Raw genomic sequence first — 55,279 nt, 5'->3', positions numbered from 1 at the left:
GAGGACAGCATGGCCGGAGCCAACAAGATCGGCTGGTACAGCCGGAAACCCGTTGGCATCATCGCCGCCATCACGCCCTTCAACGATCCGCTGAACCTCGTGGCACACAAGCTGGGCCCGGCGCTGATCGGAGGCAACGGCGTCGTGCTTAAACCCTCAGGCCGCACACCGCTGACCGGGCTGGCTTTCGTTCAGCTGTTGCTTGAGGCCGGCGTTCCGACAGGTCGCATTGCCGCGATCGTGTCCGGACCCGGCGTGTCCGAGGCCATCGTGACCGACCCCCAGGTGGACCTCATCTCCTTCACCGGCGGGCCAGCGACGGCCGACCGCATTGCTGCCGCTGCTGGCGCCAAGAAGATCCTTTCGGAGCTGGGCGGCAACAACGCCACGATCGTCTGCGCCGACGCCGAACCGGCAACCGCTGCTGAGGCGATCGTCGCCGGGGCTTTCGGTGTGGCGGGCCAGAACTGCCTGTCCGTCCAGCGCGTCTACGTCCACATTTCCCTGTACGACGAAGTCCTTGAAAAGGTACTCACGGGGACCCGCGCCCTCCGCGTCGGAGCGAAGATGGACCGCAGCACCGACGTCGGTCCGCTCATCACCGAAGCGGAGGCCCGCCGGGTGGAGGCGTGGGTGGAGGAAGCCAAAGCGGCGGGCGCCACCGTTCGTGTGGGCGGTCAGCGCCACGGCGCCTTCTACCAACCAACCGTGCTGACAGATGTGCCGGCAGACGCCCGCGTCATCGTTGAAGAAGTGTTTGGCCCCGTGGTCAGCATCATGCCCTTCATCCAGATCTCTGACGCCATCCACGCGGCGAATGCCTCCGAATACGGGCTCCAGGCCGGTGTCTTCACCGAATCCATTGACCTGGCCCTGGCAATTGCCGACAAGCTGCAGGTGGGGGCGGTGGTCATCAACGAGACCAGCGACGTCCGGATCGATTCCATGCCCTTTGGCGGGTTCAAGAAGTCCGGCGTGGGCCGTGAAGGCGTCAAGCACGCAGTCCGCGAAATGACCGAGCCCAAGAGCACCATTATCAAACTGGCGGAGCCCGCCACCCGCTGGCAGCAGCTGACGGGCACCTCAGAACGGAACGCATCATGACTACTACCCACAAAATCGCGGTCATCGCCGGCGACGGTATCGGCAAGGAAGTGGTCCCCGCGGCCATCGAAACCCTGGAACGAATCGCTGAAATCCACTCCATCAACCTGAAGTTCACGCACTTCGACTGGGGATCTGACTACTACGCCCAGCACGGGCGCATGATGCCGGTGGACGGCCTGGAGCAGCTGGCGCAGCATGACGCCATTTTCCTGGGTGCCGTGGGCTCCCCGGAGGTGTCCGATGCTGAATCGCTGTGGGGGTTGTTGATTCCCATCCGCCGCAAATTCCAGCAGTACATCAACCTGCGGCCGGTAAAAACGCTCGACGGCGTGAAGTCGCCCCTGGCGAACAAGGAACCGATCGATATCCTCATCGTGCGTGAAAACAACGAAGGGGAATACTCGGAGGTCGGCGGACGCATGTACCGCGGACTGCCCCACGAAACCGCCGTCCAGGAAACCATCTTCACCCGCTTGGGAGTGTCACGGGCCGCGCACTACGCCGCCTCGCTCGCGTCTTCCCGCCGCGGTCAGTTGACCTCGGCCACCAAGAGCAACGGCATCATCCACACCATGCCCTTCTGGGACGAGGTAGTGGAAGAAACCACCCGTCTCTACCCCGATGTGACGCTCACCAGCGAACTGGTGGACGCCTTGGCTGCGCACCTGGTCCTCAAGCCCTGGACCCTGGACGTCATTGTTGCCTCGAACCTGCTCGGCGACATCCTCTCGGACCTGGGCAGCTCCATCACCGGCTCAATCGGTGTGGCGCCCAGCGCGAACCTGAACCCCGAAGGTGATTTCCCATCCCTCTTTGAACCGGTGCACGGATCTGCGCCGGACATCGCGGGCAAGGGACTGGCAAACCCTGTGGGCCAGATGTGGTCCGGCGCAATGATGCTCCAGCACCTGGGCCACCCTGAAGCTGCCGAGCACCTCCAGTTGGCCTTCGAGTCCGCACTGCGGGAAGGGCTCGGGACCCGCGACGTGGGAGGCCCGTCGTCGACGTCGGAGTTCACTGCCGCTGTTATGGCCGCGATCGATGTCATTGATGTGCTTGGCTCGATCGAGGCCGGCACGGCAACCAAGTCTGCGGGAGCACCGGCGTCGTCATGACGGTTTCCGCTGAACGCAAGAGGCCTGTTGTCGCGGCACTGTACCGGGAGGCTTTGCCGCCCCGGCTGGAGGAGATCGAAGCCCTGGCCGAGGTCCGACTGACCAAGGCCGACGGACTGGCTGAAGCGATGGACGGTGCAGATGTCCTGTACCAGTGGCATTCGTTTTCCCCTGCCTTGCGGGAGAACTGGGACGCGGCGTCATCGCTGAAGTGGGTCCACGTAACAGCCGCGGGCGTCAGCCAGCTCCTGTTCGACGAGCTCATCCAGAGCGATGTGGTCTACACGAACTCCCGCGGAGTGCTGAGCCGTGCAATTGCCGAATTCGCGCTGGGCTTCGTCCTGGATATTGCGAAAGACTCGCAGGGCTCGTTCAAGCTTCAACAGCAGCAGCGCTGGCAGCACAGGGTCACCCGTAAGATCCAGGGCCAACGCGCTTTGGTGGTGGGCACTGGTTCCATCGGGCGGGAAATCGCGTCCCTGTTCCGTGCCGTGGGTCTGCAGGTCAGCGGTGCCGGACGAAGCAGCCGTCCAGGGGATGAATTGTTCGACGAAATTCATTCTTCCCGGGACCTGACCGGGATCGCCGGGGACTTCGACTTCCTGGTCCTGGCGGCGCCACTGACTGAACAGACCAAGGGACTTGTGGACGACGAGGTCCTTACCGCCATGAAATCCACCGCACACCTGATCAATGTGGGCCGTGGGGAGCTGGTACGGACGGACGCGCTGATGGATGCGCTGACCTCCGGATCCATTGCCGGTGCCGCGCTGGACGTGGTCCATCCCGAGCCGCTGCCTGCGGGACATCCTCTGTGGAGCATGGAGAACGTGATCATCACCCCCCACATGAGCGGTGACACTGAGGATTATCTCGACGAACTGGGGCAATTGTTCGTGGACAACCTGCGACGGTTCAGCCAGGGCGAACCCCTGCAGAACATCGTGGACAAAACCCTTGGGTTCGTCCCGGTCTCCTGATCCTGTTTCCTCTTTGCTGTTTCCCGAAAGAAGAATGCCGTGCCAAGTACCGTGAAGGCCTATGTAGCCACTTCTCCCACCTCGGACCTCGCGCCGGGCACCGTGGAACGGCGGGATCCCGGCGATTTCGATGTGCAGATTTCCATCAGATACACCGGAATCTGCCACTCGGACATCCATGCTGCACGAGGAGACTGGGCCAGCAACTACCCCTTGGTGGTTGGTCACGAGATCGTCGGAGTTGTGGAAGCCATCGGACCCAAAGTCACCCGGCATGCGGTCGGGGACCGCGTGGGAGTGGGCTGCTTCGTTGATTCCTGCAGGGAATGCGTCAATTGCCGTGCAGGCGAGGAGCAGTATTGCCTGCAAGGTGCCAGGAGCACGTACAACTCCTTCGGCCGTGACGGCCTGCCCACCGCCGGCGGATACAGCACAAGCATCGTGGTGGATGAGAACTACGTCCTCAGAATCCCCGACGGCATAGACCTCCAGGATGCCGCACCTCTGTTGTGTGCGGGAATCACTATGTACGCGCCGCTGCGTAACTGGAAAGCCGGGCCAGGCAAGCGCGTGGCCATCATCGGTATGGGCGGACTCGGCCACATGGGCGTGAAGATCGCTGCGGCTTTGGGAGCCGAAGTCACCGTGCTCAGCCAATCGCTGAAGAAGCAGGAGGACGCCGTCCGGCTCGGCGCCCACAGCTACTACGCAACATCTGAAGCGGCAACCTTCGAATATCTGAAGGGTCAGCTGGACCTGATCATCAACACTGTCTCCGCGGACGTCGATGTGGATGCCTATCTGTCCTTGCTTGCCTTGGATGGCACCATGGTCCTCGTGGGCCTGCCCTCAAAACCCCTGAGCCAGCGCGCTTGGTCGCTGGTGGAATTCCGACGCAATCTTAGTGGCTCAAGGATGGGCGGAATCCGCCAAACACAAGAAATGCTGGACTTCTGCGCCGCCCACCGCCTGGGAGCAGACGTGGAAGTCATTCACGCAAGCCAGATCAACGAAGCATTCGAACGGGTACTCGCCAGCGATGTCCGCTACCGCTTCGTCATCGACGCAAGCACATTCTGATTGCCGTCATCCCGAGTACAGCCCCATCAGTAACTCCACAATCCGTTCGCGCTCCTGCGGCGGATCCTTCGTGGACCACGCGAGGTACACGGACACCGGCGGGGCGTCACGCACTGGACGGTAGATGATGCCCCGACGCCGATACTGGTGAGCCGTCGACTCGGCGGTCATGCCCCGCGCCGCCCCGCTGCCAATCGTCGTCAACCAATCATCCACATCGTTGATGGGCACGATGTCCGGCCGCCCCTCCTCCGCCCACAGCTCAAGAGTTGTGCTGCCCGTCCGCAAGTCCATGGCGACCGGCCGCTCGGCCACCTGCGCCATGGTTACGGAACGTCGCGTTGCCAGGGGATCGTCCGAGGACATGGCACAGTACCGCTTCTCCTCGCCAATCCGGACATGCTCGACGCCGGCCGCATCCGGAAGGCGTCGAAGGATGGCGAAGTCAGTGGTTCCGTCGGCAAGGCCACCGGTAGGGGAGTTGGAGTGCACGAGTTGCAGCTCCACGCCCGGTATTGCGACCGCCCATCGGCGTTGGAACTCCATGGTGTGCTCGCCTAAAGCGGACCACGCGTAGCCCATCCGGATCTTTCCGGTACCGGACCGGGCCTCCCTCTCGAGGTCCCCCAGAAGTGAGAGGACGCGACGTGCCTTGGCGACGACGCGCTCGCCGGAGGGAGTCAGGCCAACGCTGCGGGTGGTCCGTTCCAGGAGCCGTACCCCGAGAATCTGTTCCAGCCCGGCGATGTTGCGTGAAACAGCCGCTTGGGACATCCCCAGGTCAATAGCGGCATCGGTAAATGTGCCTTCCTCGACTACAGCCAGGAGGCACCGTAATTGCCTCACCTCGACGTCCATGCCATCCATCCTATTCATGCATGTACCGCATAAATAGGCTCGTCCATGCATTTAGTGGATGCGAAGGCCAAGCGCAGAATTTCCCCATGATCGACACCAGCGAAGTTGGAGTGAAGCCATCCCGGAAGGCCGGGGGCGCGGCGACGCTTCTGGCCAGCGCACTTTCGAACCAACTTGGCGCCGCCACGGCATCATTCGCCTTTCCGGTCATGGGACCCATAGGTGTGGTGGCGGTGCGCCAGCTCGTGGCGGCGGCTGTTCTCTTGCCGGTCGTCCGGCCCCGGCTGAGGGAATTGAGCTGGCGGCAATGGTGGCCTGTCCTTCTCCTCGCCGTTTCGTTCGGCACCATGAATCTCGGCCTGTATGCGTCCATCCAACGGATCGGCCTTGGGCTTGCCGTCACCCTTGAGTTCCTTGGGCCCTTGGCCGTGGCTTTGATCAGCTCGCGACGAAAGAGCAGTGCGCTCTGCGCTGTGGTCGCTGCATTCGGCGTCCTGGCCATCACCCGGCCGGAGGCATCCATGGACGTCGTAGGGATCGGCTTGGGGCTGATCGCCGCTTGCAGTTGGGCCGCCTACATCCTCCTGAACCGGACCGTGGGCCAAAGAGTGCAGGGTATCCAGGGCACAGCAGCCGCAACAGGAGTGTCGGCGACGCTGTTCCTGCCTGTCGCCGTCGTGGTTTTCATCAGCCAGCCGATCAACGGCTTGGCGGTTCTGTGTGCTGTGGCGGCCGGAATCTTCGCCTCCGTGTTGCCTTACGTGGCCGATCTCATCGCGCTGCGACGGGTCCCCGCCAACATGTTCGGCGTGCTCATGAGCATCAACCCTGTGTTTGCTGCAGTCATCGGTGCCGTGATCCTGCATCAGGACCTGGCCGCGGGGCAGTGGGTGGGGATCGGCCTGATCGTCGCTGCCAATGCCGGGGTGTTGCTGCTGCGGGAGCGCGGACAGGGCGCGGACAGTGCTAGCCCGAAGCCGGAGCCTGCCCGCTCGACCCCCGGACCTGGAGTTGGGACGGCACCAAGTGCAGCCGCGCAGGGAGATCGGGAGTTGTGAGCCGCTCCAGGATGAACTTGCCGGCCTCGACGCCGACGGCGAGATTTCCGTTGTCCACCGACGTCAGCGACAGGTGCCGGATTTTGGCCAGGTAAGTGTTGTCGTAGCCCACCAGTGAGAGGTCGTCGGGCACGGAAAGTCCGAGGTCGTCTGCAGCCGAAAGCGCACCGATGCACGCGACGTCGTTGTAGGCGAAAATCGCAGTGGGCCTGTCTGGGCCAGCCAGCAACCTGCTCGCTGTGCTGTAGGCGCTCTCTTCGCTCATGCCGCCGCCCGGTACCGCAAGAGGTTCCAGCCCGGCGTCGTGCATGCTGCGTTCGAACGAGGCCCGCCGAAGCTTTCCCACCTCGCCCGGCCCCTGAAGGTGCGCAATGCGCTGGTGACCCATTGCGATGAGGTGCTCGGTGGCCTGGCGCGCACCGGCGTCGTCATCATTGACCACGATGTCGACGCCGGCAAGTACCGGTTCGCGGGTCCCGGCGAGGACCACGGGGATGCTTTGGGCAGCCTTCTCGATGGCGGCAGATTCGTTGGTGGTTCCCACCACCACCAGGCCGTCCACTCGCTGCTCCAAGAGTGTCTCCACCGAACTCCGGCCTACCCGCTGGTCAGTGTATGAGTCGGCGAGAACGGGTGAAACGCCGGCTGAATGCAGCGCCGCCGTGAGTCCCTCGAGGAGTTCCACGAACCACGGATTCCGGATGTCGTTGAGCATGACGCCGATGGTTCCGCTGCGCGGTCCGGAGAGTCGCTGGGCCAGTCGGTTGGGCCTGTAACCCAGGTTTTCCATGGCTTCCATGACGGCACGACGGCGGCTCTCACTGACGTTGGCAGAGCCCTGTAGGACGAGGGAAACCAAGGACTTGGAAACACCCGCGACACTTGCGACATCGCGAATGGTTGGCTTGGTCCCGGGCGCGCCGGCGGGGGATGGTGCATCAGGCATGGGGGTCTCGTTCCGGTCTGTCGGTTCGTTCCAAGCTTAGAGGGCTTGACGCCGCCCCTTCTTAGACTCCATTATGGACCGGTCCAAGTAAATTCCAAAAACATCAAAGAGGATCTCCATGAGTGCACCCAATACACGGCGTCTGATCGCCGGCATGGTCGGAGGAGGCGTTGGCGCGGACATCGGCAAAACGCACCGCTACGCCATGCGCCTGGACGACCACTTCGAGCTGCAGGCAGGAGTCTTCGGTCTGGACGCCAGCGCTTCTAACGCGATCGCCGTCGAGCTCGGAGTTCCCGAGGACCGAAACTATGCGGACTACCGTGAAATGGCCGCGGCAGAGTCGACGCGCGAAGACGGCGTGGACGTGGTTGTGGTGGCGACGCCCAACGACAGCCACTTCGAGATCGCCAGCACCTTCCTCCAAGCGGGCATCTCGGTGGTGTGCGAGAAGCCGCTGACCAGGGACTCAACCACAGCCGCCGCACTGGTCCGCATCGCTGCGGAAAACGACGCCATTCTCGCTGTTCCGCACTGCTACTCGGCCTACGCCATGGTTCGCCAAGCCGCCCGCATGGTCCGCAATGGTGAACTGGGCACCATCCTGTTTGCCGACGTCGAGCATGCATCCGGTTGGGCGGCCACGCCGCTGGAGGAGTCTGGCCACAAGCAGGCCATGTGGCGTACGAATCCCGACATCGCCGGGTTCCCGAGCGTCGTCGGAGACCTTGGCACGCATGCCTTCCACCTGCTTCGGTACATCACCGGGCTGGAAGCAGAGCGCCTTTCCGGCCGCCTGAAAACGCTCGTTCCAGGACGTCGGGTATTCGACCACGCAACGGTGGAGTTGGAAATGTCCGGGGGCGTCCCCGCGCGCGTTTGGGCCAGCATGGCTGCCACCGGCCACAATCACGGGCTACGCATCCGTGTTTACGGCGATAAAGGCAGCCTTGAGTGGCAGCACGAGGATCCGCACCACCTCAAAGTCCAGGATCTGACCGGGGTTACGACCATCCTCACGCACGGCCTCAGCACCTTGCACGACGACGCGTCCCGGCTCACGCGGGTCGGTCTTGGCCATCCAGAGGGCTTCCTGGAAGCTTTCGCCAACTTCTATTCGGACCTCGCCGAGGTCCTGCGGGCGCGTCGCGACGGCTTGGCGCTTCCCGGCCGTGAGTTGTCCTTCCCCACCGGCATCGATGGGCTGATCGGCGTCCAATTCGTCGAGGCCGTGGCTGCATCGCATCACGAGGACTCGGCTTGGAAAGTGCCGGCCTTCGCAGGGAAACCCGCCACCCGCACAGAGAAAGCAGTAGTGTGATGAAGCTCCGTTTCGCGCTCATCGGGGCCGGCTTCATCGGCTCCGTCCACGCCGCCAACCTCGCCGCCCATCCCGGCATCGACTTCCGCCTCGTGTACGACGTCGACCAGCAACGCGCGCAGTCCCTGGCCGACACGCATGGGGCTGCTGTGGCCGCGGCCCTGGATGACGTCTTCGATGCTTCGGAGATTGACGCCGTCTTCATCGCCTCCTCAACGGACACCCACGCCGGGCACCTCCGCCGCGCTGCCGCTGCCGGAATCGCAGTGCTCTGCGAGAAGCCGATCGACTTGGACCTTGACCACGCCCGCGATGTCGCTTCGTTTGCGCAGGAGACTGGCGTTCCGGTGATGGTCGACTTCAACCGCAGGTTCGATCGCGATTATGCCGAGCTCAAGCGCGTGGTGAACACAGGCCAGATCGGCAAAGTGGAGCTGATCCAGCTGACATCACGCGGCCCCTCCATGCCTCCGCTGTCCTACATCGCCACCTCAGGTGGCCAGATGCGTGACCAGACCGTGCATTTCTTCGATCTCGCGCGCTGGCTCAGCGGCCTGGACCCGGTAGAGGTCTTTGCCGCCGGTTCGGCCTTGGCGGAGCCGGGCATCGTGAAGTACGACGACGTCGACACCTCCGCGGTCACGTTGCGGCTGCCGGGAGGTGCCTTGGTGCAGATCGATTCTGTGCGCCGCACTGGATATGGATACGACGAACGCATTGAAATCATGGGCTCGACAGGGATGGTGGAGGCCCGCCGACACAGGAACGGTGCAGTTTCCCGATACAGCGGTGGCTCCGTAGTGGACGATGGGCTGCATCCCGGGTGGTTCGAACGGGTGCAACCGACGTATGCCGCGGCACTCGCTGCCTTCGTCTCTTCCTTGCAGGGAGGATCGGATTCCATGCCGTCGCTGGAAGACGGACTCAAGGCCCAAGCCATAGCCGAAGCTGCCGTTATCTCCCTTCGCAGCGGCCGCATGGAACCCATCAAATATTGACCCAAGTGAGTCGCATTAGAGCGCGTTTAGAGCCGTCAAAACGCGCTCTGCTGCGACTTAGTTGGGAGAGAACGCGGCGCGGAAGGCTGCCAACGCTGCGTCGCCCGCCTGGATGCCCTGACCACCGATTGCACTGGCCTCCATGCCAATCACTCCCGTGTACCCGGCGTCGCGGAGCGCTTGGGCGATGGCCGGGTAGTTGATCTCGCCTGTCCCTGGTTCGAAGCGGCCCGGCACGTCGGCAACCTGGATCTCGCCCGTATAAGGCTGGGCTGAGCGCACGAGCTCAATAAGGTTCCCCTCGCCGATCTGTGCGTGGTAGAGATCCAGCATCATCTTCACGTTGGGGTGGTTCACAGCTGTGACCAGCGCCAGTGTGTCCTTTGCGCGCGCCAAGGGAATGCCGGGGTGGTCCAGGATTGTGTTCAGATTTTCCAGCGCAAACACGATGCCGTGCTTTTGGCCCAGTTCGGCCAGCTGTTCCAAAGTTCGGAGGCCCGTCAACCACATCTCGCCCGTGGACCGGTGGAGCGGACGAACGGCCCGCCCGCCTTCACCGAGTTCGCCAGGGTGAACCACCATGCGTTCGACGCCGAGCTCCAGTGCCGTGGGGATCAGCTTCTCGGCGGAGGCCAGGACTTCATGTGCAGTGCTGGGATCAATGACGCTGCCGCCGAAGTAGCCACTCATGGAGGAGAACTTGGCGCCGGTTGCTGCGAGGGCTGCGATGTCCCGGCCGCGGGTGTCCCAAAGCTCCACTTCGAAACCTTGATCGTGAATGCGGCGCACACGATCGATCAAAGGCAAATCGCCGTAAATCATCTCCGCGCAGACGGCCAAACGGAAGCTCATGCTCCCTGCCCTGCGGCCTGAAGCTGTGCTGTTGAATGCGCTTCCGCTGGACGGAGGTCGGCAATCGAGGACACCTCAACGGGCAGCCCCGTCTGGGCAGACGTGAACGCGGCCAAGGCAACGGCCAGGGCGTTGCGGGCGTCCACGCCACCTGGAGCAACGACAGCGGCGAGTGGGGTTCCCGGCGTCGTGCGTTGATTGACCCTGCCACGGCGTGCGGCGACGTCGTCCGCGAAGTGGGCCAGCTCTGCCGTGTAGGCGTCATGGAAGAGGTCGATGTTCAGGCGGCTGGTGGCTGAGCCGATGCCTGCGGCCGTGTAGCTCGTGGCGTTGGTGGCCTGTGGGCTGCCGGCCGTGACCATGCCGGCAGAGCCGAACACTTCGCCTCGGACGTCGTAACCGTACAGGGCGTTGAAGTTGGCTTCCGCTACGGCAATGGCGCCGTTGCTATACGTGACAGTGACGACCGCGGTGTCCAGGAGTCCGCCGGCCTTCGCGTCGGGGGCAACCAAGGCATCCGCGACTGCATGGACTTTCACGGGGACCGCCCCGGGATTCAGCCAGTTCAGGGTGTCGAAATCGTGGATGAGGGTTTCCAGGAAGATGGTGCCGGGGGCGATCCTCTCCGGGTTGCTGATGCCTGCTTCCGTGCCGGGATCGCGCGTGAGGGAGCGGAGCAGCTGCGGAACTCCGACCATGCCGTCGTCGATCAGCTTCCGGGCGGCCGAGAAATCCGTTGAGTAGCGGCGGTTGAAACCAAAACGGAGCACGACGCGGGCACTCGCCGCCGCTTCGACGGCGGAGTCGAGTTCGGCGATAGTCCGCCCGCCAGGCTTTTCGCAGAACACGTCCTTGCCGGCTCTGGCAGCAGCGGCGATCAGCTCGGAATGGAACCGCAGGGGAGTGGCGATAAGTACTGCGTCCACGTCGGGATCGGCGAGGACGTCGGCAACATCGGTGCTGATTTTGGTGACGCCGAGGCGGCTTGCGAGGGCTTCCACGGCAGGCAGGACTGGATCAGCGATGGCTTCCAAGCGTGCGTTCGGGATCCTCAGGGCGATGGATTCGGCGTGGAATGCGCCGATCCATCCGGCGCCGATCACGGCGATGCGGACAGGCCGGTCCTCGATGACCGGGTGCTGAAGGTACGTCATTGTTGTTCCTCGATTCACGCGTCTAGAACGTTCTAGTAGAGCCATGCTCGCATGATTCTCGCTGTGCTGTCTAGATCGTTCTAGCCCGGGCTCGCCTACTCCGGCTAAGCGGCGTCGTTGCGCCGGGCACGTGCATGAGGAAGACGTCGCCCGAAGGCCAGCCTGATGAGCGGGGTCAGCAGCAGGAGCAGCAGGACGCTGCCAACGCCAACAATGCCCGCAAGGAAAACCAGGCCGGCCATGAACAGGAGGTGGATATCGGGCGCATCGGCAAGAGGCAGGACGGCCGATATTGCCGATACCTGATTGAGGGTGTTCACATGTGGCTCCTGCCGCGCATCAGTTGCTCGTTCAGACATCTGTTAAGTGCGCTGAGGAGGAGAAAAATGTCGCCGAAAGATTATTCCAAAAGCCCGCGTCACGTTTCCGCAGGTCAACGCACATATCCAGTGCCCAAGTCGTTGTACCGCGTAATGTGCCGTTGCCCTTTTCGGCGCATGTCCGCGGACAACGCTGAGTTGGCAGTGATGGATGTGGTGGGTTCTGGGGCCCACCCGGGGCGCCGTCACTGCGATACCGGGCTAGTGCGGTCGGTCGTCTGAGTCGCGGCCGGCCGCACGTCTGGGGCAGGACTCCTTTGAGCCGTTGGCGCCTTAGATCGTTCTATAGACTGACTGCGGGTAAAGGAGGGCGATGATGGGAAAACGTCCCACGTTGATGGATGTGGCTGAAGCCGCCGGGGTTTCCCGTGCTCTCGTGTCCATCGTGATGCGGGACGCCCCTGGAGCCTCTGAAGCCACGCGGCTCAAAGTCCAGCAAGCGGCCAAGGAACTCGGTTACCGTCCCGACAGCCGTGCACGTCTCCTCCGGAGCAGCCGGACCAGGCTCCTGGGCGTCAGCTTTTCCACATCGCACCCGTTCCACGCCGAAATCGTCGATGCCGCCTACGCCGGCGCGACTTTGCGCGGCTACGATATCGCGCTGAGCGCCGTCGCCAATGGCCGCCCGGAATCGCGGGCCGTCGAATCTCTCCTGGATCTCGGCTGTGAAGCCCTGATCATGATTTCTCCAACGCTGGGGGAGGACGAGTTAGCCGGTTATGCCGCAAGGCTCCCAGTGGTCAGCCTGCTCCGCGACGACGTCGGCGAATCCCTGGACTCGGTCAGCAGTGATGACAACGCCGGTATTCGGATCGCGCTGGAACATCTCACCTCGCTGGGGCATCAGAGAATTGCCCACGTGGACGGTGGGGACGCTGTCTCGAGTCCGCAGCGGCGCGAAGCATTCCGGGCAGAGATGGCTGACCGGGGACTCGAATCCCGGGTGATTCCGGGCGGCGCCACCGAAGAAGACGGCCTCCGGGCTGGCCTGGAGCTTCTGGATGACCTGCCCACCGCCGTCCTTGCCTTCAACGATCGCTGCGCACTGGGCATTTGGGAAAGCTTCCGGGCAGCCGGGCTCAGGGTCCCTGAGGATGTGTCCGTCCTGGGTTACGACGATAGCCAGTTTGCCCGCCTTAGCTACGTCCAGTTGTCCTCCGTCAGCCAGGACGCCCCGCTCCTGGCGCGGGCCGCCGTCGACCGTGCCATCGATCGGCTGGAAGGCTCGACGCCGCCCGCGCACCTTGTGCGGACACCGCACTTGGTCATCCGCAGCACCACGGGGCCCGCCCCGAAATGAGCCCGCAGCTCCGGGGTTATGAAGCGCCCGACGGCGGGGCGTCGTCGTCGATGTCCGGACCTTCGGCAGGATCCTGGCTGTGGATGCCGGTATCGTGCGAAACCCAGCCCTCCGTTTCTCCCTCTGCAGGAGCGTCGGTGTGGTGCCGGATGATGTGTTCAGGCTTGTTGTTTGCGTTCATGACGGATACTCCCTGTCCTTGCTTGGACTGCTTCCGCGAGTGCACCCAAGTCTACGCCGGGTAGGGAGTATTGGGAGGTCAGTGGCATAGGCTGAACGCAGTAGTTCTCCGCGAAACGACTAACTGCCATGCAGAGGTGAAGATGCCCAAGCGACCCAACCCGGCGGTGAAAATCGCCCAAGAGACAGCCCATAACGCAGTATTCGACGCCCAAGGCAACACCAAGCCGGGCGTGCACAATGTTTTGCTGCGCGCTGTCGAGATCCAGCGGCCACTTGTCCTGGCAAATCTGCGCAGAATGCAGCGCAGGCATCCAAAGGCAACGCCCGCGCAGCTTGCCGCGAAACTGGAGCGCGACTACCTGGCCGCCATCACAGGCGGGGGAGCTGCCGTGGGGGCAACCGCCGTCGTGCCTGGGATCGGAACAGCAGCTTCGTTGGGACTCTCGGCCCTTGCCACCGTTGGGTTTCTCGAGACGACCGCGCTGTACGCATCGACGCTGGCGGAACTCCACGGCATCAGGCTGACCGACCCGGAACGCGCGCGGACAATGGTCATGGCCATCATGCTCGGCGAGGAAGGCACATCGCTGCTGGGCGCCCTCAGTGGCCAGTCCCTGGGACGAGGCAAGGGCGTGACCAATGCCTGGGGCACCACACTCACCAAGAAGATTCCGGGCAGCGGCTTCGGCGTCATTCGCGATGCCATCCAGCGCGCCTTTCTGAAGAACCTCCTGAAGCGGCAAGGCTCGGCCTTCCTTGGACGGGCCCTGCCTTTTGGAGTGGGTGCCGTGGTGGGTGGTGCCGGCAACCTGATGATGGGCCGCGCCGTAGTTGCAACTGCCAAGGAAGCCTTCGGGCCGCTGCCGGATACGATCCCCGGCGAACTGCTCACAAGCGCACCTGCCGACGAGACCAACAACAATCTGACGCTGGAAGGCGGTAACAGTGGACCTCAACGCTGATCTGGGGGAGTCGTTCGGCTCCTGGACCATGGGCGACGACGCCTCGATGTTCCGCATCGTGAGCAGCGCCAACGTGGCCTGCGGTTTCCACGCAGGAGACCCCCTGACCATGCTGGACAGCTGCCGTGCCGCGTTCGAACTGGACGTTCGCGTTGGCGCGCATGTTGGGTACCGGGATCTGGCCGGCTTTGGGCGGCGCTCGCTGGACATGACCTTCGACGAACTGTTCGGCGATGTCCTCTACCAGCTCGGTGCCCTTGATGGGATGGCCCATGCAGTGGGAGCTTCCGTGGATTACGTCAAACCGCACGGCGCGCTGTACAACAGGATCGTCCACGACCCCGACCAAGCTGAAGCCGTAGTTGCTGCCGTCCACGCCTACGATCCCGGGCTGCCGGTGCTGGGATTGCCGGGCTCGGCATGGCTGAAGCTGGCCGAGGAATCCGGGCACCCCGTCTTCCGGGAAGCATTCGTGGACAGGGCGTACCTTCCTGACGGCACACTGGTCCCGCGCTCCGAGGAAGGCGCCGTGCTGCACGATCCCGCCGCGGTAGTTGCCCAGGCTGTTCGCCTCGCGACGCGGAAAGAAGTGGTAGCCGTGGACGGAACGGTTGTCCCGGTCAGTGCCGATTCCCTGTGCATCCATGGTGATACTCCGGGCGCTGTGAACATGGCCGCGGCGGTTCGGGCAGGCTTGGAGGAGGCAGGGGTGGAGATTGAAGCGTTCGCCTAGTTTGGCCTGGAACGCACGTTGAAGAGGAGCTCTTAATGGGAGCCGTTGCTGTTGATCCGGGCCCCTTGACCCTGGCCCTTGCACCTGACCAGGTCTTGGACCGGGCTTCCCTGCACCTTGCCAACGCGCTGCTGGGCAACCCTGATTCTGCGGGCGGCCTGGAGATACTTTTGGGTGGTCTCCGGCTTCGGTTCGTCACGGCCTCGGCACTGGCGATTACCGGCGCGGAAGGCGTGGTCAAGCTCAACGGCTCCGAGCTGCCTTTTAACAAGGCTGTTCGCATCAGCCCAGGGGCGGTGTTGGAGTTTGGGCCGGCGCTGTTCGGAATCCGTTATTACCTGGCCGTTCAGGGTGGCATCGAACCCCAGGCGGAACCCCTTCGCGCTGGCGGCACACTGACTTTCGGGCGCCCCCACGCCCACAATATTCCTGCTGAGAACCACGCTCCGCGTCGGGCCCTGGACCCCGAACGTCCGGTGGTCGCCCGGGTGGAGCGCGGTCCGCAAGCCCAAAATTACGACGCCGGTACATGGCTTCGGCTGACAAGCGAACCATGGATCCTCTCACCGGAATCGGACCGGGTGGGTGCCCGGTTGGTGGGGCGCCCACTTGAACCAGCTGGGGTGGCGGGTGCCGCTGGATTGGCTGGTGCGACTGGGCAGGCCACGACTCCAGCACCCCAGGCACAGGCGTTGCTGTCAGGCTCGGTCCTGCTGCCGCCGTCGGGCTTTCCTGTCATTGCGCTGGCCGGGCACCCGCCGACGAGCAAGTCCCCTGTGATCGCAGTTGTTCGGGACGAAGATCTGGACCTGCTGGGCCAAGCGCGTCCGGGACAGATGGTTCATTTGCTGGGGTGAAAAGATCACCGGCAGATTTTCTCACTGATGCTCGGTAGTGAGAAATGAATGCCGCGATTTTCTCATAAATGGCGATTTGTGAGAAAATCGGCTATCGATCTTCTCAAGGAGAATCATGAGCAATGTGCTTGCCTGGCCATCAATCAGCTACGAAGAGCATCCTTGGGCCGCAGATGCAGAACCGGGGACCTCAAGGCGTCAGCGGCTCCTGGCCCGCGGCCCCTACGAGGCTGCTATCCCGGCAGAAATTGCTCGCATCAACCCTGAGGTTGATTCCCGGACCCAGTCGCTTGTTGAGGCAGCCACTTTGGAAATGGTCCGGTTCGATGCCGAGTTGGGACAGGACTCTGCACCGTTCGCGGCCCTGCTGCTCCGAAGTGAATCGGCATCGAGTTCCCAGATCGAGAACCTTACGGCCGGTGCGCGGAAGATTGTGCTGGCGCAATTGGGTGATCGCTCGAGCCCTAACGCCGCACTGATCGCGTCAAACGTGCGTGCCATGGAGGCTGCGATTGCCTTGTCTGAAGACCTGAGCGTCGAGAATATCGGCACCATGCATCACACCCTCCTGGCCTCCTCCGACCAAGTCATCGCGGGGGAGTACCGGGACAGCCAGGTCTGGATCCGGGGCAACTCACCCCACTCAGCGGAGTTCGTGCCGCCGCATCACGGACGCGTGATAGCAGCCATGGAAGACCTGGTCGAGTTCATGCGCCGGGACGATATTCCCGCCCTGACTCAAGCCGCCTTGGCACACGCACAGTTCGAAACCATCCACCCCTTTGCGGACGGCAACGGCCGAACGGGGAGGGCAATCGTTAGTGCCCTGCTCCGTGCCAAGGGGGTAACGGAAAAGGTAACCATCCCTGTTTCTTCAGGGCTGCTGACCAATACCCGGCTCTACTTCGACGCCCTGGGTGACTACCGACAGGGGAACATCCTGCCCATCATGGAGCGCTTTGCGGAGTCTGCCATGCTCGCCGTGGAAAACGGCCGGTTGCTGGTGGAGGACATTCGGGCTGCACAAAAGGAGTTCCGTGAAAAGCTCGGATCTGCTCAGGAATCCGTGCTTAAAGTCCTTGAGCTGTTGCCTCGCGAACCCGCAATCACCGCCGAGATGGCAGCCGGTTACGCCAAGATCTCACAGGCGACGGCGTACAGGGCGGTGCAACGGCTGGAGGCGGCTGGCGTCCTTACTCCTGCCGGGAAAGTACGCGGCACCAGCGTCTGGCTGGCGAGGGACATCATCACAGCGTTGGATGACTTCGCCGCACGAGCTGGCCGCCGCGTACGCCACTAACGCCCCTAGCCAAACAGCAGGTGCGCCACCGTGAAGATCGCTAGCCCGGCCAGCGCACCCACAACCGTTCCGTTGATGCGAATGTACTGGAGGTCCTTGCCCACCTGCAGCTCGATCTTCTCGGACGTTTCCTCGGCATCCCATCGGGCCACCGTGTCCGAGATGACGCCTGCGATGTCCGAACGGTAGGTGTTCACGAGGTAGCCCGCGGCGTCCCCGATCCACGCGTTGACCTTGCCGGCGAGTTCGTCGTCGTTGACCAACCGCGAACCGAAGTCGCGGACGGCGCTCTTGAACCGCTGGCTGAGTTCGCTGTCCGGATCATCGACGGCGGTGAGCAGCGCGTTCTTGACCGTTCCCCAGGTTCGGGAGGCCAGTTCCCGGACCTCCGGGTCGCCAAGGATCTGGGCCTTGATGGTCTCGGCGCGCTCGATCATGGCGGGATCATGCTGCAGGTCCTGCGCCAGGTCGGTCAGGTAGGTATCGATCGATTTCCGCACCTGATGGTTCTGATCATTTTGGACCGCGCGTACGAACTTCAGGAGTTCGACGTACACTTTGTCGCTCACCAGCCCGTCCACGAACGTCGGCACCCACACCGGCGACCGGTCGGAAACCAGCCGGTTCACCGTTCTATGGTTCGCATCCACCCAATCGGCGGCACGATCAACCAACAGATCCACCAACTTGTGATGATGCCCGTCAGCGAAGATCCGTTCCGCCATCCGCCCCACGGGCGGTCCCCACGGCGGGGTGAGTAGATGCTTTCTGACCAGGCCCTCGATGACTGCCTGCACGTCGTCGTCCTTCAGAACGGTGAACGCGCCGCGGATCATTGCGCCGCCTTCCTTGGCCACACGTTCGGCCCCGCCCGGTGCGGATAGCCAACGGCCGGCCTTACGGGCAATATCAATGCTCGCCAACTTGTCCTGCACGACCTCCTGGGACAGGAAGTTGCTCTCCACGAACTCACTTAGCGATTCGCCGATCTGGTCCTTCCGGCGCGGAATGATGGCTGTGTGCGGGATCTTCAAGCCCATGGGGTACTTGAACAGTGCCGTGACCGCGAACCAGTCGGCCAAAGCGCCAACCATGCCACCCTCGGCCGCAGCCCTCACATATTCCAGCCACGGGTACTGCTTCTGGAATGCGAACGCCACCATGAACACAATGGCCATGCCTATCAACAGCGCCAGGGCCAGCCGTTTCATGCGGCGCAGTGCGGCTACCTTTTCCTCGTCTCCGGCAGAACGGCCGACGACGCCGGACCCGGGTTTGGTGGCTCCCGAGGCTGCCGCTTGGGCTGAGTGGGCGTGGGTGGTGACGTCTTCGGCTGGGATTTGTTCAGAGTTCACCTGCATTAGCCCAGCGTAGCCCCGTGCGTGCAGCCGCGTGGGCTACCGTGGCTCCATGACTAGCGACGATTTGGCCCCTCGCCGGCCCAAGGTCTACGCCCACCGCGGTGCCAGTGCTGCGTTCGCCGAGCACACCCGTGCGGCATACCTCAAGGCGATCGCGGACGGTGCCGATGGAGTTGAGTGCGATGTCCACTTGACCCGGGACCAGCACGTCGTCTTGCTGCATGATGCCAACCTGGACCGTACTTCCACCGGCACCGGACCGGTTTCGGAGAAGACGCTCGAGGAACTCCGGGCCCTGGACTTTTCCTCTTGGAAGGGCGCGCGCATACCGGATGCGTACGGCGGGATCGCTGATCAGTTCCTTACGTTGCCCGAACTGCTGGACATCCTGCGTGGCGCCGGGCGTGAGATTGGTTTGGCGATCGAACTCAAGCACCCCAGCCCCTACCAACTCAATCTCGAGAACCGGGTTCTGGAAGTGCTTCTTAGTGAGGGATGGACGCCTGGGGAGTCCCGGCTGGAGAACATTCAGGTCTCCTTCATGAGCTTCGATTCCGATTCGATCCAACACTTGCTGAAGACGGTCCCAGCCCAGCACATTTGCCAGTTGGTGGACAATTTCTCGGTGCAGGAGTTGCGGCAAGAGCTGGGACTCGGGCCGATCACGGCAGGTGCTGTGGCAAATGTCATGAAGGCAACCCAGTTGGAGGCCGAACGCATCCTGGATCACGGTGAGGTAGGACTTGCCGGACCAGGTATCGATTATGTGAGGGAACACGCACGCAACGTCCAACGGTGGTTGGAATCCGGCAGGGTGTTCAGGGTCTGGACTGTGGACTCGGAGAAGGATGTGGCCTTGTGTCAGGGGTTAGGCATCCACGAGATCACCACCAACAAACCCGCGCAAGTGTTGGCCCAGCTTCAGGTTCCAACCAGGTAGCAGATCAGCGCGTTTTGGGCCCTCAAAACGCGCTCATCTGCGATCCAGTTGGATGCAGTTTAGGGTGGCCCACCGGGCTTGTGATTGAGTTGTCTCATGTCATTCCGCTGGTCAGCCCGTGCCACCCAAACCACCTCTGCCATCGGTCTGAGCGCACTTCTCCTGGCCAGTGCCATGCAGCATTTCCGCAACCCCGGGTTCTACTACGCGGTTGTACCTGACTACTTGTGCCGCACGGACGAGCCCGGAAGCCAGTCGAATGGTCCGCTGGCTCTTATGTCCCGTGAGGAATGGGTCGCTTCCAGCGGCCTGCTCGAGGCGACTGCCGCCGTCGGCCTTCTCATCCCAGCCACCCGCAAAGTGGCTGCAGACGCTACAACAGCCATGTTTACCGTATTCCTTGCAGGGCATATTGATGCCCTCCGCCGTGCATATGGTCCCAACGGCACGCCCAGCCAGCGACGCGCCCACACCCTTAGACTGCCCCTTCAGGTTCCGCTCATCCTGTGGTCTTGGAGCCTGCGGAAATGAGTGGAGGTCCACCCGTTCCCTTGAAACTCAGGGAGTCGCCAGCTTTCAAGATTGCCTTGTCGCTGAGCATCGCCACGGGCCTTTATGGCGTGTCCTTTGGCGCACTTTCTGTGGCGTCGGGCTTTGATTTCTGGCAAACAATGGTGCTGAGTCTTTTGCTGTTCAGCGGGGGCTCGCAGTTCGCTTTCATCGGAGTAGTGGCTGGTGGTGGATCTGGCGTCGCAGCCATGACGGCCAGCGCTTTCCTCGGGCTTCGTAACGGCATATACGGCATGCAAATCAACGCCATGCTGCGTCCACGTGGATGGCGGCGCTACATCTCAGCCCATGTCACCATCGATGAGTCAACGGCGACTGCGTCCGGCCAGTCGGACCCCGATGAGCAACGGCGCGGGTTTTGGACTGCCGGGATCGGAATATTCATTCTCTGGAATATCTTCACGGCCATCGGCGCCCTGGCCGGCGATGCGATGGGCGACCCCAAGCAGTGGGGCTTGGACGGGGCTGCAGTTGCTGCGTTCCTCGCTTTGCTGTGGCCAAGGCTGAAGGGGCGCGAACCCTGGGCCATTGCCGCCGCTTGCGCCCTTGCGACCATTCTCGCCGTGCCGTTTGTTCCCTCGGGAGTTCCCATTCTGGTGGCTGCGCTCGTGGCTGGCGTGATCGGGTGGTTCAGCCATGCACGCATGGATGAAGGACTCGAGCCGGACCTGGACCCCTACGCAGAAAAGCGAGACCAGGCGCACGGACACCACCGTGGCGGGAAAAGGGAGCACGAGTGAACCTCTGGCTCTGGATCCTCATCGCGTGCGCTCTTGCTTACCTCACCAAACTGGTGGGCTACTTTGTCCCGGCCAAGCTGCTTCAGAGTCCCAGGATCATGCACATCGCAGGCACTATGACCATTGGGTTGTTGGCGTCTCTCACGGTGGTGAATGCCCTCGCGTCCGGACAGGGTTTGGTATTGGACGCCCGCATCGGCGCATTGGCAGCGGCCGCCGTCGCTCTTTGGCTCCGTGCCCCGTTCCTGGTGGTGGTTATTTCCGGTGCTGCCGCAGCGGCGTTGCTGAGGCTGCTCGGCTGGGGCTAACCGGTTTTAGGTGAGACTCGCTAGCAGGCCGGCGCAGGCGGCTTCGCAGCGGCGGCAGGCTTCCGCGCAGATCCGGCAATGTTCGTGCATCTGTGCGTGTTGTTCGCATTCCTCAGCGCACACTCCGCAGGCGGTTTGGCATGCCTTGAGGACTGCGCTCACCATGGCGGAGTTGGTTCCGGTTTGCCGCGTCAGAACGGTCCCGGTCGCAGCACAAATATCAGCGCAGTCCAGATCGGTCCGGATGCATGCTGTCAACTGGGCCACCATATACTCGCCCAGACAGGCGTCGGCACAGGCTGTACAAGTTTGGGCGCATTCAAAGCAGGCGGCAATACATTCGGCCAGCTTCTCCTTGGCCAGCACACCGGTTCCCTTTGGATGGGCGTCGATCATTGCGCTGATGTGGTGGGTCATGGCCGGCTCCTGTCGGGTTCGAGTTCGACGGACGACCGGCCAACCCGGCCGCCATTCCCACCCTAGACCTGGTAGCGGCAGGCCTCCAGAGGCTGGAGCAAGGGCCGCCGGCTAAACGTCGTCCGTGAGCGTCACACCGGGGATGGGTGATTGTTCCGGGAGTGGGCGGGATGGACGTTCGGTCCGGATGGCGTCTTCAATGAGCGCCACAGGACGCTTCCAGGCTTCGGAGCCGGGTTCCATGGTGTCTACGGCGCCGATCAGCATGGCCAGGAGCCGGACCATGTCCTCAATGGTGATATCGCGGCGCAGCGAACCCTGGCCTTGACCGCGTTCCAGGAGCGTGGCCATGGAGCCGATCAGGCCGCCGGTAATGCCCATGAGGAGTCCGCGTCGGCCTGCGACGGCGTCAAGCAGGTTGGCGTCTTCGCTCGCCACCTGCATCACAGCGTCGATGACGTTGATGAGACCCTCGGCGGCATCCATGCCTTCGAGGGATGCATCGGCAACAGGATCCACATGCTGGCGGAGTTGGCGGGACAGGGCCGCAAGTACCAATTGTTCTTTATCGGAGAAGTTGCGGAACAGCGTTGCCGGACCCACTCCTGCCGTGGCGGCGATGGTCTGCAGGGGAACTTCGGGACCGTGTTCCCGGAAGCACTGCCGGGCTGCGGTGATGATTTTGTCCACATTTCGTGCAGCGTCGGCCCTGAGGGGCTTGCGTTCGGAGGGCTGTTCCATGCTTGTCAGGGTAGCAACGGAGCGGGGTTGACCCGTTGTTACGCAGGAGTAGGCCGTTATGTGACAAACCAGTACGTGAAACACTGGATTTCATGTTGCTTGCATTCTCAGTCGCCCCTTCAGGCCAGCCCGCATCCGCCACCAACGGCGGACCCACCCCCGACGCCTCCGTGCACGACGCCGTGGCTGCCGCGGTCAAGATCGTCCGGGAGTCCGGATTGCCGAACCAGACGGACTCCATGTTCACTACGATCGAAGGCGAATGGGACGAGGTCTTTGACGTCGTTAAGCGGGCTACGGAGGCTGTGGGCCGCTTCGGCAGCCGCGTGTCCTTGGTGATCAAAGCGGACATACGGCCCGGTTACAGCGGTGAGCTGACCGGCAAGGTAGAGCGTCTGGAAGAGGCAATTTCCACCACGGACTAGCTCTTTCCACTGTCAGTGACCAGTGCAAGACTGGGGGCCATGATTGAACACGTGGCTGAACCCGGTTGGATTGACGTCGAGCATTACCTGACTGACGTCGTCGTGCGTCCTGATCCTGCCCATAAGCGCGCCCTGACATCTGCAGTCGAGGCAGGCATGCCACAGATCGAAGTGGCGCCGAATGCCGGGAAGCTGCTCAAGATGCTCGTGCAGCTGTCCGGAGCAAGGCACGTCCTGGAGATTGGCACCTTGGCAGGTTTCAGCAGTATCTGGATGGCTCAGGGACTTCCCGACGACGGCAGCCTGGTGACGTGCGAGTACCTCCAAAAGCACGCCGACGTCGCGCGGGCGAATGTGGACGCGGCAGGAGTGGGGCACAAGGTGGACATCAGGGTAGGTGCTGCTTTGGACACGCTTCCCACATTGGTCGGCGAGGAATCCTTCGACTTCGTGTTCATCGACGCGGACAAGGAGAACGACGCCAACTACCTTGATTGGGCCATCCGTCTTGGCCATCCGGGCACGGTGATCGTGATCGACAACGTCATCTGGGACGGCTCCATCCTGGAGCCTGAGCGGGATGAGATAAACGCGCCGGGCATCGTCAAGGCCTTGGAAATGCTGGGCCAGGACCCGCGACTTGATGCCACCGCAATCCAAACTGTCGGCAGCAAGGGCTGGGACGGCTTCGCTATCGCCAGAGTGCGGTAGCCGATGGATTTCACGCTGCGCACGGCAACGGTTGACGACGCCGAAGCCATGACCGTCATGCATGTCCAGTCCTGGCGGGAGAGTTATGGGCATTTGCTGCCGCCGGAATTCTTCGCGAAGCAGGAAGCTGCCCTGCAGGACAGGATCGAGCGGTACAGGGCGTCGATCGCGGCCGGCCATCCACGGATGCTGGCCCATGATCCCGATGGTGGATTGGTAGGAATTGCGGCTTCAGGACCGGGAAGGGACGAGGACAGCCCCTGCGAGGTGGAGCTGTTCATGCTGTACACCCTTCAGCGGATTCATGGCCGCGGTGTAGGTCAGGCGCTGGTGGATGCGCTCCTGGGTGACGGCCCGGCTTACCTGTGGGTCCTCGATGACAACCCGCGGGCCCAGGCCTTTTACCGCCGCAACGGCTTCGTGCCCGACGGCAAGCGGCAGCTTTGCGACCCCTCGTGGTACTCACTTCCGGAACACCGGATGGTGCGGCCCGGCGTCGGGCTCTAACGTCCGGATGCCCAGCCGTCAGGCGTTGGGCGTTGCCCGCTCGTGGTGCCGTGGCCTGGGACGCCTGGCTGCGCGTGGCTTGGCAAGGAGATGGCGTAGCCGTCCTTGGCGTGCTTCCGGTGCCGGTACCGTGTTGCCGGGTGGTCGATCCTCGAAAGGCTCGTCCTCGAGCGGCTCTTCCAGGAGGCTGGGCGGTTTGGGCACCCGGGCAATCAGTAGGCAGACCACGGTCAGCCAGGCGAACGCGACCGTAAACACCTCCACCCAAACCGATCCCAAAGCTTCCATGAAGAGATCTTATGGCCCAATGGCGCCGAATGGTAAGCATCCTTAGTAAATGCTCTCGTGGAACGCGGTCAGGCTCTCCTCTACTAGGCTGGAGCTATGACTCAGGCAGGGCGGTTTTAGTGGCCAAACCCGGTAAACCCAGCAAAGCAGGCAAGTCCGGCAGGGTCGGAAGGTCGACGGCGGGAGTCATCGAGGTGCCTCCCGGCACGCGTCCTGACGGCCCGGTAGCAGGCGTCTATTACATCGACACCGGCGACTGCGAACTGATTCCCGATCCTGACAATAACAACGGCTGGCTCCTGAAGATCAACGGCGTGCTGAGCTCGCACATTGACCTCGCCGATTCACTGTTCCTTGACTTCGAATATATGCGCTGGATTGCTGCACTGGTGGAATCGAGGTGGCCGCGGGAGGCCAAGCCAAAGCTTCGCGTCCTGCACCTGGGCGGGGGAGCTTGTTCCATGGCGCGTTACTTCAACGCGGCGTACCCGGATGCGCGGCAAGTGGTGGTGGAGCTCGATGGGAAGCTCGCCGACTACGTCCGTGGCTGGTTCGAACTCCCCAAGGCGCCTTTGCTGCGGATCCGCGTGGGCGAAGCTCGGGAAGTGACCGAGTCCCTGACCCCAGATACGCGAGACCTTATCATCAGGGATGTCTTCGCCGGAGCCTTCACGCCCCGCGCCCTTACCACCCGCGAGTTCAACGCCCACGCCGACGCCGTCCTGGCCCCCGATGGCTTGTACGTGGTCAACTCGGGCGACGCCCCGGATCTGAAGAACGCACGCGCTGACGCTGCCACCATCGCGGACACCTTCGAGCACACCATGATCATCGCCGACCCCGCCATGCTCAAGGGCCGTCGCTACGGAAACATGATCATGGCCGGCAGCCACGTGCCATTCGGCGACGACCCAACCCTGGCCCGCAAGCTCCTGGGCGGCGCCGTCCCTGCACACATCTGGAACGACGCCCAAGTGCGGGCCTTCGCCGCCGGGACCCCGATTCGGCACGATCCGCCGGCGGCTGCGCCGCTAATGGATTGACCTTTTCGTGATGCTAGAGGCCGGTCTGGCTCACTCCGAACTCAGCCTGTTCCGGCGTGAACCCCTCAAAAAGCAATTGGTCGATGAGCCCGGAGCGGGAGAATGAAGTGAACTCCAAGTAGCTCTTGGCCTTCTTAGCCGCCTGCTCGTTCCAATCGACCTTCACTCGGTCGACTGCCCACGTGGCGTCTTCTGTTGAGTACTTCTCGAACTCCAATTGTTTGATGAGGCCGGGGTACGAGAAGGCGGTGAATTGGAGGTAACTACCAGCCTTCCGTAGAGCGTTCTGCTGACTTACCGTCCCCGCGGCTGCCTTGGCGGCGGCGTCAGCAGCAGCCTTCGCAGCAGCATCTGCATCGGCCTTCGCCTTCGCGGCGGCGTCAGCCTCTGCTTTGGCGGCAGCATCAGCGGCAGATTTGGCGGCCGCATCAGCGTCGGCCTTTGCCTTGGCTTGAGCGTCTGCCGCAGCTTTTGCCGCCGCATCAGCCTCTGATTTCGCTTTGGCGGACGCGTCCGCCTCGGCCTTTGCGGAGCTATCTGCAGTGGCTGCGGGAGCAGATGCAGATGCCGAGTTTTTCGACGTGGCCACAACTGGAAGTGACCTGGAACTAGAGGCGGCAAAGGCGACATTTGTGAGAATGCCTAGAAGCACGAAGACTCCGGTGACGATCAGGGCCACTTTCTTGTGCCTGTCGTAGCCCTCCAGCGGAAACCCCCGCTTATCGCGCGTATGGTTCGCCAGCACCAGAATCAGGTCGATGAGAGCCCAAATGCCCAGACCGCCAAAAGTGAGCAATTTGAGGATTCCGGTTCCCACCTTGCCCAGGTAGAACCGATCAATGCCCCAGACGCCCAGGAGAAGCGAAAGCAGCCAGGTGACGAGGAAGGACTTGGCGACCTGCTGCGGTTGTCCATAACCTGGGGATGGGGGATAAGGCGCGAGATTAGGGTTTTGGCTCATGATTGTCCTTCCATAGGACACGTGACCGGCGGGCAACGCAAAGCGTGCGGAGCGGGTGGGGTGAAGGGGCGCCGGGCGAGGGAAAGGCGCCCATCCCAAAAGCGGTGAGCGGTGCACCGTCATTTACGAATGACATGATCACTTCCCCCAAAGCGTCGCGGGCATCAGTAGCCCGTACACGGATGCTACACCGTGTTGGCCATGCGGAATCCAACTATTTTTAAAATTCGCATTTCCTGCAGGAAATGTCTGCAAACCTCCATCTCACCCCGCGCCCAGTAGCTCCTCGCGCCGGCTCTCCGTCTCCTCTCGCAGGGCCTGCACGACGGCGGCTACCGCTGGGCGGCGCATCGAGTCGGGACGGAGGACCATCCAGTAGGGGAGCAGCTCGGCGAAGTCGGATGGCAGGAGTCGGACCAAGTCTGCGTGGCGATCGGCCATGAAACACGGCAGGAATCCCACGCCAGCACCCGCTCTTGTCGCCTCCACATGCACGAAAACGTTGGTGGAGCTGAGGCCATCGCGCATGGTTGGGACCAGCCTCCTCGGTGCATCAAGGTCGTCCACTTGGAGCATGGAATCCACGAAGTAGACCAATTGATGCTGCGTCAGTTCCTCGATGGTGCCCGGCGTGCCATTGTCCGCAAGGTAGGCGCGCGAGGCGTACATTCCCAGCCGATACTCGCCTAAGCGGATCGCCTCTGCCCGGTGAACCTGTGGCGTCCCAACCACTACCTCGATGTCCAAGCCTGAGCGTTGCTGAAGCGCCCGCCGCGTCACGGTGACAATCTCTACGCTGAGCCCAGGGTGATCGCGCCGAAGCCGGGCCACTGCCGGAGCGGCGATGTAGGCGCTAAAACCATCGGTTGCGGTCATCCGTACGACGCCGGTAATGGGGTCAGGTGCGCCGTCGCTGGGTCCCAGCGCGCCCACCGCAGCTTCGACACGTTCAGCGACAAGGACCGCCTCCGCACCCAACTCCGTGACTTCCCAGCCTCCGGCGGCGCGCGCGAGAACGCGACCGCCCAGAGCCTTTTCCAGCGCCGCTATCCTGCGCGAAACGGTGGTGTGGTTCAGGCCCAAGGCTTGCGCCGCCGTCGTGAATTTTCCTGAGCGTGAGACGGCGAGGAGGATGAGGAGATCGTCCGGATTGGGATTCATATCTGCAATTCTGCACACACTTGGTGCCGGATTGGTCATTGAGGAGGGCTGAATCTGCAGTAATACTCAGTGGAGCATTTCGTGTTGTGGATCACAGCACGTCAAAAGGGTCAACGAGGACACTGAGGAGATGGATATGAGCGTAGAGCAGCGCTCCACATCAAAGGCCGGGAACCAATCCGGCAAGGGCTCCGGCCTTAAGAAGATCGTCGCTGCGTCCATGGTGGGGACAGTGGTGGAGTGGTACGAGTTCTTCCTGTACGCCACCGCAGCAACGCTGGTTTTCGGCAAATACTTCTTCCCGAGCACTGGCAACGAATTGGACGGCATCATCCAGGCCTTCCTGACCTACGCGGTTGGCTTCGTAGCCCGCCCGCTCGGCGGAATCGTCTTCGGCCAGATCGGCGACAAACTGGGCCGCAAGCCCACGCTCCAGCTGACCATTGTGATCGTCGGCGTCTCGACGTTCCTCATGGGCTGCCTCCCCGGCTTCGCCGATCTGGGTTACTGGGCACCGGCCATGCTGGTGGCGCTTCGCTTCATCCAAGGATTCGCCCTTGGTGGCGAGTGGGGAGGTGCCGTGCTCCTGGTAGCTGAACACAGCCCCAACAAGTCGCGCGGTTTCTGGTCATCCTGGCCGCAGGCAGCAGTGCCGGTGGGCAATCTTCTGGCCACCGCAGTTCTGTTCACCATGTCCACCACACTGAGCAGCGAGGCATTCCTGGGCTGGGGCTGGCGTGTAGCATTCTGGCTTTCCGCCGTGATCGTGTTCGTCGGGTACTACATCCGTACCCACGTCACCGAGGCACCCATCTTCCTCGAGGCCAAGGCGCAGGTGGAGGAATCGAAGGCCATCAGCTACGGCGTTGGCGAAGTCATCCGCAAATATCCCAAGGGCATCCTGCAGGCCATGGGCCTCCGCTTTGCCGAGAACATCATGTATTACCTGGTGGTCAGCTTCGCGATCGTCTACCTCAAGAGCGTCCACAAGTACGACACGTCATCGCTGCTGCTGGCATTGCTTATCGCGCACGTGATCCACTTCCTTGTCATCCCGCAGATTGGGCGTCTTATTGACGCGTGGGGTCGCAAGCCCGTGTACCTCGTAGGAGCCGTCGCCGGCGCAACCTGGCCGTTCTTCGCGTTCCCCATGTTCGACACCAAAAACGCCGTGGTCATCGTGTTGGCCGTGACCATCGGGCTGTGCCTGCACGCGTTCATGTACGCAGGCCAGCCGGCCATCATGTCCGAGCTCTTCCCCACCCGCATGCGCTACTCCGGGGTCTCGCTCGGCTCACAGGTTACGTCGATCTTCGCAGGGTCACTCGCTCCGCTGCTGGCAACACAATGGCTCAAGGACACCGGCTCCTGGCTCCCCACCGCGATCTACCTCGTCGTCGCCTGCGCGATCACCGTCGTCGCCGTCGTTTCGCTGAAGGAAACCAAGGGCATCGCGCTGCAGGACGTGGACGAAGCCGACGCCTTGCGGCATGGACTGACCACGTCTTCTGTTGGCACGGCAGCGAAAGGCTAGCTCCATGGACAACTCCCTGAACGGGCGCAAAGCACTGGTCACCGGCGGTGCCAGCGGAATCGGGGCAGCCTGCGCCCGCGCGCTCGCCGCCCGCGGGGCGAAAGTTGTAGTGGCCGACGTCGATGCCTCCGGAGCTGCGGCCCTCGCCGACGAGCTGGGCGGCACTGCCTGGACTGTGGACCTGTTGGACGTCGACGCCCTGGCCGCCCTCAGCCTTGACTGCGACATCCTGGTCAACAACGCCGGCATCCAGAAAGTAGCGCCGATCGAGGAGTTCGAACCTGCTGAATTCAGGCGGATACTCGCCCTGATGCTGGAGGCACCGTTCCTCCTTATCCGGGCCGCGCTCCCACACATGTACGCCAATGGGTTCGGCCGGATTATCAACATCTCCTCGGTTCACGGGCTCCGTGCTTCGGCCTACAAGAGTGCTTACGTCTCCGCGAAGCATGGCCTCGAAGGGCTCAGCAAGGTCACTGCCTTGGAGGGCGGCGAGCACGGAGTGACGTCCAACTGCATCAACCCCGGGTACGTCCGGACTCCGCTTGTTGAGAAGCAAATTGCTGATCAGGCGCGACTCCACAGCATCCCCGAGGCAGAGGTGCTGGCCAAGGTCATGCTGACGGAGTCGGCGGTGAAGCGGCTGGTGGAGGTTGAGGAAGTTGCGTCGTTGGCTGCCTGGATGGCCTCCGACGACGCGGGTATGGTCACCGGCGCGAGCTACACCATGGACGGCGGGTGGTCGGCCCGGTAGCTCGCTGCGAGGTGACAGTTAATGCCAATGTTCGACGCGAACATTGGCATTAACTGTAGTTTCGGCGCGGAGATCCGGGCTAACTTTGGCCGCCGATGATTGCGTCGGCATTATCAAAGGCCCAGGTCACCAGGGGTATAAGCAGTGCCGTGAGCTCGCGGCCGCGTTCAGTCAGGCTGTAGTCCACGCGCGGCGGGATGACGGGTTGTGCGTCGCGGCGTAGCAGCCCGTCCCGTTCGAGCGTTTTCAGGGTTTGGGCCAGCATTTTTTCGCTGACGCCCTCAGCACGTCGGCGCAGTTCGCTCCATCGCTGATCGCCTTCGGATAGCGAAAGCAGGATCAGCACTCCCCATTTGCTGGTGATGTGGTCCAGTACTGTCCGGCTGGGGCAGCCGGCAGGGAAGACGCCGTCAGCGACGGCGGCCGGGAGGGTACTTACTTTCATGTCAGTACCTTACCTTAAAGTGCGTGCTCTCTTTCGGGAAGTTATCTGCGGAAGCGTTGGTTGTGATCGGTGACCGTCCCATCAATTTCCTTGAAAGGAACCAGTCATGAGCATCGTCATCACCGGAGCAACAGGCCAGCTGGGCCGCCATGTCATAGAGGCCCTCCTTGAACGCAATGTACCCGCTGACAGCATTGTCGCCACCGGGCGCTCCATTGAAAAGCTGTCCAATTTCGTTGCCCGCGGCGTTCGCGCCGCTGCAATGGACTACGACGACGCTGCGTCGGTCGCCCAGGCGCTTAAGGGTGCCACCAAGGTCCTTCTCATATCGGGAAGCGCCGTAGGCCAGCGGGTAGAGCAGCACCGCACGGTTATCGAGGCGGCAAAAGCCGAGGGTGTGGAGCTTCTCGCCTACACCAGCATTGCCAACGCAGACACCACCCGCATGAAGCTGGCTACAGAGCACCAGGCCACGGAATCCATCCTCAAAGAGTCCGGCGTCCCCTTCGTCCTCCTTCGCAATAGCTGGTACATCGAGAACTACACCGACCAGTTGCCGGGAACCCTTGCGCAGGGCGCGCTTGCGGGCAGTGCCGGAAACGGCAAGGTTAGCGGTGCCTCCCGCGCAGACTACGCGCAAGCTGCGGCCGCGGTTCTGGTTGCGGAGCACCAGGCCGGCAAGATCTACGAGTTGGGCGGTGACGATGCATTTACCTTGGACGAGCTGGCCGCCGAAATTAGCGCTGCATCAGGCAAGTCCATCGAATACCGAGACCTCCCGGCAGACCAATACGCCGATCTCCTGACGGGCGCAGGGGTGCCGGAAGGCTTCGCGCAGATCCTGGCCGACACCGATCTGGGCATTGGTCGCGGCGACCTTTTGGTGACCACCGGTGATCTCAGGAAACTGATCGGGCGCCCGGCAACTGCCTTGTCCGTGGCCGTCCGCTCCGCTGCTGCTGCCATCTGAACCGAGCCCCAGTGAGGTGACAGTTAAACCCCATGTTCCTCCAGAACATGGGGTTTAACTGTCACCTCGGCACCGGAGCTACGGAGCCTTCACCAAGGGGATCGACGCCGTCTCGTCCACGAGCTCGGCACGACGCAGGCCACCACCGCGGACCCACAACTTGTAAGCCACGAACAGCAGGATCAGCCATGTGCCGCCGACATAGAGTGCAACGCGGGTGTCCTCGAAGACCCCGAGGATCACGATCACCATGGCCATGAACGTCATGGTCAGAATGGATGCTGCCGGCCACAGGGGTGAACCGAATTCCGACGCCGGAAGGCCCTTGCGCTTGATCTCCCGCTTCATGGCAACGTGCGAAGCCAGGATCATCACCCACACCCACACTGTGGCAAACGTTGCTATCGAAGCGATCAGCACGAACACGTCTTCCGGGATCACTGCGTTCAGCACGACGCCCACGAGCAGTATTCCGCCCATCATTACTACCGTCATCCAGGGGACGCCGTGCCTGGAAATCTTGCCGAAGCTCTTCGGAGCATGGCCCTGCTGGGCTAGTCCGAACAGGATGCGGCCAGCTCCAAAGATGTCGCTGTTGATAGCGGAAAGGGCTGCAGTGATGACCACGGCATTGAGGATGTGCGGTGCAGCCGGGATGCCCAGGCCGTCGAAGATTTGTACAAACGGGCTTCCGCTGCTGCCGATTTCGTTCCACGGGAAGATGCTCATCAACACGCCCAGGGTCAGGACGTAGAACAGCAGGACACGGACCGGCACGGTGTTGACTGCCTGCGGGATGACCTTTTTGGGATCGGCGGCTTCGCCAGCGGTAATGCCGATTGTTTCGATCCCACCGAAGGCAAACATGACGACGGCGAACGCGGCCAGGAGCCCTTCGAAGCCGTTCGGGAACAAACCGCCGTGGTTAACCAGGTTCCCCAACCCCGGTGCCACCCCGCCGCCGTCGCCTGTTTGGAAGCCGAAGACGACGATTGCTGCGCCTCCGACGATCATGGCGATGATGGCCACCACCTTGATCAGCGAGAACCAGAACTCCAGTTCACCGAAGACCTTCACGCTCAACAAGTTCATGGCGCCCAGGAAGAGAATGATCGCGAGCACCCAGATCCAGCGGTCCACCTGTGGGAACCAGAAGCCCATGTAGATGCTGAAGGCGGTGACGTCGGCGATGGCCACGATCGCCATCTCGAACACGTAGGTCCAGCCGGTCACGAAGCCTGCGAACGGTCCCAGGTACTTGCTCGCGTATTGGCCGAATGAGCCGGAAACAGGGTGTCGGACGGCCATTTCCCCTAGTGCGCGCATGACCATGAAGACGGCAGCACCGCCGATGATGTAGGCCAAAAGTACGGCGGGGCCGGCTTTCTGTATGGCGGACGCAGAACCGTAAAACAGTCCCGTGCCGATCGCAGATCCGAGCGCCATGAAGCGGATGTGACGGACGTTGAGGCCACGGCTGAGTGCCGTACCGGCGGCTTGGAGGACGGTGTCCTTCGAAGCCAGCGTGGTTTGTTGCATGGTAAAACCTTCTCGTCTTTGGGAGGGGATCGCTATCCAGCAGATCACTTTTGGCCGCCCTGTGATTGGCCTCACGGGGGTTTGGTGTCTTTGATCGCAGACAGTGCGACAGGAGTCACAGTCGAATCTCAGATACGATGTCCGCGGACAGCTAGTCACCCCGGTTAGGCACCTCGCTCATGCGTCATCGCCGCTGGATGGCTCGGACGCTGTCATCGCATCTTTCTTGGGGGACTCTTGATGTCTGCTTTCCGTGTTGCTTCCATCCGTGCTGCCCGCCGTCGTTGGGCCGCGGCCGTTGTTGCCTTGATCGCGGGGGCATCCCTGCTCTTCGCCGCCCCCGCCCGTGCATATGACATTCCTGAGTTTGAGATTCCCCTCGCCTCGCAGGCTCCCGTTCCTTTTGTGAAGCGCGCTGTTGATGCGGCCGGCGTCCTTGATCTGTGGAGGACAGGTGGCCCGGCGACGCGCGCGGCAGCCCAGCTTGCCTTGGTGGGCGGTCCCGAGGCCGTCCAGGCATTCCTCGACGGCGGACAGGATGTTGCGCTGGCAGCGGACCGCAAGGAGCTGGTCACCGAGCTGACGAAGCGGGGGAGTCCGCATGTACGGTCCTCCGCGAAAGCAGCCCTCATTTCCGACGCCGCAACGGTTGCCTTTTTGTCCGACGGCTGGGCGAGCACGTGGAAGGGCGATCTTCGGACGACGGCCACATATTTCACCAGCACTAAGAACACTCAAATCAGTGCTGCCGCTTCCAAGAGCCTGGACTCCGGCGAGGAAGCCATTGAGCAGTTCGTGCTTGAGGGGTGGCGGAAGATCGCGCAAGGCCAGGATCGGGAGGCGGTCTACTACCTGACCAATTCCCCCGTGCCTGAGGTAACTCTCGGAGCTCAAGCTGCCCTCGACACCTCCAGCCCGGACTTCGTTGCAGACTTCCTTCGCTACGGGCAGTTCGTCGTCTCAGACCATCACACTGAAACCGCGGCACTGGCTGGGCTGCTGCAGCAGGTCAAGACAGACGTCGCAGCCAACCCAAACGGCGCCGCCGTCGTGGCGGAGAGGGCGAGGGCCGCCGTCGAGCAGGCCCGAAGCAGGGCCACTGCTGCCAGGTCAGCGGACTCATCGCGTCTCGTCGCGGACAGGGACTTCCTTTCATCGTTGGCTTCGCCTCGTCAGGCCACGGATACTGCGCTGCTGACATCCGAGGAGCCAGCCAAGGCTGCCTTCGCGAAGGCGGCCCGCGAAATTCCGGAGCTACTGGCAGCCATTACCGCACCGGGAACCGATCTCGATGCCCGCATTAAGGAAGCCCGGCAGGCCACACTGGATCTGGCGCTTACCGGCACGCCGGAGGTGAAGAAGGCCGCTGAAGCTGCCCTCCTGGCAGGAGACTCCGGGATCAAGGCCTTCATCACCAGTGGCTACGCGGCGGCGGTCAAACTGGATGGCTCTGCTATGGGCGGGGACCGGCAGCGCGTTTACCAGCTTCTCCACCTTGGTGGCGGGCACGTAAACGCAGCCGCCGACGCCGCTCTAAGTTCCGCCAATCATGCAGATGTCCGGTACTTCCTGGAATACGGATTTGATCAAGCGTTGGCCTTGGATAACCGGGTCCAGACGACCTTCGCCTTGGATTCAACACCAGAGGTGCGGGCAGCTGCCAGTGTCGCCCTCGACGGCAGTCGGGCTGACCTTCAAGCGTTCATGACCACCGGAAAAACAGCCGCTGCTGAGCGTGACAGGGCCACCGCCGCCCACGTAGCGTCGGTCGACGCGATGATCGCCGAACTCGCCGGACTGGCAGACAAGGCAACGCTCGACGCCGGGACGGCGGCCGACGCTGCCAAGTCGGCGGAGGCGGCGCGGCAGGCTGAAGCGGCGCGGCAGGCTGAGGCTGCACGGCAGGCCGGAGCAGTCAAGGCCGCTGAGGCTGCTGTCCAGCTTGGTGGGTTGCCGCTGGTCGACGTCCACCAGTTGGCTGGATCAGCCCCGGCGCTGATGCCGTGGCAACCGGCACCCGCCGTCGTGATCCCCGCAACGGGCGAGACAGCTGCGTCAGCCGCTGGCCTACCCGCGCTTCCGCCTCCTCCGGCTGGCACTGCAAATCCGGGTGACATCGTGTCTGTGGAGCCGGAAACCCAGGAAGCCGCCACGGCTGCCAGCACGTCACAGGGGTTGAACGCTTGGACCATCGGGCTGATTGCGTTGCTGGTCGCCGCGGCGGCCGGTGGAATCACGCTGCTTCTGCCCCGGAAAACGCCGACAACGGGAGCTGCCAAGCCGGCGGCGGAGACGGCGATCAAGGCCCAGCCTTAGCCGGCGCCCTGGGCGTACCTAGGAGCGGGGATTCTTTCGCAGGTATTCCCGGAGTCCCGGGATGGCAAAGACAACCTTGCCGTGACCGGCTGTTTCTATGAGGCCGGCCGCCAGAAGTCGAATGCGATACTTCCCTGCCAGTGCGGACCCCGCTCCGATCCTGGAGGCGATGTCAGCCATCGTTGAAGTTTCATCGTCCACCGACATGGCGTGAAGGAACTCCCTGTCCTTTGCAGATGCCGTAGCGAGTGCAGCTTCGATGACCACGCGTTCGTTGCGACGAGTCGCTGCGGATATAGCTCTGTCAACGCCATCGGAGGAAAGAGATCCATCATGATTTTCGGCTTCCCTCCATAGGAAGTAACCCACGAGTTGAATTAGGAAAGGATAGCCCCCAGTGGCAACGGCCGCCCGATGGATGTTCTCTGGGATGACGCTGATTCCGGCGGCAGTGAACGTATCGGCAAATGATGACTCGACGTCCCGTATCGCGGCGGCATGAAGGTCGATTTTGTCGGCTCGCCGAAGAAACGTTGCCACACCCTCGTTCAGGAGATCGGAGACGGCGGATGGCAAACCAGCAAATATCAGTCCTATGGGCAGGCCGTCTTGGATAAAGTGTTGGACGTTGGCCGCTAGTTGGGACAGTTCTGTCCGATCGGCAGCGTGGATCTCATCCACTGTAATGAGGAGCCCGGTTGCCCGCTGGTCGAGGAGACGGAGGAGAGTCTCACCGAGTTCGCGCCAATCCACCTGCCGCTCCGGGGACAACTGCGTGGTGACGCCAAATCCAGCAACTGTGACTGCCGTGACGCGTCGTCGCGGGTCGGGCCCATCCCCCAATTCGTGGGTAAGTCGACGCATCTTTTCACCTATGCGCCCCATGAATGTTCCGGTAGCCGTCTCCGCAATCACAGCCCAACCATGTTCCTTGGCTAGGTCGTGGGCCGCGCCGAGCATAACGGTCTTGCCGATGCCGCGGGCGCCGGTAAAGATGGACAGCAAGCCAGGTGCCCCGGAACCTAGTCTGAGGCCATATTCAAACTCGTCCAGAAGCCCGGATCTGCCGATAATCTCCGGGGGCGTAGCCCCTGCCGTAGGGCGAAAGGGATTCTCTGTCGTGAGCATAGAGCGATTCTATGGGTTAAGTCTGGTTAATTTGGTTAATTTGGATAATCGGGTGAATTTGGTAAACATTCCGACGCTGGGCCCTATGCATCTTCGCCACGGCGGCTCAGCCCTGCAACAGGTACGTGGCTACGCCCTCCGGGTTTGCCAAGGCCAGAAGGTGCCCGCCTGCGATGACGTCGGGCGTGCGTCCTAAGCGTTCCTTGGCCACCCTGCGTTGGAATTCCACGGGAAAGAACCTGTCTTCCCTTCCGCTGAGTACTCGCGTTGGGATGCTGGGCCACTCCGTGAAGTCGCAGACTGATTCGAAGACCGCATTGGCTTCCGCCCGCTGATACGGTTCGCCCGTGGCAGCGACGTCCGGTGGAACGTCGTGCAGGAAATATGTGGCGACGTCGAACTGGGGACTGTAACCGTGGGCCGCCGCAGCGCTCTCCCTTGCGGCGTCCCAACCTGTGTTTGCCCACCACTCGCCGGGGGTTTCGCCCGGCATCGGGATCATCGCGTTGACGAGGACGAGCTCGCGGACAGACGCACGCCCGCAGACCAGCGGGGCTGTAAAACCGCCCAGTGATTGGGCCACGAGCACGACGTCGGCACGGGCGCCTATAGCGTTCAGGACCAGTCGCGTGTACTCGGGCAGGCCAGCATTTGCGTCGTCCCCTGGGAGGTCGACGGCAACGGCCTCGTGTCCGGCACGCTCCAGCAGAGGAACCACCCGGCTCCAATACCAGGCCGTGCCGCCCGCTCCAGGGATCAGGACGAACGTACTCATTGCAGTTCAGGCCGTACGCAGCGGCGTGGATGCAAGTCGATGGATTTCATCTCCCTATTGTCTTCCTTCACAGGGGCGCCGATCCTGCGTAACGTCGGCTCCATGGACCCTGTCATCCAGACCGTCGATCTTCATAAGAATTTCGGCCGGGTCAAGGCACTGGACGGCCTTGATCTCGAAGTCCCCGCAGGGCAAGTCCATGGCTTCCTCGGCCCAAACGGTGCCGGGAAGTCCACTACACTGCGTATCCTGCTGGGCCTGGCACGGGCCTCGTCGGGCAGTGCGAGAGTCCTTGGATTGCACCCATGGGCCGATGCCGTTGAACTCCACCGGCGTGTGGCCAGCGTCCCGGGCGATGTCAGCATCTGGCCGAATCTCTCAGGGGGAGAGGCCATTGATTTCCTCTCGCGGCTTCGGGATGGCGGGGCAGATCGCGCTGGGTATCGACGCAGCAAGGAGCGTTTGTGCCAGCTCTTCGACTTTGACCCCACCAAGAAGGGCCGTGCCTACTCCAAAGGCAATCGCCAGAAAGTTGCGCTCATCGCAGCCTTGGTTGCCGACTCCGAGGTCTACCTTCTGGACGAGCCGACAAGCGGTCTGGATCCCCTCATGGAGGCCGTCTTCACTCGCGAGATCCGGAGGCTCGTCAGTGAGAAAGGGGCCACTGTCCTTCTTTCCAGCCACATTCTCTCCGAGGTGGAACAACTGGCCGACAGCGTGAGCATCATCCGCGCAGGGCGGATCGTCGACGGCGGGACGCTCGAATCCCTGCGCCACCTGACCCGTACAGGGATCTCTTTTGCGCAGGACCAGGTGGACCTCGAAGCCCTCCAAGGCCTTTCCCAAGTCCACGACCTCACCTTGGCCGCAGGCCGGGTCAAGTTCAGTGCCGACTCTGACCGTGTCCACGAGGTCCTGCCGATTCTTGGCCGTCTGGGTGTGCAGGGCCTGCTGGTCGCTCCGCCGTCGCTGGAAGAGTTGTTCCTCCGCCACTACGGGGTTGCCCTTCCGCCCCAGTCAGAGGAAGTGAAGTCCGACGGCGGCACTCACCAACGGCGGCGCCGCCCGCCCGCCTGGACGGGCCCCTGAGATGAGCCGATTCCTTGACCTGTATTGGCAGCGACTCCGCCGCGACCGGTGGCAACTCCTGAGCTGGGTTGCTTCCATCGGTGCGCTCGCCTTTTTCGCCACAACAGCAGTGGCTTCGGCGTACGGCGACGATGCTTCCCGCGCCGAAATCCTGCATGTTGCCACGGCGACTCCCGCTATTTTGATTCTCCGCGGGCTGGTCAGGGGCCCTGCTCTGGACGCATTTACGTTTTTCCAGATCTTCGCCTTTATCGGTGTCCTTGCCGGCCTGATGAACACTTTCATGGCAGTACGGCATACGCGTGCCGAGGAGGAAGCGGGCCGGGCTGAGCTCGTCGCATCCACGGCCGCGGGCCGGTGGATGCCGTTGACGGCGACAGTGACCCATGGGCTCATAGGAAACGTGCTGGTGGCCGCGGCAGTCACGATCGGCTTTATCTCTGGCGGGCTCGATGCCGCGGGCTCGCTGATTGCCGGTCTTGCGGCCGGAGCTATTGGCTTGGCGTTTCTCACCGTCGGATTGCTCGCGTCCGAGTTCATGAGTACTTCGCGTGGGGCAAACGGAGCGGCGGCAGGGCTGGTGGTCGCCGCCTATCTTCTGCGCGGCTTCGGGGACGCGACCGGCAAGGTCAGCCAGGACGGCCTTACGGTAACGGCAGCATGGCCTAGCTGGGCTTCGCCCATCGGTTGGGGACAGCAGACGTTTGCCTACACGGGAAATCGCCTGTGGCCCCTGCTGCTTCCGCTGGGCCTTGGAATCGTATGCGTCTCACTGACCGCCGTCATCATGTCGAGGCGGGATTTTGGCGCGAGCGTGCTCGCCGGACGACGAGGCCCGACGGACGCCCGCCCCTCGCTCCGCGGGCCGTTCGCCCTGGCACTCCGACTCCAGCAGGGGGCCATCGTCAGCTGGTGCATTGGCGGGTTTATCGCGGGTCTGCTCACCGGCGCCCTCGGCGCTGCCATTCAGCAGGTGAGCATCTCGAATTCCTCCGTGACCGCGATCCTCAGGGCCATGATCGAGGCGCAAGGAACATCCATGACGCAGTTGGTCATTGCTGTCTTGTTTGAAATCGGTGGCATCCTGGCGGCGGCCTGCGGACTCCAGGCCGTTCTGCGATTGAGGCAGGAAGAAGTGGCGGGCACGGCAGAACTGGTGCTCTCGCAACCGCTCGGACGCATTCGTTGGTTTGGCAGCTTTCTCGGCCTCGGGGCAGCCTCGGTGGTTCTCGTCATGGTGTTCGCGGCCTTCGGTGCCTGGTATTCCTTGGTGGTCTCCGGTGAATCAGCCATTGAAGTGGGCAGCGTATGGGAGACTGCCGGGGCTCAAATCCCGGCTGCGCTGCTATACCTTGCCTTGCCCGCTGCGGTTTTTGTTACCTTTCCCCGCGCTACTGTCCCAATCGGCTGGGCGTTGCTGGCACTGGGCATCGTGCTGGGTGTCTACGGCGGGATGCTGGGCTTCGACAAGACCCTCAGGGACCTCTCGCCATTCACGCACACGCCAATCGTTACCAACACCGGAACAGATTGGAGTGGCGGCTTTTGGATGCTCGGGATTGGAGCGGCTCTCGCGGTGTTCGCGTTTGCCGCCGTGCGGCGTCGGGAGGTTGGCACGGTCTGAGCCACTCTCAAACACGCGACACTAGTTAAGTCTGGTATTTCAGACACCGCATAGAGTGAGTGGTCTGGCGTTGCCCGGCGTAACAAGGCACGCTTGAGTACGGGATACCGGACACATCACCCCGAGCAAGGCTGGACGGTGTCTCCTTCAGCAGTCTTGAGCAGTGAGGAACCATGACAACCACGCCACTGGCACCAGGCAAGGCCACGTCCAAGGTCCCTGCCGCCGAAAATACGCTGCGCATCCTCAAACTCTTGGCCTCGCGCCGAGGGCCGATGGCGGCGTCGAACATTGCGACGGCACTCGGCTTGCCGCGCTCCAGCGTGTACCACCTCCTGGGCGTGATGGAGGCCAACGGCTTCGTCCTGCATCTGCACGAAGAGCAGCGCTACGGCCTCGGCATCAGCGCCTTCGAGCTCAGTTCGGCCTATTCGCGGCAGGAGCCCTTGTCGCGTCTCGGGCGGCCCATGTTGGCCTCGCTGGTGGACGTGATCGGCGAAAGCGCGCATCTGGCCGTGCTTCACGGCCGCGACGTCCTTTACATCGTGGAGGAACGCGCCAAGAACCGCCCAAGCCTGGTGACCGACGTCGGAGTCCGCCTGCCCAGCCACCTCACCGCCTCGGGCCGCGCGATCCTGGCCGCCCTGCCAAAGTCGCAGGTTCGGGCTCTTTACCCGAACGCCGCCGCCTTCACGTCGCGCCACGAAGTGGAATTCCCGATCATGAAATACTCCGCCCTGTCCTCCCACCTGGACCAGGTACGGCAGCGTGGCTACGCCACGGAAAATGGCGAGATTACGCCCGGATTCGGCTCTATCGCCGCCGCTGTAACTGACCACGTGGGATGGCCGACGGCGGCAGTCGCCGTCACGTTCTTGGAGGACAAAGTTCCGGCTGAGCAATGGCCGGTACTGGCTGCGCGCATCCGCAAGGCTGCCGACGAATTGTCCGTACGCATTCACGGACGACCGGCTGGCTAGGCCGTTCGCATAGTGGATTCGCCCTAGTCGCCACGCGGCTTCGATTCGCCCGGCTCCGGTTCGCCCGGCTTCAGTCTGCCCGGTTGCGAGGCTTCGCGCTCGACGAGTCTGCGGAAGGTCTCCAACTCACCGCGGAAGCTGCCCCGATAGGACCCCATGGCGAAAATCCGCCCGAAAACCGCTGAAACGAATCCTCGGGTCACGAACTCCTGCTGGATGCGCGTACCGCCTGCCTCGGCAGTAAACCTCACATCTGACTCGCCCTTCAGGATCGCGTTGCCGAACCGTGTGCGGATGTGCCAGGGGCGTTCGACGGCGAGGATCTCCGTGGGGCTTGCCATTCGTCCGAACTTCACCGTGTAGCGGCTTCCGGCCTGGTCGATTGAGCCAACCCGATCGGTCACGCTGGTGACTCCGCCGATCCATTCCGGGAACCGGTCCAAGTCCGTCCAGGTCGCGAAAACGCGCTCCGGCGGAGCCGCAACGAGGGTAGTCACTCGGAATGTTGCCATGGATCCAGCATGCGCCGCTTCTCGCGTGAATGCGAGGGGCTGCGTTACCTCGGAACGACGTTTGGGCGGAGGATTGCAGAAGGACGGCGCGCGTCTGTAATCCCGGACAGCACCCACCTAAAAGCCATTCCTGAGGCCTCGTAAAGGGGCTTTAGTAGAAGCAGAAGAACTTTCCACTACACACTTCCCAAAGACGAAGGAGTCATCATGGCACCCGCCGATTTCACTACTGGTGCCCGTCCGGTTAAGGCCGCGCGGGGTACTGAGCTTACTGCCAAGTCGTGGCAGACCGAGGCGCCGTTGCGCATGTTGATGAACAACCTGGATCCCGAGGTCGCTGAGCGTCCTGATGATTTGGTGGTTTACGGCGGCACGGGCCGTGCTGTCCGCAGTTGGGCTGCGTTTGATGCGATCACCCGGACCCTGGAGACCATGGAGAAGGACGAGACCCTGCTGGTGCAGTCGGGCAAGCCCGTGGGTGTGTTCCGCACCCACGAGTGGGCTCCGCGTGTCCTCCTCGCGAACTCGAACCTGGTGGGGGACTGGGCGACGTGGCCTGAGTTCCGTCGTCTGGAGGCCGAGGGCCTGATGATGTACGGCCAGATGACGGCCGGGTCCTGGATTTACATCGGCACCCAGGGCATCCTGCAGGGCACCTACGAAACCTTTGCTGCGGTGGGAAACAAGCTCGCTGCCGAGGGACGTCACCCGGCGCCCCCCGCGGAAGGCTCCACGGAAGGCCCGTTGGCCGGCACCCTGACCTTGACCGGTGGCTGTGGTGGGATGGGCGGTGCCCAGCCGCTGGCCGTGACCCTGAATGATGGCGCGTGCCTGATCGTGGACGTGGACGAGACCCGCCTGCGCCGTAGGGCGGGCAAGCGGTACCTGGATGAGGTCGAAACGGATCTGGATGCTGCGATCGCGAAGGTCCAGGCCGCCAAGGCCGAGCGCCGTGGCTGGTCCGTGGGGTATGTGGGCAACGCCGCCGAGGTGTTCCCGGAGCTGCTGCGCCGCCACAAGGCCGGGGAAGTGACCTTTGATGTGGTCACGGACCAGACGAGTGCGCATGATCCGCTGTCGTATTTGCCGGAGGGCATCACGGTGGCTGAGTGGCACACGGAGGCCGCGGCGGATCCGGAAGGGTTCACGAAGAAGTCCCAGGCGTCCATGGCCCGCCACGTGCAGGCGATGGTGGAGTTCCAGGACGCCGGCGCCGAAGTTTTCGATTACGGCAACTCCATCCGTGACGAGGCACGCAAGGGCGGGTATGACCGGGCGTTCGAGTTCCCCGGCTTCGTTCCCGCCTACATCCGTCCGCTGTTCTGCGAGGGCCTGGGCCCGTTCCGCTGGGTTGCCCTGTCCGGAGATCCGGAAGACATCGCCGTCACGGACAAGGCCATCAAGGAACTGTTCCCCGAGAACAAGCACCTGCACAAGTGGCTCGACGCTGCTGCGGACCGTGTGGAATTCGAAGGGCTGCCGGCGCGGATTTGCTGGCTCGGGTATGGCGAGCGGGCCAAGGCCGGGCTGTTGTTCAACCAGCTCGTCAAGGAGGGCAAGGTCAAGGCCCCGATCGTGATCGGCCGTGACCACCTGGACTCCGGTTCGGTGGCGTCCCCGTACCGGGAGACCGAGGCCATGGCCGACGGGTCGGACGCGATTGCTGACTGGCCGTTGCTGAACGCCCTGCTGAACACCTCCTCCGGTGCCACGTGGGTCTCGATCCACCACGGCGGCGGCGTCGGCATCGGCCGGTCCCTGCACGCCGGGCAGGTCTCCGTCGCCGACGGCACCGACCTCGCTGCGGAGAAACTCGAACGGCTCCTCACCAACGACCCCGGCATGGGCGTCATCCGCCACGTCGACGCCGGCTACGACCGCGCCGTCGAAGTCGCCAACGAACGCGGCGTCCGCATCCCCATGAACGAGAAGTAAGAACATGACTATCACCTCGAACGAACAGCTCACCGTCACCCTCGGCTCCAGCGGCGTGACTCCGGAAGACGTCGTCGCCGTCGCACGCCACGATGCCAAGGTGACCATCTCCCAGGAAGCCCTGGATAACGTCGCCAAGGTCCGTGCCCACATCGACAGCCTCGCCACCAGCGACGTCCCCGCCTACGGTATTTCCACGGGATTCGGGGCGTTGGCCAACCGTCACATCCCCAACGATCTCCGTACTCAGCTGCAGAAGTCCCTGATCCGCAGCCATGCAGCGGGCATGGGTCCGGCGGTTGAACGTGAAGTGGTCCGGGGCATCATGTTCCTCCGCGCCAAGACCCTCGCATCCGGTCGCACAGGCGTCCGTCCCGTGGTTCTGCAGACCATGGTGGACGTCCTCAACGCCGGCATCACCCCGCTGGTCCGCGAGTTCGGTTCCTTGGGTTGCTCGGGCGATCTGGCGCCGCTGTCCCACTGCGCGCTGGTCCTCATGGGCGAAGGCGAAGCAACCGGTCCCGACGGCGAGCTGTACGGGACCGCCGGCCAGCCGCCTGTTGCTGAGCTGCTCGCGCAGCACGGCATCGAGCCGGTCACTCTCGCCGAGAAGGAGGGCCTGGCCCTCGTCAACGGCACAGAAGGCATGCTGGGGATGCTCCTGATGGCCATCGCTGACATCCGTTTGTTGCTCGCGACGGCGGATGTCACCGCCGCGCTCAGCGTCGAGGCGTTGCTGGGCACCGACCAGGTGTTCCTGCCGGAGCTCCACGCCGCGCTCAGGCCGCACCCGGGTCAGGCTGCCAGCGCGGACAACATGCTGCGCGTGCTGTCCAACTCGCCGATCGTCGCCTCCCACCGGGTCAACGACACCAAGGTCCAGGACGCTTACTCGCTGCGTTGCGCCCCTCAGGTCGCCGGCGCTGTCCGCGACACCGTGGACCACGCCGCACTGGTGGCTTCCCGCGAACTCGCCGCTGCAATCGACAACCCGGTAGTCCTGTCGGACGGCCGCGTCACGTCCAACGGCAACTTCCACGGTGCGCCCGTGGCCTACGTCCTGGACTTCCTGGCGATCGCCGTCGCGGACCTCAGCTCCATCGCCGAGCGTCGCACGGACCGCATGCTGGACCCGGCCCGCTCGCATGGTCTCCCGGCCTTCCTGGCTGCGGACCCCGGCGTCGATTCCGGCCTCATGATCGCCCAATACACGCAGGCCGGCCTGGTTTCGGACAACAAGCGCCTGGCCGTGCCCGCATCGGTGGACTCCATCCCGAGCTCTGCCATGCAGGAAGACCACGTGTCCATGGGCTGGCACGCTGCCCGCAAGCTTCGCAAGGCCGTGGAGAACCTCCGCCGCGTCCTGGCCGTGGAGCTGGTCACCAGCGCCCGCGCTATCGACATGCGCACGCAGATGTCCGACGGCGAACTCACCCCGGGCCCCGCCGGTACAGCCGTGCTCGAGGTGCTTCGCGAAGTGGTCCAGGGACCGGGAACCGATCGCTTCCTGTCGCCCGAGCTCGAAGCGGCTGACCGTCTGGTTGGCTCCGGTGCGGTCCGTTCGGCCGCCGAATCCGCCGTCGGGATCTTGGCCTGACGTCGAATAAAACGCTCATTTGATGGGCAAATTTGTCACGTCCCGGAAATTGTTCGCAACGCAATCTCCGGGGCGTGACAAATGTAGTAGAACTTATGGTGTACGTCACGTCCACGCCAACGGTGTCGTGGGCTTGACGGTCAACCGTTACAACTCAATACACAACAGCGAACATCCACAAAGGGGTAGAAGTTCAATGAAGGCACGTGGAGCAGTCCTCTCCAGACGAAACGCACACTCGGTGACGGTTTCGGACTGGAGGCAACTCAAGGTTGGCGAGCGCGTGGAGGTAGTCAAGTACGCGCACGTGATCGCGGCAGGGCTGATCGAGGAAGTCTCCGGCAGCGGAAATGTGGTGTGGCTGGAGCACTCGGGCCCGGGCGTCACGGAGGAAGGCAAGGAACTGTTCATGAAGTCCGACGGCGTGACTCTCCGCCGGGCGTAATGAAGCAAAAAGCTGGGGCTTACGCCCCGGCTTTTTGCTTTTCTACTACAACTGCAATTACTACTACGCAGCTGGCAATCAGCAGCCGCTACTACGCAGCGAGCACTTCGTGGGTCTGGCCGAAGGGAACGGATTCGTCCAGGGCCACTGTGTAGGTGCCGGGCTCGTGCCGGGTCACCAGGATGCCGCAGTTGGCATCTGCTGCTGCGTTCTTGATCAAAGCATCCACGGCGCGTTCAAGTCCGTCGTGGATCTCGTCTGCCTTTGAAAAAGACAGGCGAATTTCGCGTTCTGCAGTGATTGCAGCGGTCATTTCGGGGCCTCCTATTACTTGCCGCATGCGAGGGCGACCCATCAATCATAGGACGTTTGGCCCAAAATATGTAAGATGACCGGCAGTATCAGTGTCCGACGCCTCATCTCCGGACCATGGCGCGAAGCAGCTTTACCGCTACGGAGAGCGCTGCAATGTCCACCGGACCTGGCTTGATAGCCTCTTTGATGGTCTCTTGGACACGGGCCAGTTGTTCGATGTTTCCGCGTTCCCAGTCCATGATTCGCTCCACTGGGTCTGACGCCGCGGCGGTCACCGCATCAGAGACCCGGGGCGTGTGCCGCACTACCGCTTTGGTCATGTCCGCGAGTACCAGGTACATGTCATCGCGCAAAGCCGCACGTGCCAGCGACTCCCAGTGGGTGTCCCGGGGGAGCAGGGTGATGTGTTCCAGCAAGGGGATTGCCGAGATCCGTTCGAAGACCGCGAAGTACACCTCGGCCACTGCTTCCACGGGCTCCTGCAGCTCCTCCGCGATAACGGAAATGTCCAGCAATCCGTAGCTGACCAGAAGTTCGGATGCCCTGATGCCCAGATCATGGGGCAGGCCCACCGAGTCTGTATGGGCCAGGCGTTTCTGGGAGTGGGCAGGGTTCACTCCATGGAGGAGGCTCGTGAGGTTCGCCCGCATCAAGGACATCGGCCGCTCAAGCCTGGCAAAGGCATCGGCAATGGGCTTGTCGCGGAAGTCATGGGTGACGTACCAGCGGACGGAACGGTCCAGCAGCCGCCGCAGGTCCAGGGCAACGGCGGCTCCATGCTCACGGGGAGTGGTGGGCGGCACTTGGGCGATGCTGCCGGCGAGGGCGTCAAAGTCCCAGATCTGCCGCATCACCACGAACGCCCGGGCCACTGCGGAGGCAGAAACCGTGGTCTCCTCCATCGCGCGGAAAGCGAAGGCTATGCCTCCCACGTTGATCATGTCGTTGGCCACCACCGTGGCTACGATCTCCCGGCGCAGGGGATGCGTGGAGAGATGTTTACCGAACCGCTCTGAGACTTGCCGGGGGAAATAGCCACGAAGGGTTTGAGAAAACCAGGGATCATCGGACAAACCGCCCTCGGTGAGTTCGCGGGCGAGTTCGATCTTGGCGTAGGCCGCCAACACGGCGAGTTCTGGAGTGGTTAGTCCCTTACCAGTCAGGACCCGCGCCTGAAGCTCGGCGTTGCTGGGAAGGCATTCGAGCTCCCTGTCCAGATCGGTGACTGACTCGAGCCAATCCATGGTCCGTTCAAAGCTGGGACTCCATTCCAGCACCAATTGCTTGTCATTGAGGAGCAGGACGTTCTGGTCATCGTTGGTTTTCAGGACGAGCCGTCCAACCTCATGTTGGAGCGAGTGCAGGAACACGGTTCTTTCTGCCACGGACATCCTGCCTGCGGAGATCATCCGGTCCAGGAAGATCTTGATGTTCACTTCATGGTCCGAGCAATCCACGCCCGCCGAATTGTCGATCGCATCGGTATTGACCAGGATGCCTGCCAAAGCTGCTTCGATCCGGCCGCGCTGGGTGACTCCCAGGTTGCCGCCCTCGGCAATGATGTGGGCGCGCAGATCCTTGGCGTTGACCCGGATGGCGTCGTTTGATTTGTCCCCAACATCGGCATGGGACTCGGTGGATGCCTTGATGTAGGTGCCGATTCCGCCGTTGTACAGCAGGTCCACCGGGGCAGTAAGGATTGCGCGGAGAAGCTCAGGCGGGCTGATCGCCAGCTGGCTATTGTCGTCGGTGCCATCATCCAACCCCAAAGCGAGCCTGACTTGTTCCGTCAGCAGGATGGATTTTTCCGTCCGGGCAAAGATTCCGCCGCCTTCGCTCACCTTGGTGCGATCGTAATCGGCCCAGGAGGAGCGGGGCAGTTTGAAGAGCCGTTCCCGCTCGGCGTAGGAGACCTCGGGGTCCGGCGTAGGGTCCAGGAAAATATGCCGGTGATCGAATGCGGCCACGAGTTTGATGTGGTGGGAGAGGAGCATGCCGTTGCCAAAGACGTCTCCGCTCATGTCTCCGATACCAACAACCGTAAAATCCTCGGTTGTGCAATCGATCAGGAGTTCACTGAAATGGTGCCGCACGGATTCCCAGGCGCCCCGGGCCGTGATGCCCATCTGCTTGTGGTCGTAACCCACTGAGCCTCCGGAAGCGAAGGCGTCACCCAGCCAGAAGCCGTACTCTGCGGCCAGGGCATTCGCGATGTCCGAGAAGGTTGCAGTTCCCTTGTCCGCGGCCACCACGAGGTAGTAGTCGTCGCCGTCGTGCCGTACCACCCGTGCTGGCGCGAGTACGCGGCCGCTGCTGCCGCCGTCGGGATCCGGTACCAGGTTGTCCGTGATATCCAGCAAGCCGCGGATGAACGTCCGGTAGCTCTCCTGACCTTCGGCGAGCCAAGCCGCCCGGTCCTCTGCCGGGTCCGGTAGTCGTTTGGGGAAGAACCCACCCTTGGCACCCGTGGGCACAATTACTGCGTTCTTGACGGTCTGGGCCTTCACCAACCCCAGGATTTCCGTGCGGAAGTCTTCCCGCCTGTCCGACCACCGAAGGCCACCCCGGGCAATCGGGCCGAAACGCAGATGGACGCCTTCAACGCGCGGCGAATAGACCCAGATCTCGAATTTCGGGCGGGGTGCAGGGGCTGCGGGGATATTGTCCGGGTTGAGTTTGAAGCTGATGAAGGGCTTGTTGAGGTAGAAGTTCGTGCGCAGCGTGGCGTCCACCAGGCTGGCCAGCGAACGCAGCAACCTGTCGGCGTCCAGGACAGGGACGGCGTCGATGGCTTCCGTCAGGTTCGTCCGGGCTCCATGAACGGCCTGCGTCCTGTGGCTCAGTTCGCTGCTGCCCTCTTCGAACCGATCGCCCTTGGCCAGCCCCGGCTCCCCGTGACCGGAAGTGACGAGTTCCGGATCGAACAAGTCCGGAGCGAAGCGGTCCGGATTGAATTTCGCCTCGAACAATTCCAGCAGCGCATGGGTCGCTGTCGGATTGCCGCGGAGCGTGTCCGCGATGAAGCCATAGGAGTTGGTGCTCCCCAGTTGCCGGAGGTACTTGGCATACGCGCGCAGGATGGCAACCCGCCGCCAGTCGATGCCCTCCTTGATGACCAGCGCGTCCAAAGCGTCCGACTCAGCGTCACCGCGCATCGCGGCACAGAACGCGCCGGCCAGCAGATCGCCCGTGCCCACAGGGTCAACCCCCCGCGGATACTTCAGGCCGAGGTCGTACAGGAAGAACTGCCGCCCGTCGCCACGCTGAACGTCGAAGGGCCGCTGGTCCAGGACCTTCAAGCCCAGGTTATGGAAGAAAGGGAGGATCTCGGTTAGGCTCTGCGGGCGCGTTAAGTAAAGACGGATCCGGGCGTCCTCACTGAGGACTGCCGTGCCGGGACGTTGGTAAACGGTGAGGAGGGGATCCGCCACGCCTGCAGAATCCGGCTCTGCCGGGAAGCTTTCGAACTTGGCAATGTCCTCAACTGCGTCCTCCACCTCGTAGTCAGCCTTGTAGCTGGCCGGAAACGCGGTTGCCCACTGCCTGGACAACCGGGCCGCCTCCTCCCGGGGGTACCTCGTTTGGAGGGCCTCATCCAGGCCTTGCGCCCAGGACCTCGTAGCTGCGATGATCCTCTGCTCAAGGGCTGCTGCGTCCACCACCGCCGGAGCGCCGCCGTGCGATGAGTCGTGCCGTGAGGGGTCCTGTGGCAAAAGGATCCGGAAGAACACGCGAGCCATCGCGGATTCGCCCAACCGAAGCTCGAACTCTATGGCGTCGGAGCCAAACGCCTCGCGCAACTCTCGCTCGATATTGAGCCTGACGGCTGTGCTGTACCTGTACCTGGGGAGGAAAACCAGTGCTGTCATGAACCGGCCGAAGGAGTCCGGACGAAGAAAGAGCCGGGTGCTATGGCGTTCCTGAAGCCTCAGAATCTCGCGCGCACGGATGGCCAGCTGTTCCGCATCGATGTGGAACAGTTCGTCCCGCGGATACGCCTCCAACACTGCAAGAAGCTCCTTGCCATGATGCGACGGTGCTGGATAGCCGAAGGCCCCAAGCACTTCCTCCACTGTGTCCCGGATGACTGGGATCTGCTGGGCCGAACGAGCTGTTGAACTTGGTGAGAAGAGGCCAACGAACGTGCACCCTGTAGCGTTCGTGCCGTTCACGTTCACTGTGCCAAGGCTGATCTCGTCGAGGTAGGAACGTCGGAGGACCGTTGAGCGAAGCGCCGATTTGGTGAGGGTAAGGACGGGCGGCTTGCCGGGAGCATCACCTGGCGCCGCGGGCTCGGCACCATCACGGAGGAGGCCGAGGCCGCGGCGCCCGCGATACCCCAGGAATACAAAGTTCCCGTCATCCAGCCACCGCAGCAGCTCCTGTGCTTCCCGCGCCGTACGGTCTTTTGCGGCGAGCCCGTTCAGCACACGGATTTCGTGAATCAGTTCCTCGTGGATGGCCTCAGCGTCCTCGGCCGCGGCCCGGACGTCACCCAAGACCTTGTTCAGCCGACCCACCAGCAGCTCGGCGCTCGCGTTGTCAGGAATCCGGGGGATTTCGATCGCTATCCATGCCTCGGTGAGCGGTCCGCCGTCGTGCTCGTTTGGCGAAGGGAGCGGATCAGAAAAAGCCGTCGCCGCTCGCGCCTCCTCGGAACGTTCGACGCCGGTGGGCAGCCCCGAGCGGTGAGGTCCCCTGTGGATACCCGTCAGGCGGTGGGTGGCCGGGTCCCGCGTGACGCTGAAAGTGGGGTGCACCAGAAGCCGGATGGAAGCGGTGTCACGAGCGATCTCCGCTGTTACGGAGGGAACGAGGTAAGGCATGTCATCCGAGACAATCGCCACCAAGCTGGTATCAGTTTCGTTCAGGACCCCGATGACTGCTTGTCCAGGTTCACGGCGTTCTGCCAACGAGCGGTGATAGCGTGCCCGTTCCAACAAGGTTTCGGGCGTGTAGTTGCGGACGTCGTCGTCCGTGACGTGCTCGTAATAGTCGGTTAGGAATCCGTCCGCCGGCTCCGTAGTTGGTGCCATGTCGCTGCGCCTCCGCTGCGCAAAGGAGCGGCCGTGCTGCTGCGGTCGGCAAAGTCCATGCGCCTCATTTCATGATCGCTGGCGCGGGGCCGGGGGTAAAGCCCCAATGGTCACCCTCCAACGGACAATTCACCCACGCATGCGGGGGTGAATTGTCCATCGGAGGGTGACGAGCGAGTTACCGCTTCACAGCGTCCAGCTTGAGCATCTTGGCGATGACACCGTCCAGCTCGGAGTCGTCGAAGATTTTCTTCCAGTCGTCCTTGATGATGGTGTCCTTGCCGTACTGGATGGCGATTTCGCAGGCCTCGGAGAACGGGTTGGATCCGCGCAGGGCGTTGGTCAGCGCGATTTGTACGTGGCCGAACAGCATGGCCTTGGCGGCTTCCTCGGGGACGCCGGCGGTGTGGACGGTCTCGTTGAGTGCTTCGTTGAGCAGGGTGCCGATCATGCAGGCCACGGTTTCCACAAGGGTTGGTTCCAGGATGGCGAGCTGCTTGACGGTGACCCAGTGAACGTCGATCACCGGTGCGTAGATGGTGCGGATGACTGCTTCGGCTACGTCGCGGGTGGCTGCGGGGGCGTCCTCATCGATCGCGGAAACAACGTTCTGCGGGGCGCCCTGGCCGCCGAAGGTATCGGCCCATTCTTCCTTGGTGGTGCGCTCCAGGAACACCGACGGGTGGCACGGGTGCGCAACGGCCTGGACTACGTCGTCGCGCTTGGCCAGCAGTCCGGCGTAGGCGGCGGCCGGGTCAAGCGTGAGGAGGATCGCGCCGGACTTCATCTGCGGCACGACGCCCTCGGAGACGATGCCAAGAACCGTGTCCGGGACGGCGAGGATGACGACGTCCGCCGTGGGAACGGCGTCGTCGGTGGCGGTGATTTCGCGGCCTTCGGCGCGGACGCGTTCCTGCCCGGCGGGGGAGTTCTCGCTGTAGAAGACGTTGTGGCTGGACTTCTGGAGGTTCCGGGAAACGCGCATCCCCATCTTGCCACCGGCTCCGACAACGGCGACCGTCAATTGTTCTGCTGACATTTCATTTGCTCCTTAGGAAATCGAGGCTTTGTTGGGTCCACTGGTTTTCGAGGCGGATCGTTTCCGCTTCGGAGTCCTGCCACGGCAGCCAGTGTTCGACGATCTGGTTGATGTTTCTTTCTTTGGGCCGGATCTTCTTGACCATGTAGTCGTAGTCCAGAAGACCCTCGCCCAGGGGTGCGCCCGAGTACGTGAAGCCGACCCATCCCTGCTTGCGACTGAACGCAAAGTCTTTGATGTGCATATTCAGGACGTAAGGCTCGACGGCGTCAATCACCTCGCGCGGCATCTCCAGTGCCGCTACGGTATTGGCGGGGTCGCTGCAAATGCCGAGATACGGGCTGTTGACGCGGCGGACGACGCCCAGGATCCGTTCCGTGGGGACCTGTTCATAGGTCTCGATCGCGATGCGCACCCCGGCTGCCTCAAATTCGGGCAGGACCTCTTCGAAGGTTTCTACGACCTCGTCAGCGCCCGGCGTATGGCCGGGAACATTGAACATGGTCCGCAGCAGGTCTGAGCCCAGGATGCCTGCGATGTGCAGGAACTTCCGCAGGTGCTCCGGGCGGATCCCCTTGGTCCCGACTTCCAGCGTGATCCCCAGCTCGTCTGCTGTGCGGCGGACGGCGGCGAGGTCGCCGTCGTTCATGTCTTCCAGAGGTGCGTAATCGCAGATCTGGAAGAGGTCCACGCCGAGGTTTGCGGCCTTCTTCAGCGCGTCATGGATACTCAGGGGTTCGCTGACCTGGTCTGAGAGCTGCCAGAAGAACGCGTAGCTGCTCAAGCCAATCCTGCTCTGGCCGATCCTGCTCATGCCGCCACCTTCTTTTCCGTAGCAAGGCGTGCCGCTGTCTCGTCCAGGATGGTCTTGAGCGCTTGAGGATCGTGGGCAAAGCGGCCCAGGAACAAGCCCGCGACGGCGGTGTCCAGTTCGGTGATCAGGCCCGGTCCGGCGCTGCCGCCGTAGATGACCCGGCTGTCTTCCTGGCCCGGCAGTGAACGCAGGTGCTCGTCCAAACCACGGACCACTGCGCTGATGTAGCCGGGCGTGGCAGGTTGCGGTGCGCCGATGGCCCATTGCGGCTCGTAGGCCACGATGGTCCTGGTGGTGCGGCCGAGCGTTGCGGCGCGGTTGAGGGCTGCGTCGATCTCCGCGGTGCACTGGGCGATGGCTTCCTCCGGCGATCCTGCATTCAGTTCGCCAACACAGAGCACAGGGGTCAGGCCGTTGCGGTAGGCCGCGGCGGTTTTGAGGCCGATGACCCGATCGTCTTCGCCGAAGATCCGCCGACGTTCGGCATGACCAACCTCGACGTACCGGCCGCCGAGTTCGGAAACGGTCTTGCCGCCGACTTCGCCGGTATAGGCGCCTTCGTCTTCCCAGAAGATGTCCTGCGCGCCGGTGCCAACTCCGGCCGCGCCCAGGATCCGGGCGCCCTCAGGTAACGCCGGCAGGCTCGGCAACACGAACAACTCAATGTCGCCGCTGACCACCGCCGCGTGCTTGAACGCGATAGTGGCAACGTCCCGGCAGTAGTCGATGGAGCGCTGGTAGCCGAAGTACATCTTCAGGCTCACGCCGATCACTGCCCTCGGACGGTCGGAAGAGGGCTTAGCAGGAAGTGACACCTTCATAGTCCTTAATCAGGGTGACTTTCTCGGCCGAGGCGGAAGCTTCGTCAAAGGTGTAGGTGAGCCATTCCTTGGCCAGGCGGCGGGCCAGTTCCAGCCCGACCACGCGCTGGCCGAAGGTCAGGACCTGGGCGTTGTTGGACAGCACCGAGCGCTCCACGGAGAAGGAATCGTGGGCGGTGACCGCCCGGATGCCGGGCACCTTGTTCGCAGCGATCGCGACGCCGAGGCCGGTGCCGCAAACCAACAGTGCCCGGTCCGCGTTGCCGGCGGCGATCAGTTCAGCCGCAGCGATAGCCACCGACGGATAGGGAGTGTGGCTTGCAGCGTCCACTCCGACGTCGGTGACGGACTCCACCAGTTCATTGGCCTCAAGGTCGGCCTTCAGGGCTTCCTTGTACTCGAATCCGGCGTCGTCCGATCCGATGACCAGGCGCAGTTTGGCGCTCATGCGTTCTCCTTAACTGGGGTGTTCTCTACGGTTTTGGTGTCCGCGAAGGTGTTCTGGATGGCCCGGACGATCAGCGCCAGGGAAACGGCTCCGGCGTCGGGTGTTCCGAGGCTCTTTTCTGCGTGCGGGCGGGCGCGGCCCATCAGAGGCAGCAGTTGCGCGGTGGCCTCGGCTGCTTGCTGGGCTGTGGCTGCGGCGGTTCCCCATGCCTCTGGGAGGGAGCTTCCGCCCTCGACGCCGGCAGACAGTGAGTCGCGGAACGGTACCAGGACGTCAACCATGGTTTTGTCGCCCACTTTGGCTTTGCCGAAGTTCATGATCGCGGCGGCGGCATCGGTCACACCGGTGGCGACAGCACCGGCGTCGGGCGCGTTGACGTCACCCAAGGCATCCCCGACGGAACGCAGGGCCATGCCCCAGAGGGCTCCGGACGTACCGCCGGCCTTGTCGGCCCAGGCATCACCGGCCAGGTTCAGAACCGTTCCGGCACCGGCACCGCGTTCGACGGCGTCTGCCGCGGCCTCGACGGCGGCGCGGACTCCGCGTTCCATGCCGATGCCGTGATCGCCGTCGCCTGCGATCGCATCGATCCTTCCCAGTTCGTCCACGTTCGCATCGACTGCAGCCTTCGCGGCGCCAAGTGCCGCAAGGACGCGGGCTGCCGCAACACGAGACTCCTCGGAGGCAACTGGGATGGAGCGCTCCGCCACATCGTTACCCGCGGCGAGTTGCTCGGCGTCGAGCGCTTGGGCACTCACTGCACCACGGCGGAAGGCCGGGGCGTCAGCAGGAGCGAGCCAGAGTTCCTCCAGCTCGGAATCCAGCCAGAAGAGCGTCAGGGAGGTTCCGGCCATGTCGAAACTCGTAACGAGTTCGCCAACCTGCGGGTCCACTGCTTCGATGCCTGCTTCGGCGAGTAGTTGGGCCACGCGACGGTAGACCACGAAGAGTTCCTCGTATTTAACGCTGCCGAGTCCGTTGAGGATCGGCACCACGCGTGCGCCCTGCACGATGAGCCCGTCGGGGACCTCGGTGAGGAGGTCCTTGACCAGCAGCTCGGCGAGTTCATCCGCCGTCGGGATGTCTGTTTCGGCAATGCCCGGCTCGCCGTGGATGCCCATACCCACTGCCATGCGTCCTTCCGGGACGGTGAAGAGCGGGTGATCCGCGCCAGGCAACGTGCAGCCCGTGAAGGCGACGCCGAACGAGCGCGTGCGGTCATTGGCGCGCTCGGCGATCTCCATGACGCGGTCCATGTCGTAGCCAGCCTCGGCTGCGGCCGCGGCCACTTTGAAAACGGTGAGATCGCCGGCGATGCCGCGGCGCTTGTGCCGTTCCGCCAATGGGGCGGAAGAGATGTCGTCGGTGACCGCGATGCTGCGGCAATCAATGCCTTCGGCGCGGAGTTTGTCCTGTGCCTGGGTGAAGTGGAGGACATCGCCGGCATAGTTGCCGTAGCCCAGGAGCACGCCGCCGCCGTTGTCCGCGGCCTTGGCCACGTTGTAGACCTGCTGCGAAGACGGTGAAGCGAAAAGGTTTCCCATCGCGGCGCCGTGTGCCAGGCCTTGGCCAACCAGACCTGCGAACGCCGGGTAGTGGCCGGATCCGCCCCCGATGACCAACGCGACGGTGCCGGGAGTGCTGCGGGTGCTGCGGGCGATGCCGCCGGAGACGCGCCGTACCCAACGGCCGTGCGAGGCGACGAATCCTTCGATCATCTCGTCAGCGAAGGCTGCGGGTTCATTGAACAAGCGGGTCATGCGGGGGCTCCTGGAGCTTTGGATGGAAGGGGGAGGGTTACGGCTC

55 protein-coding genes (2 of these 55 only partly in view) are annotated in these 55,279 nt (G+C 63.0%); 30 read left to right on the top strand and 25 right to left on the bottom strand.

Annotation, left to right across the window (positions count from 1 at the left end; genetic code table 11):
* The 4 genes in view from AB4Y87_RS02235 to AB4Y87_RS02220 are tightly spaced (at most 39 nt apart) and all read left to right on the top strand, a layout consistent with a single transcriptional unit that may run on beyond the window.
* On the top strand, positions 1–1,104 hold the 3' portion of the coding sequence (locus AB4Y87_RS02235; protein ID WP_442002860.1) for an aldehyde dehydrogenase family protein. 447 nt of this gene lie to the left of the window's left edge; the window shows 1,104 of its 1,551 coding nt (coding positions 448–1,551); its start codon lies off the left edge, out of view; it ends in the stop codon at positions 1,102–1,104.
* On the top strand, positions 1,101–2,222 hold the full coding sequence (locus AB4Y87_RS02230; RefSeq protein ID WP_442002859.1) for a tartrate dehydrogenase: 1,122 nt from the start codon (positions 1,101–1,103) through the stop codon (positions 2,220–2,222). Before AB4Y87_RS02235 ends, AB4Y87_RS02230 begins: the two co-directional genes overlap by 4 nt.
* A complete protein-coding gene (locus AB4Y87_RS02225) occupies positions 2,219–3,202 on the top strand; it encodes a D-2-hydroxyacid dehydrogenase (protein ID WP_442002858.1) in 984 nt (327 codons plus the stop codon). The genes AB4Y87_RS02230 and AB4Y87_RS02225 overlap by 4 nt, the downstream gene beginning before the upstream one ends.
* A 39-nt stretch (positions 3,203–3,241) precedes the next feature.
* Positions 3,242–4,282 carry an NAD(P)-dependent alcohol dehydrogenase gene (locus AB4Y87_RS02220; RefSeq protein WP_442002857.1) on the top strand — a complete coding sequence of 347 codons (1,041 nt, stop codon included), beginning with the start codon at positions 3,242–3,244 and terminating at the stop codon, positions 4,280–4,282.
* A 6-nt stretch (positions 4,283–4,288) separates the two neighbouring features.
* Here AB4Y87_RS02220 and AB4Y87_RS02215 read toward each other — a convergent pair whose 3' ends face one another.
* Complete coding sequence (locus tag AB4Y87_RS02215; RefSeq protein ID WP_442002856.1) at positions 4,289–5,140, bottom strand: LysR family transcriptional regulator; 852 nt, start codon at positions 5,138–5,140, stop codon at positions 4,289–4,291.
* Positions 5,141–5,226: 86 nt separating this feature from the next.
* Here AB4Y87_RS02215 and AB4Y87_RS02210 point away from each other — a divergent pair, with 86 nt between their 5' ends.
* Positions 5,227–6,198, top strand: a complete 972-nt coding sequence (locus AB4Y87_RS02210; protein WP_442002855.1) for an EamA family transporter — start codon at positions 5,227–5,229, stop codon at positions 6,196–6,198.
* Here the strand turns inward: AB4Y87_RS02210 and AB4Y87_RS02205 are convergent.
* Positions 6,107–7,144, bottom strand: a complete 1,038-nt coding sequence (locus AB4Y87_RS02205; RefSeq protein ID WP_442002854.1) for a LacI family DNA-binding transcriptional regulator — start codon at positions 7,142–7,144, stop codon at positions 6,107–6,109. The two genes, AB4Y87_RS02210 and AB4Y87_RS02205, sit on opposite strands and share 92 nt — an antisense overlap.
* A gap of 118 nt (positions 7,145–7,262) precedes the next feature.
* On the opposite strand from AB4Y87_RS02205, the gene AB4Y87_RS02200 reads away from it, so the two are divergent.
* Positions 7,263–8,465, top strand: a complete 1,203-nt coding sequence (locus tag AB4Y87_RS02200; RefSeq protein ID WP_442002853.1) for a Gfo/Idh/MocA family protein — start codon at positions 7,263–7,265, stop codon at positions 8,463–8,465.
* Positions 8,465–9,463 (top strand): Gfo/Idh/MocA family oxidoreductase, encoded by a 999-nt coding sequence (locus tag AB4Y87_RS02195; protein ID WP_442002852.1) that lies wholly within the window; start codon positions 8,465–8,467, stop codon positions 9,461–9,463. The genes AB4Y87_RS02200 and AB4Y87_RS02195 overlap by 1 nt, the downstream gene beginning before the upstream one ends.
* A gap of 57 nt (positions 9,464–9,520) precedes the next feature.
* Here AB4Y87_RS02195 and AB4Y87_RS02190 read toward each other — a convergent pair whose 3' ends face one another.
* From AB4Y87_RS02190 to AB4Y87_RS02180, 3 genes are all read right to left on the bottom strand, one after another.
* The gene (locus AB4Y87_RS02190) at positions 9,521–10,315 is read right to left on the bottom strand and encodes a TIM barrel protein (RefSeq protein ID WP_442002851.1); all 795 of its coding nucleotides are present in this window, start codon (positions 10,313–10,315) and stop codon (positions 9,521–9,523) included.
* The gene (locus AB4Y87_RS02185; RefSeq protein WP_442002850.1) at positions 10,312–11,469 is read right to left on the bottom strand and encodes a Gfo/Idh/MocA family oxidoreductase; all 1,158 of its coding nucleotides are present in this window, start codon (positions 11,467–11,469) and stop codon (positions 10,312–10,314) included. The genes AB4Y87_RS02190 and AB4Y87_RS02185 overlap by 4 nt, the downstream gene beginning before the upstream one ends.
* 104 nt (positions 11,470–11,573) lie before the next feature.
* Positions 11,574–11,789, bottom strand: a complete 216-nt coding sequence (locus tag AB4Y87_RS02180; RefSeq protein WP_442002849.1) for a hypothetical protein — start codon at positions 11,787–11,789, stop codon at positions 11,574–11,576.
* A 373-nt stretch (positions 11,790–12,162) separates the two neighbouring features.
* Between AB4Y87_RS02180 and AB4Y87_RS02175 the strand changes: the two genes are divergently transcribed.
* Positions 12,163–13,149, top strand: a complete 987-nt coding sequence (locus tag AB4Y87_RS02175) for a LacI family DNA-binding transcriptional regulator (RefSeq protein WP_442002848.1) — start codon at positions 12,163–12,165, stop codon at positions 13,147–13,149.
* A 16-nt stretch (positions 13,150–13,165) separates the two neighbouring features.
* Here AB4Y87_RS02175 and AB4Y87_RS02170 read toward each other — a convergent pair whose 3' ends face one another.
* A complete protein-coding gene (locus tag AB4Y87_RS02170) occupies positions 13,166–13,330 on the bottom strand; it encodes a hypothetical protein (RefSeq protein ID WP_442002847.1) in 165 nt (54 codons plus the stop codon).
* A 142-nt stretch (positions 13,331–13,472) separates the two neighbouring features.
* Between AB4Y87_RS02170 and AB4Y87_RS02165 the strand changes: the two genes are divergently transcribed.
* The 4 genes from AB4Y87_RS02165 (at position 13,473) to AB4Y87_RS02150 (ending at position 17,184) form a co-directional block, all read left to right on the top strand.
* Positions 13,473–14,294, top strand: a complete 822-nt coding sequence (locus AB4Y87_RS02165) for a hypothetical protein (RefSeq protein ID WP_442002846.1) — start codon at positions 13,473–13,475, stop codon at positions 14,292–14,294.
* Positions 14,278–15,027: a LamB/YcsF family protein gene (locus AB4Y87_RS02160; RefSeq protein WP_442002845.1), complete on the top strand. Its 750-nt coding sequence runs from the start codon at positions 14,278–14,280 to the stop codon at positions 15,025–15,027. Before AB4Y87_RS02165 ends, AB4Y87_RS02160 begins: the two co-directional genes overlap by 17 nt.
* Before the next feature lie 35 nt (positions 15,028–15,062).
* Entirely contained in the window at positions 15,063–15,884 is an 822-nt protein-coding gene (locus AB4Y87_RS02155; protein ID WP_442002844.1) for a biotin-dependent carboxyltransferase family protein, read from the top strand.
* Between the two features lie 115 nt (positions 15,885–15,999).
* A complete protein-coding gene (locus AB4Y87_RS02150; RefSeq protein WP_442002843.1) occupies positions 16,000–17,184 on the top strand; it encodes a Fic family protein in 1,185 nt (394 codons plus the stop codon).
* 5 nt (positions 17,185–17,189) lie between these two features.
* Here AB4Y87_RS02150 and AB4Y87_RS02145 read toward each other — a convergent pair whose 3' ends face one another.
* Positions 17,190–18,545 (bottom strand): DUF445 domain-containing protein, encoded by a 1,356-nt coding sequence (locus AB4Y87_RS02145; protein ID WP_442002842.1) that lies wholly within the window; start codon positions 18,543–18,545, stop codon positions 17,190–17,192.
* A 49-nt stretch (positions 18,546–18,594) separates the two neighbouring features.
* On the opposite strand from AB4Y87_RS02145, the gene AB4Y87_RS02140 reads away from it, so the two are divergent.
* The 4 genes from AB4Y87_RS02140 to AB4Y87_RS02125 all read left to right on the top strand — a co-directional run bounded on the left by AB4Y87_RS02140 (position 18,595) and on the right by AB4Y87_RS02125 (position 21,103).
* A complete protein-coding gene (locus AB4Y87_RS02140) occupies positions 18,595–19,485 on the top strand; it encodes a glycerophosphodiester phosphodiesterase (RefSeq protein WP_442002841.1) in 891 nt (296 codons plus the stop codon).
* Positions 19,486–19,581: 96 nt separating this feature from the next.
* Positions 19,582–20,016: a DoxX family protein gene (locus tag AB4Y87_RS02135; protein ID WP_442002840.1), complete on the top strand. Its 435-nt coding sequence runs from the start codon at positions 19,582–19,584 to the stop codon at positions 20,014–20,016.
* Entirely contained in the window at positions 20,013–20,795 is a 783-nt protein-coding gene (locus tag AB4Y87_RS02130; RefSeq protein WP_442002839.1) for an AzlC family ABC transporter permease, read from the top strand. Before AB4Y87_RS02135 ends, AB4Y87_RS02130 begins: the two co-directional genes overlap by 4 nt.
* Positions 20,792–21,103, top strand: a complete 312-nt coding sequence (locus AB4Y87_RS02125; RefSeq protein ID WP_223947666.1) for an AzlD domain-containing protein — start codon at positions 20,792–20,794, stop codon at positions 21,101–21,103. The genes AB4Y87_RS02130 and AB4Y87_RS02125 overlap by 4 nt, the downstream gene beginning before the upstream one ends.
* Positions 21,104–21,109: 6 nt before the next feature.
* On the opposite strand, the gene AB4Y87_RS02120 is transcribed toward AB4Y87_RS02125, so the two are convergent.
* Both AB4Y87_RS02120 and AB4Y87_RS02115 read right to left on the bottom strand, forming a co-directional pair.
* Complete coding sequence (locus AB4Y87_RS02120; protein WP_442002838.1) at positions 21,110–21,520, bottom strand: four-helix bundle copper-binding protein; 411 nt, start codon at positions 21,518–21,520, stop codon at positions 21,110–21,112.
* Positions 21,521–21,631: 111 nt separating this feature from the next.
* Positions 21,632–22,261, bottom strand: a complete 630-nt coding sequence (locus AB4Y87_RS02115; protein WP_442002837.1) for a TetR/AcrR family transcriptional regulator — start codon at positions 22,259–22,261, stop codon at positions 21,632–21,634.
* A gap of 92 nt (positions 22,262–22,353) precedes the next feature.
* Between AB4Y87_RS02115 and AB4Y87_RS02110 the strand changes: the two genes are divergently transcribed.
* The 3 genes from AB4Y87_RS02110 to AB4Y87_RS02100 are packed head-to-tail and all read left to right on the top strand — an operon-like array spanning position 22,354 to position 23,904.
* Entirely contained in the window at positions 22,354–22,686 is a 333-nt protein-coding gene (locus tag AB4Y87_RS02110; protein WP_224094903.1) for a thiamine-binding protein, read from the top strand.
* A gap of 39 nt (positions 22,687–22,725) precedes the next feature.
* Positions 22,726–23,397, top strand: a complete 672-nt coding sequence (locus AB4Y87_RS02105; protein ID WP_442002836.1) for an O-methyltransferase — start codon at positions 22,726–22,728, stop codon at positions 23,395–23,397.
* 3 nt (positions 23,398–23,400) lie between these two features.
* Entirely contained in the window at positions 23,401–23,904 is a 504-nt protein-coding gene (locus tag AB4Y87_RS02100) for a GNAT family N-acetyltransferase (protein ID WP_442002835.1), read from the top strand.
* Between the two features lie 18 nt (positions 23,905–23,922).
* Here the strand turns inward: AB4Y87_RS02100 and AB4Y87_RS02095 are convergent, their stop codons facing one another.
* Positions 23,923–24,192, bottom strand: coding sequence for a hypothetical protein (locus AB4Y87_RS02095; protein WP_442002834.1), 270 nt, complete (start codon positions 24,190–24,192; stop codon positions 23,923–23,925).
* Between the two features lie 194 nt (positions 24,193–24,386).
* Here AB4Y87_RS02095 and AB4Y87_RS02090 point away from each other — a divergent pair, with 194 nt between their 5' ends.
* Positions 24,387–25,235, top strand: coding sequence for a spermidine synthase (locus AB4Y87_RS02090; protein WP_442002973.1), 849 nt, complete (start codon positions 24,387–24,389; stop codon positions 25,233–25,235).
* Between the two features lie 13 nt (positions 25,236–25,248).
* Here the strand turns inward: AB4Y87_RS02090 and AB4Y87_RS02085 are convergent, their stop codons facing one another.
* Both AB4Y87_RS02085 and AB4Y87_RS02080 read right to left on the bottom strand, forming a co-directional pair.
* Positions 25,249–26,196, bottom strand: a complete 948-nt coding sequence (locus AB4Y87_RS02085) for an Ltp family lipoprotein (RefSeq protein ID WP_442002833.1) — start codon at positions 26,194–26,196, stop codon at positions 25,249–25,251.
* A 264-nt stretch (positions 26,197–26,460) separates the two neighbouring features.
* The gene (locus tag AB4Y87_RS02080; protein ID WP_442002832.1) at positions 26,461–27,357 is read right to left on the bottom strand and encodes a LysR family transcriptional regulator; all 897 of its coding nucleotides are present in this window, start codon (positions 27,355–27,357) and stop codon (positions 26,461–26,463) included.
* A 136-nt stretch (positions 27,358–27,493) separates the two neighbouring features.
* Between AB4Y87_RS02080 and AB4Y87_RS02075 the strand changes: the two genes are divergently transcribed.
* On the top strand, positions 27,494–28,891 hold the full coding sequence (locus AB4Y87_RS02075) for an MFS transporter (protein WP_442002831.1): 1,398 nt from the start codon (positions 27,494–27,496) through the stop codon (positions 28,889–28,891).
* Positions 28,892–28,895: 4 nt separating this feature from the next.
* Positions 28,896–29,645, top strand: a complete 750-nt coding sequence (locus AB4Y87_RS02070; RefSeq protein WP_442002830.1) for a 3-hydroxybutyrate dehydrogenase — start codon at positions 28,896–28,898, stop codon at positions 29,643–29,645.
* 79 nt (positions 29,646–29,724) lie between these two features.
* Here AB4Y87_RS02070 and AB4Y87_RS02065 read toward each other — a convergent pair whose 3' ends face one another.
* A complete protein-coding gene (locus tag AB4Y87_RS02065; protein WP_442002829.1) occupies positions 29,725–30,090 on the bottom strand; it encodes a winged helix-turn-helix transcriptional regulator in 366 nt (121 codons plus the stop codon).
* 106 nt (positions 30,091–30,196) lie between these two features.
* Here AB4Y87_RS02065 and AB4Y87_RS02060 point away from each other — a divergent pair, with 106 nt between their 5' ends.
* A complete protein-coding gene (locus AB4Y87_RS02060; RefSeq protein ID WP_442002828.1) occupies positions 30,197–31,060 on the top strand; it encodes an SDR family oxidoreductase in 864 nt (287 codons plus the stop codon).
* Between the two features lie 78 nt (positions 31,061–31,138).
* Here the strand turns inward: AB4Y87_RS02060 and AB4Y87_RS02055 are convergent, their stop codons facing one another.
* The gene (locus AB4Y87_RS02055) at positions 31,139–32,599 is read right to left on the bottom strand and encodes an amino acid permease (protein WP_442002827.1); all 1,461 of its coding nucleotides are present in this window, start codon (positions 32,597–32,599) and stop codon (positions 31,139–31,141) included.
* A gap of 240 nt (positions 32,600–32,839) precedes the next feature.
* Between AB4Y87_RS02055 and AB4Y87_RS02050 the strand changes: the two genes are divergently transcribed.
* Positions 32,840–34,915: an ALF repeat-containing protein gene (locus AB4Y87_RS02050; protein ID WP_442002826.1), complete on the top strand. Its 2,076-nt coding sequence runs from the start codon at positions 32,840–32,842 to the stop codon at positions 34,913–34,915.
* An 18-nt stretch (positions 34,916–34,933) separates the two neighbouring features.
* Here AB4Y87_RS02050 and AB4Y87_RS02045 read toward each other — a convergent pair whose 3' ends face one another.
* The gene (locus tag AB4Y87_RS02045) at positions 34,934–36,043 is read right to left on the bottom strand and encodes an AAA family ATPase (protein ID WP_442002825.1); all 1,110 of its coding nucleotides are present in this window, start codon (positions 36,041–36,043) and stop codon (positions 34,934–34,936) included.
* 106 nt (positions 36,044–36,149) lie between these two features.
* Entirely contained in the window at positions 36,150–36,818 is a 669-nt protein-coding gene (locus AB4Y87_RS02040; protein WP_442002824.1) for an alpha/beta fold hydrolase, read from the bottom strand.
* Between the two features lie 102 nt (positions 36,819–36,920).
* Between AB4Y87_RS02040 and AB4Y87_RS02035 the strand changes: the two genes are divergently transcribed.
* The 3 genes from AB4Y87_RS02035 to AB4Y87_RS02025 all read left to right on the top strand — a co-directional run bounded on the left by AB4Y87_RS02035 (position 36,921) and on the right by AB4Y87_RS02025 (position 40,511).
* Entirely contained in the window at positions 36,921–37,907 is a 987-nt protein-coding gene (locus AB4Y87_RS02035) for an ABC transporter ATP-binding protein (protein ID WP_442002972.1), read from the top strand.
* 1 nt (position 37,908) lies between these two features.
* Entirely contained in the window at positions 37,909–39,531 is a 1,623-nt protein-coding gene (locus AB4Y87_RS02030) for an ABC transporter permease (protein ID WP_442002823.1), read from the top strand.
* A gap of 173 nt (positions 39,532–39,704) precedes the next feature.
* A complete protein-coding gene (locus AB4Y87_RS02025; RefSeq protein WP_216922359.1) occupies positions 39,705–40,511 on the top strand; it encodes an IclR family transcriptional regulator in 807 nt (268 codons plus the stop codon).
* A gap of 23 nt (positions 40,512–40,534) precedes the next feature.
* On the opposite strand, the gene AB4Y87_RS02020 is transcribed toward AB4Y87_RS02025, so the two are convergent.
* The gene (locus AB4Y87_RS02020) at positions 40,535–41,023 is read right to left on the bottom strand and encodes an SRPBCC family protein (protein ID WP_442002822.1); all 489 of its coding nucleotides are present in this window, start codon (positions 41,021–41,023) and stop codon (positions 40,535–40,537) included.
* Positions 41,024–41,230: 207 nt separating this feature from the next.
* Between AB4Y87_RS02020 and AB4Y87_RS02015 the strand changes: the two genes are divergently transcribed.
* The 3 genes from AB4Y87_RS02015 (at position 41,231) to AB4Y87_RS02005 (ending at position 45,000) form a co-directional block, all read left to right on the top strand.
* Positions 41,231–42,958, top strand: a complete 1,728-nt coding sequence (locus AB4Y87_RS02015) for a urocanate hydratase (protein WP_442002821.1) — start codon at positions 41,231–41,233, stop codon at positions 42,956–42,958.
* Between the two features lie 4 nt (positions 42,959–42,962).
* Positions 42,963–44,555: a histidine ammonia-lyase gene (gene hutH / locus AB4Y87_RS02010; protein ID WP_442002820.1), complete on the top strand. Its 1,593-nt coding sequence runs from the start codon at positions 42,963–42,965 to the stop codon at positions 44,553–44,555.
* A 196-nt stretch (positions 44,556–44,751) separates the two neighbouring features.
* A complete protein-coding gene (locus AB4Y87_RS02005; protein ID WP_216922354.1) occupies positions 44,752–45,000 on the top strand; it encodes a hypothetical protein in 249 nt (82 codons plus the stop codon).
* 91 nt (positions 45,001–45,091) lie between these two features.
* Here the strand turns inward: AB4Y87_RS02005 and AB4Y87_RS02000 are convergent, their stop codons facing one another.
* The 8 genes from AB4Y87_RS02000 to AB4Y87_RS01965 form a co-directional block, all read right to left on the bottom strand.
* Positions 45,092–45,313 carry a hypothetical protein gene (locus AB4Y87_RS02000; RefSeq protein ID WP_442002819.1) on the bottom strand — a complete coding sequence of 74 codons (222 nt, stop codon included), beginning with the start codon at positions 45,311–45,313 and terminating at the stop codon, positions 45,092–45,094.
* Between the two features lie 103 nt (positions 45,314–45,416).
* Positions 45,417–50,351, bottom strand: a complete 4,935-nt coding sequence (locus AB4Y87_RS01995) for an NAD-glutamate dehydrogenase (protein ID WP_442002818.1) — start codon at positions 50,349–50,351, stop codon at positions 45,417–45,419.
* Positions 50,352–50,529: 178 nt separating this feature from the next.
* The gene (locus AB4Y87_RS01990) at positions 50,530–51,390 is read right to left on the bottom strand and encodes a phosphogluconate dehydrogenase C-terminal domain-containing protein (protein WP_442002817.1); all 861 of its coding nucleotides are present in this window, start codon (positions 51,388–51,390) and stop codon (positions 50,530–50,532) included.
* Between the two features lies 1 nt (position 51,391).
* Complete coding sequence (locus AB4Y87_RS01985; RefSeq protein ID WP_442002816.1) at positions 51,392–52,204, bottom strand: sugar phosphate isomerase/epimerase family protein; 813 nt, start codon at positions 52,202–52,204, stop codon at positions 51,392–51,394.
* Positions 52,201–53,019: a triose-phosphate isomerase family protein gene (locus AB4Y87_RS01980; protein WP_442002815.1), complete on the bottom strand. Its 819-nt coding sequence runs from the start codon at positions 53,017–53,019 to the stop codon at positions 52,201–52,203. The genes AB4Y87_RS01985 and AB4Y87_RS01980 overlap by 4 nt, the downstream gene beginning before the upstream one ends.
* Entirely contained in the window at positions 53,003–53,473 is a 471-nt protein-coding gene (locus AB4Y87_RS01975) for a ribose-5-phosphate isomerase (RefSeq protein ID WP_442002814.1), read from the bottom strand. Before AB4Y87_RS01975 ends, AB4Y87_RS01980 begins: the two co-directional genes overlap by 17 nt.
* The gene (locus AB4Y87_RS01970) at positions 53,470–55,233 is read right to left on the bottom strand and encodes a dihydroxyacetone kinase family protein (RefSeq protein ID WP_442002813.1); all 1,764 of its coding nucleotides are present in this window, start codon (positions 55,231–55,233) and stop codon (positions 53,470–53,472) included. Before AB4Y87_RS01970 ends, AB4Y87_RS01975 begins: the two co-directional genes overlap by 4 nt.
* 37 nt (positions 55,234–55,270) lie before the next feature.
* Positions 55,271–55,279: the final stretch of an MFS transporter gene (locus tag AB4Y87_RS01965; protein ID WP_442002812.1), read on the bottom strand. Its footprint extends 1,359 nt past the window's final position; only the last 9 of its 1,368 coding nucleotides appear in the window; the start codon falls outside the window, past its right edge; the stop codon is at positions 55,271–55,273.

Origin of the sequence: Paenarthrobacter sp. RAF54_2 (assembly GCF_052113945.1) — a bacterium.
GTDB lineage: Bacteria > Actinomycetota > Actinomycetes > Actinomycetales > Micrococcaceae > Arthrobacter.
Note: the sequence above shows the minus strand (reverse complement) of the source record. Positions and strands in the feature narration are given on the sequence as shown.

Excerpts from the sequence above, each read along its gene's own strand:
- AB4Y87_RS02230 (WP_442002859.1), top strand. The coding sequence starts at position 1,101 with ATGACTACTACCCACAAAATCGCGGTCATCGCCGGCGACGGTATCGGC.
- AB4Y87_RS02225 (WP_442002858.1), top strand. The coding sequence starts at position 2,219 with ATGACGGTTTCCGCTGAACGCAAGAGGCCTGTTGTCGCGGCACTGTAC.
- AB4Y87_RS02215 (WP_442002856.1), bottom strand. The coding sequence starts at position 5,140 with ATGGACGTCGAGGTGAGGCAATTACGGTGCCTCCTGGCTGTAGTCGAG.
- AB4Y87_RS02210 (WP_442002855.1), top strand. The coding sequence starts at position 5,227 with ATGATCGACACCAGCGAAGTTGGAGTGAAGCCATCCCGGAAGGCCGGG.
- AB4Y87_RS02205 (WP_442002854.1), bottom strand. The coding sequence starts at position 7,144 with ATGCCTGATGCACCATCCCCCGCCGGCGCGCCCGGGACCAAGCCAACC.
- AB4Y87_RS02200 (WP_442002853.1), top strand. The coding sequence starts at position 7,263 with ATGAGTGCACCCAATACACGGCGTCTGATCGCCGGCATGGTCGGAGGA.
- AB4Y87_RS02195 (WP_442002852.1), top strand. The coding sequence starts at position 8,465 with ATGAAGCTCCGTTTCGCGCTCATCGGGGCCGGCTTCATCGGCTCCGTC.
- AB4Y87_RS02190 (WP_442002851.1), bottom strand. The coding sequence starts at position 10,315 with ATGAGCTTCCGTTTGGCCGTCTGCGCGGAGATGATTTACGGCGATTTG.
- AB4Y87_RS02185 (WP_442002850.1), bottom strand. The coding sequence starts at position 11,469 with ATGACGTACCTTCAGCACCCGGTCATCGAGGACCGGCCTGTCCGCATC.
- AB4Y87_RS02175 (WP_442002848.1), top strand. The coding sequence starts at position 12,163 with ATGATGGGAAAACGTCCCACGTTGATGGATGTGGCTGAAGCCGCCGGG.
- AB4Y87_RS02170 (WP_442002847.1), bottom strand. The coding sequence starts at position 13,330 with ATGAACGCAAACAACAAGCCTGAACACATCATCCGGCACCACACCGAC.
- AB4Y87_RS02165 (WP_442002846.1), top strand. The coding sequence starts at position 13,473 with ATGCCCAAGCGACCCAACCCGGCGGTGAAAATCGCCCAAGAGACAGCC.
- AB4Y87_RS02155 (WP_442002844.1), top strand. The coding sequence starts at position 15,063 with ATGGGAGCCGTTGCTGTTGATCCGGGCCCCTTGACCCTGGCCCTTGCA.
- AB4Y87_RS02150 (WP_442002843.1), top strand. The coding sequence starts at position 16,000 with ATGAGCAATGTGCTTGCCTGGCCATCAATCAGCTACGAAGAGCATCCT.
- AB4Y87_RS02145 (WP_442002842.1), bottom strand. The coding sequence starts at position 18,545 with ATGCAGGTGAACTCTGAACAAATCCCAGCCGAAGACGTCACCACCCAC.
- AB4Y87_RS02140 (WP_442002841.1), top strand. The coding sequence starts at position 18,595 with ATGACTAGCGACGATTTGGCCCCTCGCCGGCCCAAGGTCTACGCCCAC.
- AB4Y87_RS02135 (WP_442002840.1), top strand. The coding sequence starts at position 19,582 with ATGTCATTCCGCTGGTCAGCCCGTGCCACCCAAACCACCTCTGCCATC.
- AB4Y87_RS02130 (WP_442002839.1), top strand. The coding sequence starts at position 20,013 with ATGAGTGGAGGTCCACCCGTTCCCTTGAAACTCAGGGAGTCGCCAGCT.
- AB4Y87_RS02120 (WP_442002838.1), bottom strand. The coding sequence starts at position 21,520 with ATGACCCACCACATCAGCGCAATGATCGACGCCCATCCAAAGGGAACC.
- AB4Y87_RS02115 (WP_442002837.1), bottom strand. The coding sequence starts at position 22,261 with ATGGAACAGCCCTCCGAACGCAAGCCCCTCAGGGCCGACGCTGCACGA.
- AB4Y87_RS02110 (WP_224094903.1), top strand. The coding sequence starts at position 22,354 with ATGTTGCTTGCATTCTCAGTCGCCCCTTCAGGCCAGCCCGCATCCGCC.
- AB4Y87_RS02105 (WP_442002836.1), top strand. The coding sequence starts at position 22,726 with ATGATTGAACACGTGGCTGAACCCGGTTGGATTGACGTCGAGCATTAC.
- AB4Y87_RS02100 (WP_442002835.1), top strand. The coding sequence starts at position 23,401 with ATGGATTTCACGCTGCGCACGGCAACGGTTGACGACGCCGAAGCCATG.
- AB4Y87_RS02095 (WP_442002834.1), bottom strand. The coding sequence starts at position 24,192 with ATGGAAGCTTTGGGATCGGTTTGGGTGGAGGTGTTTACGGTCGCGTTC.
- AB4Y87_RS02085 (WP_442002833.1), bottom strand. The coding sequence starts at position 26,196 with ATGAGCCAAAACCCTAATCTCGCGCCTTATCCCCCATCCCCAGGTTAT.
- AB4Y87_RS02080 (WP_442002832.1), bottom strand. The coding sequence starts at position 27,357 with ATGAATCCCAATCCGGACGATCTCCTCATCCTCCTCGCCGTCTCACGC.
- AB4Y87_RS02075 (WP_442002831.1), top strand. The coding sequence starts at position 27,494 with ATGAGCGTAGAGCAGCGCTCCACATCAAAGGCCGGGAACCAATCCGGC.
- AB4Y87_RS02070 (WP_442002830.1), top strand. The coding sequence starts at position 28,896 with ATGGACAACTCCCTGAACGGGCGCAAAGCACTGGTCACCGGCGGTGCC.
- AB4Y87_RS02065 (WP_442002829.1), bottom strand. The coding sequence starts at position 30,090 with ATGAAAGTAAGTACCCTCCCGGCCGCCGTCGCTGACGGCGTCTTCCCT.
- AB4Y87_RS02060 (WP_442002828.1), top strand. The coding sequence starts at position 30,197 with ATGAGCATCGTCATCACCGGAGCAACAGGCCAGCTGGGCCGCCATGTC.
- AB4Y87_RS02055 (WP_442002827.1), bottom strand. The coding sequence starts at position 32,599 with ATGCAACAAACCACGCTGGCTTCGAAGGACACCGTCCTCCAAGCCGCC.
- AB4Y87_RS02050 (WP_442002826.1), top strand. The coding sequence starts at position 32,840 with ATGTCTGCTTTCCGTGTTGCTTCCATCCGTGCTGCCCGCCGTCGTTGG.
- AB4Y87_RS02045 (WP_442002825.1), bottom strand. The coding sequence starts at position 36,043 with ATGCTCACGACAGAGAATCCCTTTCGCCCTACGGCAGGGGCTACGCCC.
- AB4Y87_RS02040 (WP_442002824.1), bottom strand. The coding sequence starts at position 36,818 with ATGAGTACGTTCGTCCTGATCCCTGGAGCGGGCGGCACGGCCTGGTAT.
- AB4Y87_RS02035 (WP_442002972.1), top strand. The coding sequence starts at position 36,921 with ATGGACCCTGTCATCCAGACCGTCGATCTTCATAAGAATTTCGGCCGG.
- AB4Y87_RS02030 (WP_442002823.1), top strand. The coding sequence starts at position 37,909 with ATGAGCCGATTCCTTGACCTGTATTGGCAGCGACTCCGCCGCGACCGG.
- AB4Y87_RS02025 (WP_216922359.1), top strand. The coding sequence starts at position 39,705 with ATGACAACCACGCCACTGGCACCAGGCAAGGCCACGTCCAAGGTCCCT.
- AB4Y87_RS02020 (WP_442002822.1), bottom strand. The coding sequence starts at position 41,023 with ATGGCAACATTCCGAGTGACTACCCTCGTTGCGGCTCCGCCGGAGCGC.
- AB4Y87_RS02015 (WP_442002821.1), top strand. The coding sequence starts at position 41,231 with ATGGCACCCGCCGATTTCACTACTGGTGCCCGTCCGGTTAAGGCCGCG.
- hutH (WP_442002820.1), top strand. The coding sequence starts at position 42,963 with ATGACTATCACCTCGAACGAACAGCTCACCGTCACCCTCGGCTCCAGC.
- AB4Y87_RS02005 (WP_216922354.1), top strand. The coding sequence starts at position 44,752 with ATGAAGGCACGTGGAGCAGTCCTCTCCAGACGAAACGCACACTCGGTG.
- AB4Y87_RS02000 (WP_442002819.1), bottom strand. The coding sequence starts at position 45,313 with ATGACCGCTGCAATCACTGCAGAACGCGAAATTCGCCTGTCTTTTTCA.
- AB4Y87_RS01995 (WP_442002818.1), bottom strand. The coding sequence starts at position 50,351 with ATGGCACCAACTACGGAGCCGGCGGACGGATTCCTAACCGACTATTAC.
- AB4Y87_RS01990 (WP_442002817.1), bottom strand. The coding sequence starts at position 51,390 with ATGTCAGCAGAACAATTGACGGTCGCCGTTGTCGGAGCCGGTGGCAAG.
- AB4Y87_RS01985 (WP_442002816.1), bottom strand. The coding sequence starts at position 52,204 with ATGAGCAGGATCGGCCAGAGCAGGATTGGCTTGAGCAGCTACGCGTTC.
- AB4Y87_RS01975 (WP_442002814.1), bottom strand. The coding sequence starts at position 53,473 with ATGAGCGCCAAACTGCGCCTGGTCATCGGATCGGACGACGCCGGATTC.
- AB4Y87_RS01970 (WP_442002813.1), bottom strand. The coding sequence starts at position 55,233 with ATGACCCGCTTGTTCAATGAACCCGCAGCCTTCGCTGACGAGATGATC.